Source organism: Synergistes jonesii (assembly GCF_000712295.1).
Taxonomy (GTDB): domain Bacteria; phylum Synergistota; class Synergistia; order Synergistales; family Synergistaceae; genus Synergistes; species Synergistes jonesii.
In genome coordinates this window covers 56,424-109,343 of the sequence record NZ_JMKI01000005.1, presented here as the reverse complement: position 1 = coordinate 109,343, position 52,920 = coordinate 56,424, and the positions used below count along the sequence as shown (strand labels likewise).

The window sequence follows — 52,920 nt, the reverse complement described above, 5'->3', positions numbered from 1 at the left end:
GCAGATGCGATAGCGCCGTATATCCCAAGGCCGAAATCCAGCGCTGCATTGTCCATCAGATCCGTTACACGACAAAATTCGTCTCTTACAAGGACATTAAGGCTTTTATGAATGATTTGAAGGGTGTCTATCAGGCTCCTACACTGGAGCAGGCCGAGGAAGGGCTTGACAGACTTGAAGAGAAGTGGGGCTCGAAATACCCGTCTTCGGTAGCGAGCTGGCGGAACAACTGGCCTCAGTTATCCGCTTATTTCAAGTATCCCTATGAGCTGCGCCGGATGATCTATACGACAAACCAGATCGAGAACTACAACCGGCAGCTCAGGAAAGTGACAAAAACACGTACGATCTTCCCCTCAGACGACGCCCTTTTCAAGCTCCTTTATCTTGCGACGATGGACATCACTGAAAAGTGGACCGGCAGGGACAGGGACTGGAGTAAAATTCTGTCACAGCTGTGCATTTACTTTGAGGAACGCATAGAACCCGGAGATCTGGAATAGCCCTAAACGCCTATAAGAAAAGTCCGGGCTGCAGTCCATTGACAGCCCGGATAGCGTATGTCATTATGGTGATACTGAAGCAGTAACGGTAACCCTTTGATGTCTTACATCGATCCAGGGGCAAGGGGTTTACACAGAATAAGTTACACTACCCCACAGAAAGAAAAGAGAATAAATACATCAATGCGTATAATCAAACAGTCTGACTTTACTGCCCAAATCCTTCTCAATAATATCCCGCATCTTTTTCGCAAAAGGACACGGATATCCGATCGGTGTGCCTTTTTGAATACAAGAAGCAAATATTATGGTATCCGCTCCGCACTCGACCAGCTTCCTTGCACGAAAGACTGCCTTTTTTCCTGGACGTCCACCGCAATTGCAGAATCCAACAAGCTCGATATCCCCATCGATTCCCTCAAATACACCTCTGCGTTCTCTGATTATTTTAAAGTCAGTTGTACCGGGGTAGTAATCCTCATCTTATGATTCCGACTTTCATAGCTTTCTCCTTTCATTTCAGTCCAAATACAATGATACCGGCTGCTGCCGAAATTCCTATCAATCCTATCGGAGATATCTCATTCATCATGATTTTTCGTGATCCGAAGTACACTCCGGCGAGCGCGGTGGTCATAATCGTTGCCATCGAGTCAAATGAAGCAGTTAGTGGACTGCTAATGCAGTGATAAACGATCATATATGTACCAGTGGCAAGAATGATCCCGATCATGCACGGTTTTAATCCGTGAAGGACTGCCTGTACATAGGGGTTCTTCAATGCGGCTGTCAGAAGCGCTGTCACCAAAAGAATAGTGATAAAGGATGGAAGTATAACGGCAAGTGTTGCAACCAGTGATCCGAGAATCCCTGCCTGCGAACTGCCGACATATGTTGCCATGTTTACCATGATCGGCCCGGGCGTGCTTTCGCTGACAGCGATTATATAGGTCAGCATCTCATCGTCCAGCCAGCCATAAGAAAGAACCACATCACGAATCAGAGGAATAGCACCGTATGCGCCGCCAAAAGCGAAACAACCGACCTTGAGGAAGCCGATAAATAGTTCCGTAAGAATCATTTCCCGGCACCTCCTTTTGCGGCAGGCTTTTTGACCATGAAGATGATCAGGCTGATCAGCCCTGCAGTAAGCATCAGGATAATGGAAGAAATCCTGACAGAGAAGATATTGATCAACAGCATGGCCGAAAACGCACAGAGCATAAACACCCTGGGCATCGTTTTCTTTTGCATCTTCTGCAGCATCTTAATGGCAGCGTCCAGGATCAGGATTCCGACTGCGATCTTAATGCCCTGGGCATCGTTTTCTTTTGCATCTTCTGCAGCATCTTAATGGCAGCGTCCAGGATCAGGATTCCGACTGCGATCTTAATGCCCTGGAAAGCATGTGCGATCCAGGTAATCTCAAGGAAATGATCCAAAAACTTCGATATCACAAAAATGATGCAGAAGGAGGGGAGGATCATTCCCACTGTGGCAATCAGAGCTCCCACGAACCCTTTCTGCTTATACCCTACATAGGTTGCGCAGTTGATAGCGATTGGCCCCGGCGTGGATTCTGCAACGACGGTAATGGTCATCATCTCATCGTGGGTGATCCACTGCTTCTTCTCCACGCAGGTGTTTTCGATTAGTGCGATCATGGCGTATCCGCCGCCGAAGGTGAACAGGCCGACCTTTGCAAAGGTCAAAAAGAGATCAAGTAAAAGGTTCATTTTGCTGACTTCACAGCGGGTTACTCACCGTGATGACGACGACAGCCCTCGTCACCTTCTTCATGACCGCAGTCGAGGCCTTTTCCGTGATGATGTCCGCACTCATGCCCCTCGCCGTGATGATGACCGTGGTGATCGCATTTGACATCGGGATCATATTCCAGCGTCCCTTCAGCAAGAGACTTTGCAGCAGCATTTGCAGGCCCTTGAACTCCTGCGTAAAGCTTGATTCCGGCATCAGCAAGCGCCATCTGTGCACCCATACCGATGCCTCCGCAGATCAGGGCGTCAGCCTTTACCGCCTGCAGGAAACCTGCAAGAGCGCCATGGCCGCTTCCGTTGCTATCAACGATCTGTTCATTAACGATCTTCCCTTCTTCAATATCATACAGCTTAAACTGTTCGGTATGGCCGAAGTGCTGGAAGATCTCCCCTTTTTCATAAGTGACTGCAATTCTCATGGTATTTATTCCTTTCTCAATGATTTCCTGATCAATCTCGATCGGTTCGTATTCACAGTGTCCGCCTGTGATCAGCAGCCTTTTCCCGTTCACAAGGGCGTCGGCGACCTTTTTCCTTGCGCTGTCATAAATAGCAGTTACTGTAGTCCGGGCAATGTTCATCCTGGATGCACAAGCCTCTTGGGTAAGGCCTTCGTCATCCAGAAGTCTCAATGTCTCAAATTCGTCAACGGTCATCTGAACGCTTTCGGCGGCCGTGATATCATCAGGCGAGAAGCTGCGATAGACCGGAAGTTGCTCTATTCTGCGGCATCTGAAGGGTCTTGGCATAATCTCTCCTTTCTGACATATGTCATTTACTATATTACTCGCGTTAATGACATATGTCAATATTTTTGTGAAATCAATTCATTAGGAATATTCCGCCCTGCAAGCCGCAAACTTGCAGGGCATTTCTATGTATACACCGCAGGGACCTCCTGCGGTGTATTTTCCTGTTTTAGCGTCCTCTGTCATAATCGTGGCTGCGAGGGCGGGTCTGCTGTCGCCGTGTGTCGTTCCGGTGCTTGGCCTCCGCCTCCAGATCTCGGAGTTTCTTCCAGACGCTCTCTTTTTCAGGCGGTGCCTGCTGGGGCTGTTTCTCTCCGCGGACTTGCCGCTCCCATGCGGCCAGATCGCGGTTATACTGCTCCACAAGGAGTGTAGCGTCGTCATACAGTCGTTTGAAAGCCTGTACATCGGGATAGCCGTCCGCTTTAAGGATACCGGGCAGCCGGTCCATCCGGCGGTCGATCTCCTGCTGCGTTTGCTCTATTTTCTCCGTCAGGGCTTTCCGCTCCTTGCCTTTGAACAGCCCTGTTATCTCGGATAGCTGCTTTTCCAGCTTTGGCAGTTCTACGTGCATGAGCTGCTTGACCGCCCTGGCTTCATCCTGTACCTTGACCATCAGCTTTTGCATTTTGCGGTACTCCATCATATCAACGGATAGGATGTGCTTGGGCGGGACCTCCGTCTCCCGGATCAATCCCATCAGGATTTCCTTTGCCTTTTGGATGATACCTCGGAACAGTCCCGGCAGCCAGCCGTGCTTCTGCACGGAACGGGTGGCTTCATCGTAGACGTGTTCATTTCTGATCTTTATGATCATTGATTCTTCGATCCCGGACACCAGTGCCATATCCGCCGTTCTGTTCCAGTCCTGCCGCGCGGCGTTGTCTGCCTCGATCTCCGCTGCCTTCGGGTTATTCTTCCCGATCTTCTTTGTCGGCAGATATACGCTATTCGGATTGAATACCTGCAGCTTGTGTTCCGGTTCGTGGATATGACGATTTATAAGTGCGGTATAGAACTGTTTGCTTTCATCGAGGAATGCTTCACTCTTAAAAACCTCATCCTTTACGGAGAACAAATGGCTTTCGTAGGCCTCGCTCCTTTTGATGGCGGTGCATCCCTCGCGGATTTTGCCGTCCTCTCCGGTAATCTCTTTTTTCGTGCGTACCCGTTTTCCGAGTTCATCGTAGAACACGCTGCGGCTTGCAATCTTTACTTCCGGCTCCGACAAGGGTCGCCGCTCCGAAAAAATCAGATGGATATGAAGATTTTTCTTTGTCTTGTTGTGGTGAAGCGCCAATACACATTCTACATCATACCGCTTCTTGAATTGTGTCGTGAACTCCTCTAACACCTGTTTTGGATCAAACTGCGTGTATTCCTCCGGCAGCGCAATGATCAGTTCCCGTGCCTCAATACATTTTCCCTCTGTTTCATAGTGCCGGAATTCCTCCTGACATTCCTTCGCCAGATCGTTCCAGAAGGAAATATCTTCCCTTGTAGTGAAAGTGGCATACAGGTGCTCCTGCCGCTTTGGGTCTGAAATATATCCGATTCTTCCCTTGACATTTGACAGTTTCGACATCTGGATAAAGCTGTGCCGTGCCGTGCCATCATTCACCTCCGTTTCTGTAAACGCCTGCGTGTCCTCTTTTGCAACTGCGAAAGCAGTTGCCGCTGCAAAGACAACCGCCGATTGTCGGGGCAGCGGTAGAAAAATGCGTCAGCGTTTTTCTCTGTATCGAATGTGAGGCAGGAGGCCCGAACACTCGATACAGGCCCTCCGCAGGAGCGAAATACAAAGAAATATTCAGCCCGAAACAGGTCGGCCAACGTGTTAAGGAACGCCGGACAGAACTCGGCCTGTCCATGCCGGAGTTGGGGAAACGGATCAGCGTCAACAAGTCCACCATCCAGAGATATGAAGCGGATGGCGTCGATCCGAAACGAACCATGGTCATCAACGGCCTTGCGGAAGCGCTGCTTACCACTCCCGAATGGCTGACGGGGCTTTCCGATGATAAGGAATACAACAGCTATACCGTCTGCCAGATGGAACTGGAGAAGCACATCAAGAGTTATCTGGAAACAGTGACTTCCTCCGTTAAGGGAGAGCCGCACCAGCAGCTTTTGACGACATTCCTCGGTCAGCTTGTAGACCTCTATGCCATTCTCACAAAGTACTGGGCGATCTCCATGAAGAAGGTCGATGAAGTGGCAGAGGATGAAGTCCTGAAAGAGTCCATCGGGAAATATGCCATCCACATCGGCTCCATCACCGAGCAGGTCTACCAGAAGGAAATGGAAGTCCCGGTGGAGGATATGAAGCGATACCTGGACGGCATCCTGCATTTCTACGATGAAGGACGAACTCAAATATCCGTCCCAAAGCTGCTTGGCATGGTAGAGGAATCGGAACGCAGGCTGGCCGCTAAAGAAGCTGAGCAACGCGCAAAAGGTACATAAAAGTACCGTGGTACCTTGAAATCTGAATACGGGAACGAAAAAAGCCGGTCATAACGACCGGCGGATATGGTAACACGCACACCATATGTCACAGACCCGATTGCCACGGATACGGAAAGGAGAATCACGATCTATGGCAAAAGGATCTGTCAGAAAGAAAGGCAAAAAGTGGTACTACCGCTTCTACGTAGAAAACGAGAGCGGAAATCTGGTGCAGAAGGAATGCGCCGGGACGGAGAGCAAGTCCGAGACGGAAGCCCTGCTCCGCAAGGCGATGGAGGATTACGAGGCGAAGAAGTTCGTTGCCAAATCCGAAAACGTCACGGTGGGCGATCTGCTGGATATGTGGATCGAGGAAGAAGTCAAGCCCGGCAATCTCTCCAACGGCACAGTCATGGCCTATCAGGGCGCTGTGGGACGCATCAAGCAGTTTCCCATCGGCAGCCGGAAGCTCAAAACCGTCACGTCGGAGCATTTGCAGGCATTCTTCGATCTCCTGTCCTTCGGAGGCACCAACGCCGACGGAACGGAAGTAAAGCCCATCAGCAAGGGGTATATGCGGCAGTTCTCGGCAGTGATGCAGGGAGCGTTCCGGTTTGCGGTCTTCCCCAAGCGGCTGCTGACCTTCAACCCGATGCAGTATATCAAGATCAGGCAAAAGCAGGAAAGCTATGAACTGTGGGGTGGAGACAGCGAGGACGGGCTGACCGTCCCCACGATCTCCTTCGAGCAGTACAAGGCGCTGACGGACTATCTGAAAAAGAAAGAGAATCCGGCGCTCCTGCCCATCCAGATCGCCTACTACACCGGGCTTCGGATCGGCGAGGTCTGCGCTCTCACATGGCAGGACATTGACCTCAAGGAGCAGACCATCACGGTACGGCGCAGTATGCGCTACAACGGGGCAAGGCACAAGACAGAGGTCGGCACCACCAAGCGGAGCAAAATCCGCACAGTGGACTTCTGCGACACGCTGGCGGCGATCCTCAAGGCAGCCAGGACCGAGCAGCACAAAAACCGCTTCAAGTACGGCGAGCTTTACAGCCTGAACTACTACAGGCAGGTACAGGAAAGAGGCCGCAGCTACTACGAGCTGTACAGTCTGCAAAGGTCGGAGGAAGTGCCGGAGGATTATCGGGAAATCGACTTCGTTTGTCTCCGCCCGGACGGGTGCTTTGAATCGTCCAGCACGGTCGGCATTGCCTGCCGGACAGCCTCAAAGAAGGTTCCAGGGCTTGAGGGCTTCCACTTCCACCAGCTTCGCCACACGTTCACCAGCAACTTGCTCTCAAACGGGGCAACACTGAAGGACGTACAGGAGCTTTTGGGACACGCCGACGTCAGTACCACCATGAACATCTACGCTCACTCGACAAGGGAAGCGAAACGCTCCTCGGCCCGCTTGCTGGATAAGGTAATAGGCGGCAACTGATAAAAAGTTTCCCTTGTTTTTGCCCTTGTGGGCAAAACAAGGGAAAACGGAGCTTTTTATGGCAGCAGACCTGCGGGAAATGCAGAAATATCAATAGGTTTCAGCGTTTCGGATAGACAAACTGGAAATGAACGTAAGATGCCGATCAAGAAGCGAATGGGACTGAACTCCTTAATAATTTTGAAGCAGATCGTTGAGAAAGTACCGGAGCGTATGTCTGAGAGTTTTTTAAAACACGCATTATCGGAAGCGCTACGAGGACGATATCTTTTTGAAGAGCAGTTGCCTACCCGAACTCACGATCTTACGAAAGAGGTTAAGAAAATATATTCCCCATTTTATTCCCTATATGCCATAATGTTAATTGGGGAATAAAACTGGGGAAAAGGAGAAACCATGGATATTAAGTCGATTGTTCGTGAACTGTGCTCTTATGATGATGAGCAGGAATGGTTTGAGTTCAAGGAAAACTGTTTCAGCCGGAAGCGCTGGGTGAATATGTTTCTGCAATGTCAAATGCCGCAGCATTTCACTATAAAAAGTATGCTTTTTTTGTATGGGGCGTAAATAACGATACCCATGAAATCGTAGGTACAGACTTCAATCAGTACTGTAATCATAACAAAGAACCGTATCAGAATTATCTTGGTAGAAATCTCTCTCCCAGCATCAATTTTTCTTTTGAAGAAGATGTGATTGATGGTAATCGGGTAGTCGTGTTGGTGATTCCTGCCGCTGTTGAGATTCCGACATCTTTCAGGGAAAAGCGGTATATTCGTATCGTCTCCTCAAAGGTAAATATGAAAGATTATCCGAAGAGAGAAATCCAACTGTTCAAAATTTTGGATGGAAGAATCGAGACGATGGAAACGTTCCCTGCAAAGTATCAGGAACTGACTTTCTCTAAGTTGTTTGGATACTATGGTTCCAAAGGAATCGTATTGAAAGAGGAAACATTCATCAAGAACCTCGGTCTGAAGAACAGCAACGGCGAATTCAACCTGCTGGCGCAGCTGTTGTCGGATAATTCGCATTTCCCTCTTCGGGTAACGATATTTGATGGTGAGACAAAAGGCTCGCCGCTTTTCTCTGTCAGAGAATTTGGAAACAACTGCCTGTTGTATAGCCTTGATGAACTGCTACGGTATGGCGATGTGCTGAACTTGATTCAGGCAGATGAAACGGATCGTGTTGTCGAACGAAAAGAAGTACCATTGTTCGACAATAAAGCCTTTCGTGAGGCCGTAATCAATGCTGTTCTCCATAATAAGTGGGTGGAAGGCAATGAACCGATGATTTCAGTCTTTTCAAATCGTATCGAGATCTTATCCAGAGGCACGATCCCGCCGGCTCAGACAATGGAGGGATTCTTTCTCGGTGAATCTGTCCCGGTGAACGATAAATTATCGGAGATTTTCCTGCAGCTACATATCAGTGAGAAATCCGGACGAGGCGTGCCGAAAATCATAGAGGTTTATGGAAAGAATGCCTTCACATTCAGAGAGAACTCGATTGTTGTGACAATCTCGTTTGAGAGAATACATAAACCCCAAGTTTCATTGGGGAATAAAACCGGGGATAAGAAAGCGCTGAACGAACGGAGAAGCAGGATCATTGCTGAGATGAGAAACGATTCTAACATTACTACGGCACAGCTGAGGGCCATTCTTGGGTGTGCTGAGACTACCGTTGAAAATAACATTGCATTTCTTCGGAAAAACGGCTATATCGAAAGAGTTGGATCAAAGAAAAATGGCTATTGGAAAGTCAACATCTAATTGTTAGAGCGTATTAGAAATGAGTTTGAGCACAAATGTCAATGAGAAGGCGGCACTAATCAGTGCAATCACTCACGAAGAAGTTCCCGTGCAGATCGTCTGTAAGTTAGAGCAGAGAGAGCGGCAACTCCGAGGCACAAGTTCATCAAAGGAGGCCGACATGCGGTAGAATAAAAACAACAGCTACACGGAGACGGCCATGTTTGCCGATCATCACTCTTATTTCGTAAGCGATTGCCCTGAGAAACTCGGCTTAGCCGCGGGGCAATGCGGATGCGCGGAGCACGCTGTGCCTGTCAAAAGGATTGTCAAAGGAAACGGCCCCTTCCCGGCAAGCGCGAGGATGCGCGGCGCTATGTTTTCACAAAAGCGCCGCGGCTAAAGCGCTGCCTCTACGATTTTCCGCTCGTGAACTGATTCTTTACGCCCTTCCAGAGCGAGAATAGCGTCAGCGCTATTATTATCAGCGAAAGCGGGCTCGTGAACATTCTGCCGAGCAGCCTCCAGACGTCGCCGTGCACCAGCGCCATCGCCCTCGCGAGCTCCCCCTCGGCCATGCCGCCGAGGACGAGGCCGAGCACGAGCGGCTCCCTAGGCACGTCGAAAAACTTCATCAGGAAGCCGGCCAGCCCGACCGCGAGCATTATCATGACCTCGACGATCGACATGTTGATCGCGTAGGAGCCTATCACCGCGAGGCCTATGACCAGCGGGCCGAGTATCGACGCCGGTATCTCTATCAGCTTGACGCAGTAGCGCGCTATGAAGAGGCCGACCGGCACGAAGACGAGGTTGGATACGAAGAGGCTCATGATGAAAGTGTAGACGACGGATGCGTTTTCGGCAAAAAGCGCCGGGCCGGGCTTCAAGCCGTGGACCATGAGCCCGCCGAGCAGGACCGCCGAGACCGCGTTGCCGGGAATGCCCAGCGTCAGCGCGGGCACGAGAGAGCCGCCGACGACCGCGTTGTTGGACGTCTCGGAAGCTATGATCCCCTCGCAACAGCCGGTGCCGAAGGCCTCCGGATGCTTCGACGCGCGCTTCGCGTCGTCGTAGGCTACGAAGCTCGCTATGCTGCAGCCGGCCCCCGGGATTATGCCGACGATGATACCGATCACCGTAGAGCGCAGAAGGAGCATCTTATATTTGAATATCCTCAGCATCTCGCGGGCGGCCCCGCCGCCGACCGAAGAGCTCTGCCGCGGCCTGCCGAAGCTAAGCGACTTGAGCGATTCGATGACCTCGGGGATCGAATAGAGCCCTATGAGCGCTATGACGAGGGAGAGGCCGTTGTAGAGCTCCGCTATACCGCAGGTGAAGCGCAGATCTCCGGTGATCGGGTGCATCCCCACGACGCTGAGGAAAAGGCCGAAGGCGCCCGACCAGAGCCCCTTGAGCATGTTCCTCTCGGAAAGCGACGCGATGACGCTGACGCCGAAAATCGCGAGTAGGAAATACTCCTGGGCGCCGAATTTCAGCGCGAACTCCGCGAGCGGCGGCGCCAAAAAGAGGAGCGCGAAGACGCTCAGAAAGCCACCGACCGCCGACGAAGAGGTAGCGAGCGCGACCGCGAGGCCCGACTCTCCTTTTTTCGTCATCGGATAGCCGTCGAGCAGCGTGCAGCAGTTCGCCGGCGTGCCCGGGATGTTCAGCAGTATCGCGCTTATCGCCCCCGAATAGGTCGAGGAGCAGTAGATAGCCCCCAGCAGCGCGAGTCCCGCCGCGGGGCTCATGCCGAAGGTCACGGGCACGAGCAGAGCGACGCCCATCGTGCTCGTGAGCCCCGGCAGCGCGCCTATAACTACGCCGAAGACGGTCCCGGCGAATATCAGAGTCAAAATAAGTGGGTCGGCGAGCGCCGCCGCGCCCTGCGCTATATTGGCAATGACCTGTTCCATAAGCCGCTCACCCCGACGCTAAAAGAGTATTCCCTCCGGCAGCCTGAGGCCGAGGAAAGAAACGAAAAGGGCGTAGACGACTCCGAGGAAGACCGCCGTCGCGCCAGCCATAGGAAGTATCCGCCTTTCGCCGAATAAAAACATGGCGAGAAACATAAAAACGACAGTGCTCACGAAGTATCCCACATAGTTCACGGCAAAAACGTAGGCCGCGGTCACTGAGAAGACCAGGGCCGGGATTTTCGCGCCCTCTGAAAAGCCTTCGCCCTTTTCCCCGTCGGCGGCGCGCTTGGCCGAGCGCGCGAGCAGCAAGACGGAAAAAAGCGTCATCAGCAGGCAGAGGAATCTCGGAAAGTGCGACGACTCCGCGGGATAGCGGAAGGACTGCAGCGTCAGCAGAAGGGACGTCGCAAGTATCCCCAGAGAAAATAAGCGCTCCTTGTTTGTAAGCAAACAGAATCACTCCTTGTGCGGAAAGCCCTCCGCTCCGTCCTCCGGGGCGGAAGGCTGGAAAATCTTATGATTTTAAGAAATTTTAGAAGAGCGATTTGTACTCTTCGACGACGGCGTTCGACTCTTCCACGAGCCTCTGAGACTCTTTGGAGCCGATGAACTTGATTATCAGCCCGAGCGACTTCGCCTGTTTTTTGAATTCCGGGTTCTTCGTCACTTCTTCAAAGGCCTTTTCGAGAGCCGCCGCGACCTTGGGGTCTACGTTCTTCGGCGCCGCCACGCCGCGCATAGCCGTACCGGCGGAGGGGATGGCTTTGCCGAAGACTTCTTTCGAAGATCTGACGTCCGCACCTTCGATTTTTTCGTCATAGAACATGACGAGAGGGACTATCCTGCCCGATTCGACATGCGACGCGGCGGCGCTCATCGTCGTCAGCGCTATGTCGACCTGATCGCCCATGAGCGCGGTGAGCGCCGGCCCCGAGCCACTGTAGGGCACGAAGTTGCTCTTCATGCCGAGCGCTTTCTCGTTTATCAGATGTTGCAGCTGCACATTGCTTTGCGGGCCGTCGCCTGCGACGTTGAGCTTGCCCGGGTTCTTCTTAGCGAAGTCGACGACGTCGGCGGCGCTCTTGAATTTGCTTCCCTTATTGACGGCCCAGATGAGCGGGTCTATCTGGAAGTTGCATATATATTTGAAGTCGCCCAGCTCGAACGGCACGTTGCCGCGCAGCGCCTTCACCAGCACCATCGAAGGCTGGCTCGTCGCGCCGATCGTATATCCGTCTGGGCGCGCCTTCGCGAGGGCCGTCCAGCCTATCTGTCCGCCCGCGCCCGGCTTGTTCTCGACTACCAGCGCCTGCCCCAACGCCGGCGTGATGTACTTGGCCACGAGCCTGATCACTATGTCGTTTCCGCCGCCCGGCGAGAAGGGCACCACCGCGAGCACCGGCTTCGACGGGAAATCCGCCGCCGACGTCGGAAGCGCGGAAAAAGCGATGCCGATAACCGCCGCCGCTATGACCAGAGAACCTAAAAACCTTTTCATGATTTGCATCCTCCCTCTACATTTATGCTGAAAAAATAAAAAAATTTTTGCTTCGCCGTTACAGGCAGACCTTGCCGCCGTCGATTATAACTTTTCCGTCGACCTCTATCTTCGGGTTCCACATAAGAAGGTCGTAATGCGTCGGCGCCTTCACCGTGCCGCCGAGCGTGATGCTCGTGCCTATGCCGATATGGGCCGTCGGTATCACGCCCTCGTCTTCGAGCATGATGCCGCAGAGCCTGCATTGGGGATTCAGGCCGACGCCCAGCTCTGCTATATTGTAGCAGTTATGGTCGTTGTGGCTCGCTAAATCCCTCTTAAGCATCTCCGCCTGCCTGCCGCCGCTGATCTTCGTGATGAAGCCCTCCCTCACCTCCGCAACGACCGGCTCGTCGAGGACGCCGATACCGAGATAGGGAATGCTCGCGTCGGCGACGATACGCCCGTTAGCGGAGCCCTCGACCGGCGACGAGTTGGCCTCGACGGTCGGGATCGTCGAGAACTCGCCGGGCTCGACCACGCAGTAGAGCGCGTTGCCGCGGCGCCCCGTGATATCGAGCGTCAGATCCGTGCCGCCAGGCGTCGTGACGCGCACGCGGCTGCTCTTCGCAAAGGCGTCGGCCACGCTCTTGCAAATCGGCTTGAGCGCGCGGAAGTCCGCCTCGATACCGCCGGAAATGAGCATATCCTCGGTAAAATCGGTCAGCACGAGCAGCCGCGCGCCATGCTCCGCCGCCTCCTTCACGGCGAAGGTGTGCGTCACCGAGTAGCTGACTGGAATCAGCACGACGTCGGCGTGCTTCATGCTCTCGGCGATAAGCTTCGGCGGCTCCTCGCCTGCCCTCTTCCTGGGCTTCATCACGCTGACGACGACCTCCGCGCCCCGCTCGACGGCCGCGCAGGCCAGCACCTTAGCTATCTTCTCCTGCACCATGTCGGTGACGATGAGGACCGTTTCGCCGGCTTTAAGCGAGACGCAGTTGTCCATTATCGTCCTTGCCCCCTGCATCATAAGCGCTTCTTTCATCTTTGAAAAAACCACTCCTTTTTGACAGCGCGGATTTTCCGCAAAACTTTTTCTTTGGCTATTATATAATTATAATATAATACTACAAATATCCCGTCAAGAGCGGGAGCCGGCCCATTTTTGCGGGCCGATTTCCGCGGAGCGAAAAGAAAAATAACCACGCGCGGATAATTACCGAGCGCGGTTTGTGATAAACTGAAAGGGGACGATCACTGCGGCGCGTTGCGCGCGGCGCGAAAGAGGTTTTTCAGATGAAGGATTTACTGCGTGACAACGATATTCCAAATATGCCGGTGAAAACGGAGCGGCTCTCCTCTCAGATATCCAAGCTGATTCTGTCGGAGATACAGTCCGGGCAGCTTGCAATAGGCGACAGGCTGCCGTCGGAGGCGGAGCTCGCGCAGAAGTACGGCGTGAGCCGGACGATTCTGCGCGAAGCGATCGCCAGCCTGAAAAACGAAGACATCCTCGAAGCCAAACAGGGACGCGGCATCATCGTAAAGAATTCGAGGAGCCGCCAGGCGTTCAGATTCTCCGACGTCTTCGAGACGATCTCCATGGGCGAGGTGAATTATTTTTACGAGATGCGCGCCCTGCTTGAATCGCAGGCGGCCGGGCTCGCGGCGATGCGCCGCACGCAGGAGGATATCGAGGAGATCACTAAATCCTTCGAAGAAATGGCCGAAGCGGTGAGGAAGAGGACGCCGGGAGCGGAGGCTCACGAGCGCTACAACAAAGCGATCGCGCGCGCGAGCCACAACCCCGTCCTGATAGAATTCCTTTTCTTCCTTTACGGGAAGCTGCACGACCTTGCGAAGGAGCTGCGGATAAAAACGATGGCTTCGCCGGAGAGGGCGCACAACGTCCTCGAAGAGCACAGGCGTGTCGTCGAAAGCATCGTCGACAAAGATCAGCCGGCGGCGCAGGAAGCGGCGCTCGCGCATCTGAAAAAGGCCGCCGAGCGCGCAGGGATAAAGATTTACAACGCCTGAAAGCCGCGGCCGAGCCGTTCGAGCGCGCGGCAAAAGGCCGGCGCATTCGCCGTATGGTTTCCGTGTAATAATTTGTGATTTCGCACGTCTGAATACTGCGTAAAGGCCCGGACTTTTGTGAGCCCGGGCATTGCTTTATCTGAAACCTTTCCGGGCTGTGCACATTTGCTTAGTGCGAAAGCCCCAATCTATCTTGCCGGCTTATATTTCGCCCGCTCGCTCTGGCTCGGCACAGCGGCCAAAGTATTAACAGCAGAATCGGCTTTCGTAGCATATGCCTTTGGAATTGACGCAGAACTTGGCGCGGGAAGCACTATTTCGGCGATATCCGCCCAGTCGGCGCCGGTATCATCAGGCCCGTCGTTACTGCTGTTAGAGACTACGAGAGCGCCGCTATAAGTATATTCTACGTCATCCTTTTCACCCTCGTTGAGCCTTATTTTAACAGTATAATTGGATGGGCCGTTATCATTATCGCTGAAGTAGTGCAGCCTCACCTTGTACGGCGCCCCATATCTTATAGTGTCGGTTGTCTTGAGCGTCCAGTGTTCCGGCCCGTATCCCGTAGTGACATCGTAGTCCAGCACACCGCCGTCTGCCGTCTTCTCATGGTAGAAACATGAATAGTCGCCGGTTGGATCCTTCACATAGAGGTCGATATCCGTATCGTCGGTGTCCCATGTCAATGTTACAAGTATTTTGGCGGAAGGTTCAGAAAGCGTGACAAGGTACTCCTCCGTCCAGTCGTGCGATATCAGAGTAACCCTTCCTTCATCCAATGTGCCGCTAGGAGTGAAGACTATCTGGTTTACTCCCGAATTGAGCGATACGGGGACCGCGAATTTTCCCGAGTCGCCGTCGACCCTGCCTTCAAAGTCCTGAAAATCGCCGTACTTCCAATCACCCTTTTCATCCTCATAGACGCTGCGGACGCTCATCTTCATCTTGTCCGCGAGCACTTCCACGCTCTCTATCTTGCCGGATATGACGATATTCCTGCCTGCCGCTTCCTCGCCGCTCTTGGGCGACGAGCCGTCGAGCGTTATCTTGGCCAAGCCGCTGCCGTTGAAATTAAGCATCGCGCCGGCTAAGATGCTTTCAAAGCGTTCGCTCCATTTAAGATCGCCCTGCCCAAGATAAGCGAATCGCGTGAAGTCTTCGTAGCCGCCGAACTCTTTCGTGTCCGTGCGGTAGTTGACGAAGAGATGGTCGTCGCCCGGGTGGTTGGGGTCATAGAAGTGGATATTGGCGCTCTTTTTGTCGTCGCTCGTGAAGCTGTAGCCGTAGGCGAGGATCGCGTGGGCGGCTGCGCTTTTGCCGGCGTCGTCGATGTACATTACGATAGGGCAGACGGAGTCGATCATCGCCGCGGTGATGGCGACGAATCTATCCTCTGATGTGCAGTCTCTAATCTGCCAATCCGCAACATCTGAATAGTGAGTCTGCCAAAGTCTGCTGACCGACGTGTGGCTCCTCGTGGCGACGACGTCCTGCCCTAGGATATCGTTGCCCTCGCGGTCTTTGCCAACCTCGTCCATGAACTGGCTGTAAAGCCTGCCTCGACCGGTAGATTTGCGCCCCCAGGAGTACCACATTGAGAAGGCCGACATCCCAAAACACTCGCCGTCGCTGTTGTATGTCGAGCCGACGTTGGCGATCTGGAAGCCGTCCCCGCTGGGCTGGTACGCCATATTGAACTTCGCGATGGGAATATCCGCCAGTTTAAGTTCGGGGACGGTGAATTTGCTGGCGTGGAAGGTGACGAACGAGGACTCCCCCTTCGCTCGGTCGATGCCCGTTAGGCTCATCACCTGCAATTTGCCGTCTCCGTCGATGTAATAGGGTACCGGCGTCGCCTCTTTATCTCTCATCGGCACGGTTATTTTGACGGGATTGGCGAACTCGCCCTTGTACGCCATATTCATGACGAGGATGGGGACGCCTACCAGAGCGGGGTTGGATTTGAACGCCACATTCCCGGTATCGTAGCCTACACCGACGTCGTAGCTGTCAGGCAGCGCGCCTGCGGGAAAGTCTATCTTAACCCCGTCCACCGGCGTTCCAGGCGCGTTTATTTCGATTACGCCGCCCAAAGCGCCGATTTTCTTTTCAACGAGGATTTTTTCTTCGCCCGGCGTGTAGCGCGCGCCCTCCGGGCTCGGTTCAGGACCTGGCGTAGGTCCGGGCGAGGGCGAATCGCCGCCGCCGCCTCCTCCTCCGCAGCCGCCGGCAATAACGGCCATAAAAACTACCGCGATCAGCGGCATAAGAAATGACAAGAAATTTTTCTTATTGAAGAACATACTTTTTCCTCCTTGTTCTGTGCATTTAAGCGAAATTGCGCCGACGACCCCGGGCAAAACCTCTTGTCGACGGCGGCCCCTATGTCATGTAAAGTCTACGATGCTAAAACGGGTCGCTTCGATTTCTGACCGATCCTACGGCAGCCACAGCCGCTCCCTCCTTTCTCCACTACAGAGCATCGGCGAGACAAAACATTGGCCGAAAATATGATTGCAAATCATTACCACGCCTACAGCCGGACATTTCCGGCAGACAAAAAAGCGGCCGTCTATGTACAAGCGTACATAGACGGCCGCTCAAGCAACGATGAAGGCTTATGAGCTATGACTGACTGACTGACTGACTGACTGACTGAGCATCTGGTATTTCCGCCTTATTGTCAATAGTTTTTTAACATTTTTGAATCCCTTACTGTCTCATTTATACCATAAGATAAAAAAAAGAACAACAAGCAAAAACAACAAAGGTAGCTTGTTGCGAGCGACGCTTTCGCGGAAGCAGACGGCCGCGCTTGTAGCTTATACGGCATCATTTAGTTCTGCAATCAAGATTCTCTCAACGTGAGGGCGGCGTATTCGCCCCCTTGCACGATCCGCCGCTCTGTGATATAAAATTGCAAACAGATTGCAGTTTAATAGTGGGGGACGAAAAATGGCGGCGCGCTGCAGATATAAGACCAGACATCATGAATCCATACTGGCGCTTCTTACGGAAAATCCGGAGCGCTGTTTCAGCGTCGACGACATTTGCGCGGCGCTCGCCGAGCGAGGCCGGCCTATAGACAGGACGACGGCTTATCGTCAGCTGGAAAAGATGGCGGAGGATGGAGCGGCGCTGAAATATATTTCGGAAAAGGGGGAGTCGGCGATCTACCGCCTCGGCGAAGAGGGGGCCCCGCCGCACCTTCATCTGAAATGTCTCGACTGCGGAGGGCTGAAGCATATCGACTGTTCCGCCGCCGAGGGTTTCTCGCGGCACCTCATGGAGCAGCATTCTTTTAACCTGGATCCGTCAAAAACGGTGATTTACGGACATTGCGGCTGCGTTTCCGAGAGGGGCGGCAAGGCGTGAGCGTTAAGCCGGAGGCGCGCCGCGTCACGCGTATCGCGGCGCTGCTGCTGCTTCTGACAATGCTTTCTATTTTTTCGGCGATGCCGCTGCATCACGCCGGGCACCTCTGCTCCGGCGCGGAATGCCCGCTGTGCCTCGCCGTAGCAGAATGGCGGGAAGGCTGCGCGGCGCCGCTGCCCGGCGACTCGCCCGATGCCGCGGAATCCTACGGGGACGCCGGCGAAACGAAGCGGCCGCTCCTCCCGTATTTGATTTCGCAGACGCCCACCTCGCTCAAAACGGAGATGGACAATTAAGGGGACGGCGCGTCCCGACAAAAATAAAAAATCATGGAGGTAATCTTTCTTATGAAAAAATATAAAAAATATCTATTGATCGGCGCGGCGGCGGCGATCGCCGCCGCCGCCCTCTTCTTCGCCTTCCACGGAGAAAGGGCGGCGTCGGAAAGGGGCGGGCGTCCGAAGGTCGTAGCGACGATATTCCCGCAGTACGACTTCGCGCGCGCAATAGGCGGCGACAGGATAGAGCTTTCGATGCTGCTGAAGCCGGGCATGGACAGCCACTCCTATTCTCCTTCGCCGCAGGATATAATCAACATACAAAACTGCGACCTATTCATCTACATCGGCGGGGAGAACGACCACTGGGTCGAAAAAATCCTTGACTCATTCGACGAGGGGAAGGGGCCCAAGACGCTGAAGCTCATCGACAGCGTCTCCGCCGTGGAGGAGGAGCTGGCCGAAGGTATGCAGGAGGAGGATCACGGACATGGCCACGACCACGGGCACGCACACGAGGACGGCGCGGAGGAAGACGGGCACGAGCATGAAGCGGAATACGACGAACATATCTGGACCTCGCCGCGCAACGCGGAAAAGATGGCGGCGGCGATAAAAGAGGCGCTCGCCTCCGTAGACCCTGAAAACAGCTCTTTCTACGAAGAGAATGCAAGGGCGTATGCCGCCGAGCTGGAAAAGCTCGACGAAGATTTCCGCCGCACGACCGACGGCGGCGGACGGCGCCTCCTCGTCTTCGGAGACCGCTTCCCCTTCCGCTATCTGACGGACGAATACGGGCTGAAGTACGCAGCTGCTTTTCCCGGCTGCTCGGCGGAGAGCGAGGCGAGCGCCGCGACCGTCGCCTACCTCATAGACAAGGTAAGAAAAGAGAATGTCCCCGTCGTCTTCCACATCGAGATGTCCGACGAAAAGACGGCCGACGCGATATGCAGGGAGACCGGCGCGAAGAAGATGCTTCTGCACTCCTGCCACAACCTTTCGCGCGAAGAGATAGAAGAGGGGGCCACCTACGTCGCCCTTATGAGGAAAAATCTCGAAAATCTCAAAGAGGCGCTGAACTGAGATGGCGGCCCTTGTATGCCGCGGGCTCTGCGCCGCCTACGGCGGCAGGGAGGCGCTGCACGGCGTCGACTTCGAGCTGCCCGCCGGGGCCTTTCTTGCGGTAGTGGGGCCGAACGGTTCCGGCAAGAGCACGCTGATCAAGGCGCTTTTAGGCCTGATCAAACCCTCCGCCGGGACGGTGAAGCTCGAAGAGGGCGTCGGGAGGAGCGGCATCGGCTATATGCCGCAGCAGAGCGAATCGCGCGGCGACTTTCCCGCGACCGTTTACGAGACGGTCATCTCCGGACGGCTCGGGCGGCTCGGCCTGCGCCCCTTCTACGGCAGGCAGGACAGGCGGGAGGCCGAGAAGAACCTCCGCCTGATGGGCCTCTGGGAGCTGCGTACAAGGGCCTTCCGCGAACTGTCGGGCGGGCAGCGGCAAAGGACGCTGCTGGCCCGCGCCCTCTGCGCCGCAGACGGCATGCTGGTGCTCGACGAGCCGGCGGCCGGGCTGGACGCGGAGACGCAGGAGCGCATGTACTCGTTGCTGCGCGACGTCAATAAAAAGGAGGGCGCCACCGTCGTCATGGTGACGCACGACCTCGTGCGCGGCGCGGCGGCGGCCACTCACGTGCTCGAACTGGACGGCGGCCAGAAATACTTCGGAGAGGCCGGGCTGTGGCCGGGGCGCGCGCAATATGGGAGCGGGGAAAAATGATCGATTTGATCGCGGAGATGCTCTCCTATAAATTTCTCGTGCGCGCGGCGACGGTGGGGCTCATGGTCTCGCTATGTGCGGCGCTGCTGGGCGTCAGCCTCGTGCTCAAGCGCTATTCTATGATAGGCGACGGGCTTTCGCACGTCGGCTTCGGAGCGCTCGCCGCTGCGGTCGCGACGGGGGCCTCGCCGCTCGGCCTTTCGATTCCCGTCGTCATCGTCGCGGCGGTGCTGCTCATGAGGCTGACGGACGGCAGCGGCATCAAGGGGGACGCGGCGATCGGGCTGATATCGACCAGTTCGCTCGCCGCGGGGGTGACGGCCATATCGCTCTCAAGCGGCATAAACACCGACGTCTGCAACTACATGTTCGGCAGCATCTTAGCGATGAGCAAGGGGGACGTCCGCCTCAGCGTCGCGACCTCCGCCGCGGTGTTGCTGCTCTTTCTGCTTTGCTACAACAGGATATTCGCCGTCACCTTCGATGAAAATTTCGCCCGAGCCACCGGCGTGAACGCCGGACGCTACAACATGGTCATAGCGGCGCTCACCGGCGTGACTATCGCCGTCGGCATGCGTCTCATGGGAGCGCTGCTCATCTCCGGGCTGATAATATTCCCCGCCGTCACCTCGATGAGGCTTTTCAAGAGCTTCCGCGGCGTGGTCCTCTCCTCCGCCGCTGTATCGCTCTCGTCGTATCTCGCGGGGCTCGTGCTCTCGTACGCCGCAGGCCTGCCGGCCGGCGCGAGCATCGTGCTGGTGAATCTGGTTTTCTTTCTGGCATTCGCCGCCGCGGGCAGGATAAGATGATGAAGAAAGCGCTCAATACGGCGCTCTGCCTTTTGTTCGTCGCCGCGGCCCCGCTCTCCGCCGCGGAAAAGGTGCTTGAGATAAAGGAGAGGGTGTTCGTCTCGCTGATCAACGAAATATATATCAACGCCGAGGACTACGTCGGCAAAAAGATACGGCTGCAGGGGGTATTTGAGAAGTTCACCGACGAAGAGACCGGCGAAAATTTTTACTCAGTGACGCGCCGCGGCCCGGGATGCTGCGGCTCCGATCTGAATCCGGGCTTCGAGGTCGTTTGGGATAAGAAGTACCCGCAGCAGAACGTCTGGGTCGACGTCACCGGCGTTCTGGAAATATACGATAAAGGATACGTGCGCCTCCGCCTCACAGAGCTGACCGTGCTGCCGGAAGACGGCAAGAGAAAGCTTTACGTACAGTGACGATGCGCGTTCCAAGTATATAAAAAACGCCCCGTCTGCGGCAATCGCATACGATATAGGTTGCGGCTGCGATTCTTACCGCCGCAGCCGATGTTTTTTGCCGCAAAAGCGCCGGGCTGCAAGCGGCTCTGTTTCCCTTGGTGGTTGCCAAAACCACCTTTATTCTTATTTTAGTAAGAAAAAGTTGTAATAAGAAAGAAGACTTTAAGTGCAAAATAAAGCAATATAATAAACACAGATTCTATTTTATGGGGCGGTTGTTTTCTGTACCACAGGTCTTTAAGGAGGAATTTCACGATTGCATTTTCAGGTGGGACAAGTCCATATTGTTACATTTGCAGAAATTAATGCTATGCCGTCGGCTTTTGTAGGTTGCGTTTAGTTTCGTAGTTAACTCATATTTTACATACTCCGTGCTTACCTTGACATACCACCCAGTCGGTATGTATAATCTTCCGGTCTTTATTATGAAATCGAAGCGGAGGTGAAGCGAATGAGAAGGACGAAACAGGAATCTCTTGAAACCAGGGCGAAGCTTTTGGACGCCGCGCTCGACGTCTTCAGCGAAAAAAATTTTTCCAACGCATCTCTGACGGAAATCTCGGCAAGGGCCGGGATGTCTAAGGGGGCCCTATACTGGCATTTCCGCAATAAAAACGATCTGCTGCTGCGTCTCGTCGAAGAGATATGCAGAAGAAGCGAGGAGGGCGCGAAAAACGCCTTCGGCTCGCCGGCCTGCGCCCAAAGCGTGCGCAGCTATTATATGGACGCGTATCTGCGGCTCAAAGAGGGAGACGTCAAAAAGAAGGTCTATATGATAATGATGAAAAGGGACGAATGGCCGGCGGACATTCAACAGAGCGTAGAGCGGGTGATCAAAGAATCTATGGGGCGCGAAAAGGCGATGATCGAAGAGGCGATCGCGAACGGGCAGAAGAAGGGCCTTCTGCGCTCCGACGTCTCTCCGACCGCGGTAGCCGTGCTCGTCAGCTCCATCTTCCACGGCCTTTCGGTAATGCTGCTGGCCGGCATGCTGCCGCCGGAGTTCCCCGAGTACACGGACATACTCTTCGACGCTCTCAAAAGGGAGCTCACAGAAAGCGACGCCGCGAGGTGATTCGCTTAAACGGCATTTTATAAAAGAAGGTGCGTATAGAAAATGCAGGATTCACAGGATAAGGGAAAGGTTGAACTGGTCGGCCGGAAAAAAGCCGACTGGCTCAAAATAGTCGTTGCCGTCGCGGTCGCCGCCGGCGCGCTGTACGGCTACAAAGCTTATATAGGCGCGAAAACGCAGGCTCCGGCGCAGACCCAGGCGCAGGCCGCCGAACAGCTCGTCTCCGTCAAGCCGGTCGTAAAAACCGACGCGTCGCAGAAAGCTTCGGAATACGTCGGGCGCGTGGAAGCGATTCAATCTGTGCTCGTGACGCCGCAGATCTCCGGCGAGGTCGCGAGGGTATGCTTCAAGGAAGGTTCGATGGTCAAGGCAGGGCAGCTTCTGTTCCAGATAGACCCGCTCTCCTTCCAGGCGGCGGTGGAGCAGCGCAGGGCGGAGCTTGAACGCGCGAAGGCCACGCTCGACGCCGCGGAAAAATATTTCGCGCGCGTGCAGAACGCCGAAGAGCGCGCCGTCTCCGCCGCCGAACGCGACAACGCCGAGAGCGCGGCGCTTGCCGGGCGCGCGGCCGTCGCCCAGGCAAAGGCCGCACTGCGCCTCGCGGAGATCAACCTCGGATACACGCGCGTTACGGCCCCCATCACAGGCAAGATCGGCGCGGCGAATTTCACGAAGGGGAATTATGTCACGCCGGCGTCGGGGCCTCTTGCGACGATCGTGCAGATGGACCCGATCCGCGTCAGCTACACTATGCCGGACAAAGATTACCTCGACCAGCTCGCCTCCTTCAAGAAGAACGGCACCGTCTATAAGACGAAGCTGATACTCAGCAACGGCGCAGAGTTCAACGCCCAGGGAGAGCGCGACTTCGAGGGCAACGAGGTCGATACGTCGACGGGGACGATAATGATGAATCTGCGCTATGCGAACGGCGACGGGACGCTGATTCCCGGCTCGATGGTCAGGGTGCGGACGAAGCCCCTCAAGAGCGACGTCGTTACGGCGATTCCTCAGACGGCCGTCATGGCGGACCAGCAGGGCGATTACGTTTATGTGATAGGCTCGGACGACACCGCGTCGGCGGTGCGCGTGACGCTCGGCCGCGACCTTGGAGAGCTGCGCGAAGTCACGCAGGGGCTCGCCGAGGGTCAGAAGGTCGCGACGGCCGGGCTGCAGAATCTGCGCGACGGCATGAAGGTCAAGACCGCCGACAGAGCTTACGACGCCCAGGCGGCCTCGGGCGACGCGGAAGAGACAAAATAGAATCATGTTAGCGAAATTTTTTATCGACCATCCGCGCTTCGCGATGGTCATATCGATATTGCTGGCGCTTGCGGGCACCATCGCCGCCTTCTCGCTGCCGATAGCCCAGTACCCCGACGTCACGCCCCCGCAGATACGCGTCTGGGCCAACTACCGCGGAGCGGACGCGGTCACGGTGGCGAACACGTTGGCCGCCCCTCTGGAAGAGACGGTCAACGGCGTCGAGGGAATGATCTATATGGAATCTACGTCGAGCAACAACGGCACGTACAGCCTTTTCGTGACTTTCGAAACCGGCACTGATCCCGACATGGCGCTGGTCCGCGTGCAGAACCGCGTCACCCAGATATCGCCGCAGCTGCCCTCGGAAGTCGTTGCCGACGGCATCACGGTCGAATCGTCCTTCTCCGACACGCTGGGCATGTACTCGCTGCGCTCGCCCAACGGCACTTACGACGAAGCGGCGCTGATGAACTACGCTTACAACAACATCAGGAACACGATGAAGCGCGTGCCCGGCATGGGCAACGTTGAGGTGTACGGCTCCAAGTACAGCATCCGCGTGTGGGTCGACCCTGCGCGCATCGCGGCGCTGGGGCTCTCGATAAGCGACATAGCCGCGGCGATACAGAGCCAGAACAAACAGGCCTCGATCGGCTCCGTAGGCTCTCAGCCGTCGGATACGGACGCGCCGCTCGTCTATACGCTGCAGACCAAGGGCCGGCTTTCGACGGCGGAGGATTTCGACAACATCGTCGTGCGGACCACGGCCGGCGGCGGCATAGTCAAGCTGCGCGACGTCGCGCGCATCGAACTCGGCTCCGAAAACTACAACTTCCACAGCAACGTGGACAACGCGCGCTCGGCGATAATAGTCCTTTCGCAGTCGTCGGGCTCCAACGCCCTCAATGTTATGTCCGCCGCGAAGAAGACGGCGGCGGAAATCTCCGCGAATCTGCCGGAGGACATGGAGCTGAGGCTGAATTACGACTCGACGCGCTACGTCACGGCGACCATCAGGGAGATAATCATGACGCTGTTTTTGACTTTCTCGCTCGTCGTGCTCGTCTGCTACATCTTCCTACAGGACTGGCGCGTGACGCTGGTCCCGATAGCGGCGATTCCCATTTCGCTGCTCGCGACCTTCACAGGGCTGGCCTTCCTCGGCTACAGCATCAACACGCTGTCGCTCTTCGGGCTCGTCCTGGTCATAGGGACGGTCGTCGACGACGCGATAGTCGTCGTCGAGCGCGTCACCTTCATAATGGAGAGGGACAAGTGCGGCCCCGAGGAAGCGGCCCTCCAGGCTATGAAGGACGTCACGACCCCTATGGCGGCGACGACTCTCGTCTTTCTCGCGATATTCGTGCCGGTCGGCGTCATGGGCGGCATCACGGGGCAGATATACAAGCAGTTCGCGGTAACTATCTCCTTCGCGGTCGTGTTTTCGCTCATCGTAGCGTTGACGCTATCGCCGGTGATGTGCGCCTACATGCTGAGGCGGACGCGTCAGGCCGAGCGCGGCCCGCTCAAATGGTTCAACACCGGGCTCATGAAGTCGACGCGCAGCTACGTCCGCGGCTCGATATGGCTGGCGCGGCGCCTGCCCGTGACGCTCGCGATTCTCGCCGCGGTCATGGGGGCGTGCTGGTACATCTACACGACGCTGCCCACCGAGTTCATCCCCGACGAGGACCAGGGCATAGTCTTCACGACGGTGCAGCTGCCTGAGGGCGCTTCGCAGTCGCGCACAAGGGACGTGGTAGAGCCGATGACCGAAGAGATCAAAAAGATTCCCGGGCTGGAGAGCGCAGTCTCCATCGAGGGCGCGAACTTCATGGGCGGAAACGGGGAAAATGTCGCGACGATGTTCTTCCCGCTGCGGCCGTGGGACGAACGCAAATCCCCGGAGATGTCGCTCAACTCGATAGTATCGAAGATTCGCGCGATCGCCGCGAAATACCCGGAGGCGCAGATCAGCGTCTTCACGCCGCCAGCCATCTCCGGGCTCGGCAACGCCTCCGGGCTCGACATGCGGCTACAGTCGCGCATGGAAAACGATCCGGCGAAGCTCGCGGCGGTCATGCGCGATCTGCTGGTGAAGCTGAACCAGGCGCCGGAGGTGCTCTACGCCTTCTGCTCCTATACCGCCGACACGCCCCACCTCTTCCTCGACATAGACCGCGAAAAGGCCGAGATGATGGGCGTTCCAATCAGCAGCATCTTCACGACGCTGCAGTCGTACTTCGGCTCGGCCTACATCAACGACATCAACATCGGCACGCAGGTCAACCGCGTCATGGTGCAGTCGGAATGGAATTACAGGAAGAGCGTGGACAGCATCAGCGGCATCTTCGTCAGAGGCTCTGCGGGCAACCAGGTGCCGCTGGGAAGCCTCGTCTCGCTTCGCAAGACGCTCGCGCCGCGCGCCATCAACCGCTACAACCTCTACCCGAGCGCCAACGTCACGATCGTCATGAAGCAGGGCTATTCGACGGGCGAAGGCATCGCCCGCGTCGCGGAGATATCGAAGAGCCTGCCGGCCGGCTACTCCTACGAATGGTCGGGGATGACCTATCAGGAGCAGAGCTCCGGCAGGGGCATCCTGGCGGTGCTCCTGATAGCGCTGATCTTCGCGTACCTCTTCCTCGTCGCTCAGTATGAGAGCTGGTCGGTCCCCGTGCCCGTCATCCTCTCGCTGCCCGTAGCCATGTTCGGGGCCCTCGGCGGCACCTGGCTCATGGGGCTTTCGCTCTCCATCTACGCGCAGCTCGGCGTGCTTTTGCTGATCGGACTCGCGGCGAAGAACGCGATACTGATCGTCGAATTCGCGAAGGAGCAGCGCGAGGCTCACCGGCTGCCGCTGATTCAGGCGGCGGCGACGGCGGCGAGCGAACGTTTCCGCTCCGTGCTGATGACCGCCTTCACCTGCGTCCTGGGCGTGCTGCCGATGCTTTTCGCGTCCGGCGCCGGCGCGTCGAGCCGCAAGGCTGTAGGCACGGCGATGTTCTTCGGCATGAGCGCGGCGACGATCTTCGGCATCTTCCTGGTGCCCGCCCTTTACGTGCTCTTCCAGGGTATGCGCGAAAAGTTCAAAGCGTCCCTTAAAAGGAACCGGGCCGAGGAGGTGGCCGAGCAATGAGAAAACTGACATTCTGCGCGATAGCGGCGCTCGTGATGGCGGCTTCGCAGTGCGGCGCGTTCGCGGCCGATAAAGCGGCGCCCGTCTCGGCCGACGCGGACGCCCTGATCAAAGAGGGGGCCTGGGCGGAGCTCGCACGCCTCTATCCCCTCTCGGCTTCTTCGGCCGACGAAGCCGTTACGCCGGAGCAGCTCGCGTCGTGGTGGGACGTCTTCGGAGACCCGACGATGACGGAGCTCATCAAGGAGGCGCTGACGGGCAACAGGGATATAGCTGCCGCGCACGCCAAGGTCACTGAGGCGCGTGCGGCGCTCGGCGTCAGCCGCGCGTCGCTGCTGCCGTGGCTCGACTCGACGAACTTCTGGAGCGACAGCCGCACGCCGGCCGCCGCCGGGGGCACGGGCAACAGCGTGACCCTGACGAAGCTCGGCATCGACGCGTCGTGGGAGATAGACATATTCGGCGGGACGCGCGCGAAGGTCAAGGCCCAGGAAGCGACGCTCGAAGCGCAGTACGCGGCTCTCTACTCCGCGTGGACCGGCCTCGCGGCCGAGACCGCGATGGAATATATTTCGCTGCGCACGCTGCAGGAGCGCCTCGATATCGCGAAATACAACCTCGCCCTCCAGCAGGATACGGTAGACATCCAGCGCTCGAAGGTAAACTCCGGGCTCGCCGACGAATTGGCGCTGAAGCAGGCGCAGTATACGATGGAGCAGACGAGGGCCGCGATCCCGAGCATCGAAGCCCAAATAGAGCAGGCGAAGAACGCGCTTGCGATACTCGTCGGCGAGGCGCCCGGCGCTCTTGACGAAAAATTATCGCCGAAAGCCCCGATCCCGCAGATAGAGGACGGGGCCTTCATAGGGATACCGGCGAACCAGCTGCGCCGCCGCCCCGACATAGTGCAGGCCGAGCGCCTGCTCGCAGCACAGCTCTCGCGCAAAAAGGCCGCCCGGGCCGAGCTTTGGCCGAAATTCTACCTCACGGGCTCCATAGGCACGGAGAGCGGGAACTGGGGGAGCCTCTTCGAAGGGCCGTCGAAGCTCTACAGCCTCCTGCCGTCGATAAGCTGGCCTATTTTCCACGCCGGCGCGATAAGGAACAACATCAGTGCCCAGGGCGCGATAGCGGAGCAGCTGCTGGCGTCGTATGAGAAGACAGTGCTTGCCGCGGCAGGCGAGGTCCGCGACGCCCTTGCCGCAAACGTCAAGGAATACGAGCGCCGCGACGCTCTCAAAAACGGCGTCGACGCGGCGCAGACCGCGCTCGACGTCGCGAACGACAAATACGCGAACGGCCTCGTCGACTTCACGAACGTCATAAACGCGCAGCAGTCGCTGACGGCGCTTTCGGAAGCCTACGCGATAAGCCGGGGGCAGATATCGACGAACGCGGTGCGGCTCTTCAACGCGCTCGGCGGCGGCTGGAAGCCGATGGAAGAAGCTGAGTTAGCGCTTGCCGAAGCGGAAAGGGCGAAAAAGAAAAAATAAAGGATAAAATCACAGCCAACGGCAGACGAAGGCGCGGCTGACACAGGCCGCGCCTTTCCATATGCGCGCCGGCCGCCGCGCAAATATCTTCGGCGTACGGCGCTTGCAGCGTTTATTTTCCGCGCCGGTCGAACTATAATAATTATGCAGATGGCGTTTCATGCAAAGGGGGCTTTAATATGTGGGCCGTTTACGCTCTTTTTTCGGCGCTATTCGCCGCTTTTACTTCCATCCTCGCGAAAATAGGCCTCGAGGGGGTCGACTCGAATCTGGCGACCGCGCTGCGGACTGTCGTCGTCGTGGTGATGGCGTGGGTCGTCGTCTTCGTCAGCGGAGCCGGCTGCGGCGTCGGCTGCATAAGCGGGAAAAGCTGGCTGTTTTTAGTGCTCTCCGGCCTCGCGACGGGCGCGTCGTGGCTCTTTTACTTCCGTGCATTGCAGATGGGCGAGGCCTCGAAGGTCATACCGATAGACAAGTCCAGCGTCGTCATCGGCATGCTGCTCGCCTTCGTCGTCCTGCACGAAACGCTGTCGCTCAAGACGCTGATCGGCGGCGCCCTTATCACGATCGGCACATTCGTGCTGATTTTATGATTTTAATCCGCGCCGCTAACGCCCCGCGCCCCTTCTCGGCGGGGCTTCGCCGTCTTTTCGAAGCGAGTTTCGCCGTGCAGATCCCACCATATTAGGGAAGTTGCAATATCGTTCAGCCCCCATCGATTTATCAGTCATTTCCACAAAAAATCCAAAGTATTTTTATATTTCTATATAAGAAATATATTTTTTTTAAATAAATACTGCCGTTTTTCTTGGTAGATGATAGAATATTGTCTTGTACATCGGGATTAGTCATCTCGATTGAGGTTTGGCATTTATGTTGAATCGTGTAAGGGAGGAAGGACTTATGAAGCTTCCATCTTTCTGGGGCGGAATTCATCCGCCGCAGAACAAAGAGCTGACGGTAAGCGAAAGCATCGTCTCCTATCGCCCGAAGGGCGAGCTGGTCTTCCCTATGTCGCAGCATATCGGAGCGCCCTGCGCCCCGGTAGTCGCGAAGGGGGACCGCGTCTTCGTGGGGACCCGCCTTGGCAACAACGACGCTTTCGTTTCGGCCCCGATACTTTCGAGCGTGTCGGGCACGGTAAAGGATGTCACTATGAGGCTGACGCCCCCCGGCGCCTTCGAGACGTGCGTCGTCGTAGAGGACGACGGAAAGAACGAATTGGCGCCGGAGTGGAAACCGCTCGAAAATTACCAGACGGCCGACCCGAAGGAATACGTGAAGCGCATACGCGACGCCGGCATAGTCGGCTTCGGCGGCGCCACATTCCCGACGGCCGTAAAGCTCTCGCCGCCGCCCGACAGAAAGATCAGATGGCTCATCGTAAACGGCGTCGAATGCGAACCCTACCTCAACTGCGACAACCGCCTGATGCAGGAAGGCACGGAAAAGATAGTGCAGGGGCTCGCGCTGACGATGCGCCTCTTCCCCGAAGCGGAGGGCGTCATCGCGATAGAGAACAACAAGCCGGAAGCGATAGCGATTCTCAAAGACGCCGTCGCGAAATCCGGACTGAACAACGTCACAGTGCAGCCGCTTGCGGTGAAATACCCGCAGGGCGCGGAAAAAATGCTGATCGAGGCGCTGACGGGGCAGGAGTTCGTCATCACGGCGCTTCCCGCGGACGTAGGCTGCATCATCCTCAACGTGCGCACCGTCTACCAGATATACAGCGCGATAGTAGAGGGGCTGCCGGCGGTCACGCGCGTCGTGACCGTCACCGGCGACGCGGTGGCTCATCCGAAGAACATCAAAGCGCCGCAGGGCACGATGATCCGCGAGCTGATCGACCTCTGCGGCGGCTTCAAGGAGCAGCCGGTGAAGATTCTTTCCGGAGGGCCGATGATGGGCCTCTCGATGCGCTCCATCGACGTGCCGGTCGTAAAGGGCACGTCGGGGATTCTCTGCCTCACGGCGAAATCCGCGATGCTGAAGCCCATCCGCGCGTGCCTGCGCTGCGGCCGCTGCGTCGAAGCGTGCCCGATGGGGCTGGTGCCCACAGTGCTCGAGCCTCTCGTGCGCGCGAGGCAGTACAAGCGTTTTGAAGAAGAGGGCGGGATGAACTGCATCGAGTGCGGGAGCTGCACCTACATGTGTCCCGCGAACCGCCCGCTGACACAGGGCTGCCGCGACGGCAAAGCTTCTGTAACGGCGATGCGCAGAAAGGCGGCTGCCAAATAATGGAACGTTTACTTGTCGTATCAAGCTCTCCGCATATACATTCCCCGCTCGACACACAGAAGATCATGGGCTGGGTGCTTGCGGCGCTCGCGCCGGCGGGCCTTGCGGGAGTATATTTCTTCGGAGCTCGCGCCGCGGTCGTGATGGCGGTCTGCGTGATCTCCTGCGTCGCGTTCGAATACCTCTGGCAGAAGCTGACGAAGCGCACCGTGACCGTCGACGACCTTTCAGCCGCCGTCACCGGGCTGCTACTCGCCTACAACCTGCCTCCGACTATACCATTCTGGATGGCGGTCATAGGCTGCCTCTTCTCGATAATAGTCGTAAAGCAGCTCTACGGCGGCCTCGGCTGTAACATCGTCAACCCCGCGCTCGCCGGGCGCGCGATGATGCTCACGAGCTGGCCAGTGCCCATGACGACGTGGACGCTCGACGGCGTCTCCAGCGCCACGCCGCTCGCGATGATCAAGGCCGGGACTCTTGACGGCCTTCCCAGCTGGAGCGATATGTTCATCGGGCACGTCGGCGGATGCATCGGCGAGACCTCCGCGGCCGCGCTGCTCGTCGGATTTGCGATACTTCTTTACAAGGACGTCATCAAATGGCATATACCGGTCGTCTATATAGCCGTCGCCGCCGCGCTCTGCGCGCTCTTCGGCAGGCCGGTGGGGCCGCTGCAGGAGATATTCTCCGGCGGCCTCTTCCTCGGCGCGATATTCATGGCCACCGACTACACCACGACGCCTGTAACGCCCCGCGGACAGATGATCTTCGCGGCCGGCTGCGGGGTGCTCACGGCGCTGATACGCAGCTGGGGAGGATACCCGGAGGGCGTATCGTACTCTATCCTCATAATGAACCTGACTGTGCCGCTCATTGACCGCGCGACAAAGCCGCGTATCTTCGGAGAGGTGAAAAAGCATGGGTAAGATCCTCAGATTAGGACTGGTGCTATTTATCATCACAGCCGTAACCGGCGTGATTCTCGGCGCGGTCCACACCTTAACGCTCGAGCCCATACGCTGGGCCCAGGGACGCGAGAAAAACGAAGCTCTTGCGGCGACGCTGCCGGGGGCGGAGGACTTCAAGGCGATAGAGCCGAAGGGCGGAGCCGGAAGCATCGCCGAGATATACGAAGGCAGCAGAGGCGGCGACGTCATGGGCTACAACTTCACGGTAATGCCGAAGGGCTACGGCGGGCTTATCACCTTCATCGTCGGAATAGCGAACGACGGGCATGTGAAGGACATAAAGATCTTAGCGCACAGCGAGACGCCGGGGCTCGGCGCCAAAGCCGGAAATCCCGAATTCTCCGGGCAGTTCAAGGATAAGCCCGCCGCCGCGCTGCGCGTGACCAAGACGCCGCCCGCGCGCGACGGCGACATCCAGGCGATCTCCGGCGCCACCATCACTTCCACAGCCGTAACGACCGGCGTGAACGACGCGATTTCGTACTGGAAGTCGAACTTCGCCGGCGCCGCGCGGCGGGCGGACTAGGAGGCATATCATGCAGAATCCTCTCAAACTGATCAAAAATGGAGTAATCACCGAGAACCCGACCTTCGGCCTGGTGCTCGGCATGTGCCCGACCCTCGCGGTCACTACGAGCGCCGAGAACGGCATAGGGATGGGGCTCGCGGCGACGGCGGTGCTTATGGGCTCGAACGTGGCCGTCTCCGCGATACGCAAATTCATCCCGGACGAGATACGCATCCCGGCGTTCATCGTCGTGATAGCGGGCTTCGTCACGGTCGTACAGCTGCTGATATCGGGCTACGCGCCGGCGCTGAATAAATCGCTGGGGATATTCATACCGCTCATCGTCGTCAACTGCATAATCCTCGCGCGCGCGGAGGCTTTCGCGTTCAAGAACGGCGTTCTCGACTCGCTCTTCGACGGCGTCGGCATGGGGCTCGGCTTCACGCTCTCGCTGACGGTCATCGGCGCTATCCGCGAACTGCTCGGCAACGGCACGGTCTTCGGAACGACGATCCTTCCCCCGACCTTCTACCAGCCGGCGCTGCTCGTGATACTCGCGCCCGGCGGCTTCATCACGCTGGGCATATTGATGGGGCTCTTCCGCAACTATCAGATGAAGAAAAACGCCGCGGCCGCCGGCGGAGCGCCGGAAGCCGCGGTCGACGGCTGGAAGGAGCTCGACGCGTGCGGCGGCTGCGCGCTGAAAAACCTCTGCGGCGGCGGCAACGCGGCGGTAGTCTGCGCGAAGGCGCAGCCCGCGCGGGAAGAGAAGGAGGCTGGTAAGTAATGTTCCTCAAGTTGGCGGCGCTCTTCATAAGCGCGCTGATAGTGCACAACATACTGCTCTCGCGCTTCCTCGGCTGCTGTCCCTTCCTCGGCGTCTCCAACAAGCTTGAGACGGCGAAAGGCATGGGGATCGCGGTCATCTTCGTGACGACCTTCGCCGCGATAATGACGTGGCTCGCCTACACGTTCATCCTCGTACCGATGGGGCTCGAATACCTCTACACGCTGGCGTTCATCCTCATCATCGCGGCGCTCGTTCAATTCGTCGAAATAGTGCTCAAGAAGGTTATGCCCGGACTTTACAGGTCGCTCGGCATATTCCTGCCGCTCATCACGACGAACTGCGCGGTGCTCGGCGTCGCCGTCATCAACATGAACGAGAAATACGGGCTTATCGAGTCGATAGTCAACGCCGTCGGCGCGTCGGCGGGCTTCCTGCTCGCAATCACGCTGATGGCCGGCATACGCGAGCGCATCGAAATGAGCGCCGAGATGCCGCGCGCGCTTCGCGGCCTTCCGATAGCTCTGATAACGGCCGGGCTCATGTCGGTAGCGTTCATGGGCTTCAACGGGCTCATTAAATAGGGGGGCTTGAAATGGACGGAATACTTTATCCCGCCGCGGTAATGGGCGGACTCGGCGTCGTCTTCGGCGCCCTACTTGCCTTCGCGTCGCAGAAATTCTTCGTCGCGGTGGACGAACGCCAGTCCAAGATACGCGAGCTTCTCCCCGGCGCGAACTGCGGCGGCTGCGGCTTCCCCGGCTGCGACGGCTACGCCGAGGCCTGCGCCTCCGGAAAGGCGAAGCTGAACAAATGCGCCGCGGGCGGCCCCGAAGTCGCAGCGAAGATTGCCGAGATAATGGGCGTCGCGGCGGAGGCCGCGGAGCCGATGGTCGCGTTCGTAAAGTGCCAGGGCACGCTCGATAGGGCCGTGAAAGACTGCGTCTATCACGGCGCGGCGGACTGCCGCGAGGCGGTCGTCGTGCCCGGCAAGGGCCCGTCGGCCTGCTCCTTCGGCTGCCTCGGCTTCGGGACCTGCGTCGAGGTGTGCCCCTTCGGCGCCATTCAGATCAAAAACGGCGTCGCGGCGGTCGACCGCGAGAAGTGCGTAGGCTGCGGCGCCTGCGCGGCCGAATGCCCAAGAGGCGTGATCGCGCTCGTGCCGAAAAAATCAAAGATTCACGTCGCATGCAGCAACCCGCTGCAGGGCCCCTTCGTGAAAAAGGTATGCAGCGCGGGCTGCATCGGCTGCACGCTCTGCGTGAAGGCCTGTCCTAAGCAGGCGATCGAGATGAAGGGCGCGCTTGCGGCGATAGACCCTGCGAAATGCGTGAACTGCGGCCTCTGCGCGAGCAAATGTCCCGTAAAGGCCATCGCCGACGCAAGGCCGCCAAGGCCGTCGGCAGCGCCTCGCCCGGCGGAAACGACGGCTTCCCCGGCGTAAAAAGCAACGGCACAGAGAATCAAATATGCGCCTCGCGGCTCCTTTAGCGAGGCGCATATTTTTGCCGCGCCGCCCGTCATATTGGCCTTTTGCCGCTATATCCAGCCTACCTTGCTCTTCAGCTGCGCAAGCTGGGCCTCATACCATTCCTTTGGATGTTTCAGGACTTCGTCGGCAAAATCTTTCGGCATATCCGCCGTCATCTTATAGAGCTCCAGCTTCGACCAGCAGAGCACGGCCTGCCAGACGGGGCGCTTGGCCTCGCTCACCAGGCGCTTCGCGACTGCGAAGCACATCGCGCCGTGATACCAGTCCTTTTTGCGGCACTTTACCAGCCCCATCAGGCTGTAGGCGAAGCCGCCGCCCTGAAGCCCTTCATCCCAGTCGGTGTGCATGATGCCGCAGAACTTTCCCATCTTCTGAAGGCATTTCTCCGCTTCGTCGTATCTGCCGAGCAGCATCAGGCAGAAGGCCGCCTTGGCGAGGGAAAGCCCAAGGCCGCGGAAGAGCGCGACGGAGTCGCATATGTTGATGCAGTTTTCGTAAAACGTCAGAGCCTCCGCGATTTTTTTCTGGGCCAGCATGCAGTCGCCGCGGAAATGTTCGGCCGCCGTCAGGCAGACCGTATAGTTCTCTCCTCTTTCCTCAAGCTTCTCGAAGATCGACGTCGACATCAGCAGATATTCTTCGACCTCCTCATGACGGCCCGCGAGTATTTTCGCTATCGCCATGAAGCGCAGCGCGATTCCCTCCCACTGGCGGAACGGCGTCTTCTTCGCAAAAGTCCGGAGCTTGCGCGCGCAGAAGGAGAGCGTCTTCGCGTCGTCCCTCTGAATAGCCAAGTAGCACATCTGCACGCCGGCCCTGATGATCGGCTCCGGCTCGCCTATCGCGGCTCCCTTTCTCAGCGCGCTGCGCAGCATGCCGTCGGCGTCGGCGTAGCGGCCGCTCCACCACAAGCAGCCGCCCTTTAAGATATATAGGTCTCTTTCCAGACGCAGAAGCTCGGGGCTGCCTCCCTCGGTGCGGAAGAGCATATCCATCATCTTCCACGCTTCGCCGAGCGCCCTCTGCGTATAGGTGACGTCCTCGACCGAGGGGATGTAGTGCATCAGATCCTGGTCGACGAGTGTCGGGAAGACCTCGTGGACCGCCATAAAGTGCAGTTCGAGCTCCCTTACCCTCCAGTAGAGTTCCTTCACCGGCATGTTGGCCTCATGGCAGTGGTAGAAGATTTTCGCGCACATCTTCTTGTGCCTGTATCTTAGCACTTCGGGCGCAGACGCTTCGAGCACTTCTATATTTTTTATATGCAGCGCCATCTTCCGGGAGAAGGACATCTCCTGAAGCAGAGCTTCGCGTATCTTCGTGTGCGTGAAATAATAGAGCACGTCGCCGCCGCTCTCTTTTTCGCGCAGGAAGCCGTGCAGCCGCAGGTTGTTGTAATACTTCGACACCTCAAGGGGCGAAATGCCGAGCACCGCCGCTATCTCCCTCATCGAAGCGCACTCCGGGCACACCGCGGCGGCCTCGAGGAAAAGCCTTTCGTTTTCGTCGAGGAGCTCTATCATCGAAAGGTAGACGTTCTTATGCAGCTTGTTGCCGTCGATGACGCCGCCCTGCTTGTATTTGAGCATCTCCTTGATAAAAAAGGGGTTGCCCTCGGTCTGCATATAGATGTCGTGGATGCGCTCGTCCGACCATTCCTCGTCCGGCGCCATCTCGCGGCATATGCGCGCTGTCTCTTCGAGGTTGAAGCGCCTCAACGTGACCTCGAACTTTTCAAAGGGCTCGTCGGCGAGCGCGGCGCGCAGCATGAACGCGGAGCGGATCTCTTCGAAGCCCGAGACGAGCATGTTGCGCGGCGAGCTGTCGTCGCTCATTATCGACTCGATCACGTTCCACGAAGCGTCGTCCATCCACTGTATGTTTTCGATGATCAGCAGCCGGCGCGAGCCTTCCGACGTCTCAGCGACGCGCTGATAGATCAAGTCGGCGAGATACGAATAGCTGTACTCGGAAAGGGGTTTCACGCCGTCCTGCCGCGCCGGAGATATGCGCAGCAGCTTCAAAAGGCGGTTTATCGGCGCGAGCGGGTAAGATTTCTCCTCCTGCCAGCAGTCGATCGAAAAACATTCCCAGCCGCTTTCGGTCAGACATGAAACTATCTCGTTGACGAAGACCGTCTTGCCGATGCCCTGCTCGCCCCAGACGAGGCCGCAGAGAGACTGGCTCTCTTTTCCTTTAGAAAAGAAGTCGAGCATCTTTAAAATCTCGCCGCTGCGCGCGAGAGGGCTCTCCCCGTCGGAAGGCGCCGAGGCCCTGATATTCGGCGTCTCCTTCTTCCTCTTCATAAGCGACGATAACTCCGAGAGGTCGGCCTCGATGCCGAAGTCGCTCTCCATGCGCGACGAGAAGGCGTGCGCCGCGTCTATAGCCTTGACCTTCTGGTTCGTCTTTATATAAAGGCGCACGAGCTCGGCGCAGATTTTTTCGTCGTAAGGCTCGAGCTCCGCAAGCTTTTCGTAGCAGAGTATCGCGTCCGCCGCACCGCTCTTCGCATAGCCGGCCAGCTGCGCCTGCGCGCGCTTTTTTAGATTCTTGACGAGCAGATTGCCGTAATACTGGCGCTTCGACAGCAGCCAGTCGCTGAAGTAAGGCCAGTCGCTCATCTCCGTCACGTCCATATAGGGGCGGCAGAGCTCGGATATCTCCTGCCAGCCGAGCGTTTCCAGCTGAAATATTTGGTCCGTGTCGCGCTCTATCTTGACCTTCGGGTCGAGGGAAATGACATCGCCGCCGCTTATCTTCACCGGCAGCAGCTTCTTCACGCAGCTCATAGCGTTGCTTAGATTCCTGCGCGCCTTCTCGGCGGCCTTGTCGGCCCACAGATATTCGCAGATCTTGTTTTTGGAGACGCTTCTTTCCTCGACGAGCATAAGCGCGAGGGCCTGCGCCTTCCTGAAGGGGAAGGCGCACCTCTCTCCGTCTATAAAGAGTTCCGGTATGCCGAGAAAGCGAGCTTTGTATTTCATAATTTTTTCACCTGCGAAACTGTTTCTCCACTTTATACGATTGTATCCGATAAATCGGAATCTTGCACATAAAATGCGGACCTTCGCCATAGTATACGCCAGCAGATGCAAAAATTTTGCAAAAATCGTTAAAAACCGTTATCGTTTCAACCGCGAAAAAAAATATTCAGCGGGACGTTTTTGCACGGTTTTTGCATATCGGTGCTATTTTACGCTGAGACGATTATTCAACATCTATTTTATCAGCGGCGTGCACTATGCACAAAGCCATCGGCGGCTGACCGATGGGCGGTGCGGAGCCACCGTTTCGATATTCAGCAAGGAGGATTTTTTATGGAAGAAAAGAGCGTGAAAAAGAAATTTACGATGCCTAACACTTTCGTGGTGATCTCCATCTTTATTATGATCGCCACCGTCCTCACGTGGATCATTCCGTCGGGAACGTTCGACCGCGCCTTCGACGAGGCTACCGGAAGAACCCTCGTCGTCCCCGGAACGTTCAAGCTCGTCGCCCACACGCCGGTAAGCCTGCCGCAGATGGTGATGTCGATCTACGACGGCATGGTCGACGCGGCCAACATAGTTTTCTTCACCTTTTTCTCTTACGGCTTCATGGTCATGCTCATCAGGGTCGGCGCGTTCGACGCCGGCGTGGGCGCGCTGATACGCAGGCTGAAGGACAAAAAACAGTTCGCGATGCCGCTTATCGCGATCATCTTCTCGCTGATGGGCGCCTCCTTCGGCATTTACGAGGAGAGTTACGGCTTCGTCCCCGTAGTCATGAGCATGGGCGTGGCGCTCGGCTACGACCCCTTCTACGGCGCGATCGCGGTGCTGGGAGGCATAGCCACAGGCTACGCGGCCGCGTCGATCAACCCCTACACGGTGGCGATCGCGCAGACGATAGGCGAGCTGCCGCTCTTTTCGGGGATGGGCTTCCGTTGGCTCTGCTACGTCTGCTTCATGACGCTGTTTCTGAGCTGCATGTGCCGCTACGGCCGCATGGTGAAGGCCGATCCGAAAAAAAGCTACGTCTACGGCGTCGAATTCCCCTTCCTATCCAGCTCGACGCAGGATGAGCTCGTTTCCAAGGAATTCACGACGAGACATAAGATCTCTCTGCTGATATGCCTCGGCACGGTCATCGCCTTCGCCTTCGGCGCGATCAGATACGGCTGGTACTTCTCGGAGCTCTCCGCGATCTTCATCGTGATGATGTTCGTCGTCGGGCTCGTCAACAAACAGAGCATAAACGAGACCTGCGACGCCTTCGTCGACATCTCGAAAAACATCCTCTTCGCCGCGTTCGTAATCGGCCTTTCGCGCGCCATCCTCATCGTCCTCCAGAAGGGGCAGATCATAGACACGATATGCTTCTACTTCTCCAACGGGCTCGCCGGCATGTCGAAGACCGTCGCGGCCGAAGCGATGTTCGGCTTCCAGACGCTGCTCAACCTCTTCATCCCCTCTGGCAGCGGACAGGCTGTGACGTCGATGCCTCTTATGATACCGCTCTCGGATCTTCTCAAGATCAACCGCCAGATAGCGGTCCTCGCCTTCCAGTTCGGCGACGGCTTCTCCAACATATTCTGGCCGACGGCCTGCGCGGTCCTCTGCGCCATATCCGGCGTGCCGATCAATAAGTGGTGGAAATTCTTCGCTCCCTACTGCCTCTTTGCGACGATTTTAGGCGCCGCGCTCATCGCGGCGGCGGTCTCGATCAACTACGGCCCCTTCTGATGCCGGAGGCGATACGGCCTTGAAAAATATCCAACAAATAATAGAGAGCAAAAAGGAAAAAATCCTGGAGCTGGAAAAATTCCTCTACAACAACCCTGAGATCGAGATGGAGGAATTCAGGGCGAAGGAAAAATTCACCGAGCTATTGCTGAGCGAAGGCTTCGACGTCGACGGCGACATCGAAGGGCTTCCGACGGCGTTCGTGGCACATAAAAGCAGCGGCGAAGGCCCCTCGATAGGCATCGTCGCCGAGTACGACGCGCTGCCCGGCATGGGTCACGCCTGCGGGCACAATCTCATCGGAGCGATCGGCTTCGGCGCGGCCACGGCGCTCGGCGAACTGCTCGAAGAGTACAGGGGGAGCGTCTACCTCTTCGGCACGCCCGCCGAGGAGACGGGGCGCGGCAAGCCCGGACTGCTCGCCGGCGGCTATTTCAAAAAAGCCGACATCGCGATGATGGTGCATCCGATGAACTTTTCCGCTCTCGCCTCAGACCTCGTCAACCTTGAGGGCTACGACGTCACCTTCCGCGGCAAAGCCTCGCACGCGGCGGCGGCGCCGGAGGGCGGTATAAACGCGCTGGACGCCGCCGTTAGCTTCTACAGCGCCGTCGGCCTGCTGCGCCAGCAGATGAAAGACGGCTCGCGCGTGCAGATGATAATAACGGGGGGAGGCTCCGCCGTAAATGTCATCCCCGACAGGGCCTCGCTGCGCGTCGAGATACGCCACAGGGAAATAAAATATTTCCGCTCCCTTGTAGAAAAAATCCTGCGCGTCGCGCGCTCAACCGCAGAGGCCATGGGCTGCACGGCCGAAATCGAAATGTTCGAGCCGCCGATCTGCTGTATGAAAAACAACAACGTGCTGGTCGGGCTCTTCAAGAAGCGCCTCGTAGAAGCGGGCATCGGGGAATTCCAGGAATACGTCGAAACGGGCGGCTGTTCCGATATGGGGAACGTAAGCCAGGAAGTGCCGGCGATCCATCCCTGGATACGGATGGTGCGGCCGAGCTCCGACGCTCATACGTCCGATTTCCTGAGGGACGCCGACGCGCCGTTGGCCATCGAGAGGATGTACAAGATGGCCTGCTGCCTGGCAGGTGTCGGAGAAGAGATACTGAAGTCCCCGCAGCTCGTCGAAAAAATAAAAGAGGACTTCCGCAGCCATTAGCACGGAAATCAGATGAGCCGCAGAAGCGGGGCCAATGGGCGTCTTTCAGCCCATGGCCCCGACGCTTTTGTGCGCCCAATATCCGAACGGATAAGAAGGTCGGCCGACTTGAACGGCAGCGCGGCTGATCGATAGGCCGCCGCGGGGCGAAGCGGGGGAAAGCCTTAATCCCATGAATAAAATCATCCCACGGGATCGATGGAGGAAGCAATCTATGAGAGTTATGCGATGAGAGATTCCCTCGGCGCCGACTTCATCGACGGACAGGCCCAGGGCGCCGCGGCACCATTGAAATCCCGCCATCTTCTTGAGAAGCATCGTGCGGCTGCAAAATTTTTGCAAAAAAGAATTATTGCGCCGCGCGCGTAAAAAACTTGATGCAAATTTTGTCGAATTATTTTTTGCAGACGTTTTGCAAAGCAATGTTAACCTCTCAGTGGTAGAAAAATTACGGTTGCATTTTAAAAACTGAATCAAACGGAGGTAGTAATTTATGTCATCAATAGCAGAAGTTCGCCAGAATATGGTAGACGGTGACGGAGATGCGGCGGTGGCGCTCACAAACGAACTGATCGCGGGCGGCACGCCGGCGCAGGAGATCATGAACGGACTTACGGAAGAGATGGGGCTTCTGGGAGAAAAGTTTGAAAACTTCGAAGTCTTCCTTCCCGACCTTATGATCGCCGGCGACGCTTTCATGCAGATCATGTCGGTGCTTAAAGAACATCTCGTAAAGGCGAGCGACGCCCCGTCGAAGACTGTGATCATCGGGACTGTCAAGGGCGACTATCACGATATAGGAAAGAACATCGTCGGCATAGTCCTTCAGGCGAGCGGCTTCAACGTCGTAGACCTAGGCGCGGACGTCGACCCGGTAGCTTACCTCGAAGCGGCCCGCAAAGAGAAGGCCGACGTGGTCGGCCTATCGGCCCTTATGACGACGACGATGCCCGGACAGGAGGAGTTCATCAAGCTCGTCAAGGACGCCGGAGAAAAGGGCAAGTACCTCGTCTGCGTCGGCGGCGCGCCGACGTCGGTCGAGTGGGCCGAGCGCATCGGCGCCGACGTGTGGTCCTTCGACGCCTTCGAATGCGCCGCGAAGCTCAAGAAGCTCCTTGGATAAAAAATATTCTTTAACGGAGGAATAGAAGAGATGTCAACTTTCAGAATGTGGGAAGTATTCGCCAAGGCCGACGACGGCCCCTTCTACAAAGAGCAGTCGGAGTGGATGCTCAAGAGCTTTATACCTCAGATGAAGAGGGTCATCAAAGAGCATGATATCAAATACGACGGAAAGAGCATCGTAAACCAGGACGACGCGCTCGCCGACAGGACGTGGGAGGCCGCGAAGGACTTCTTTATCTCCGTCGGCGTCTACAACCAGGACACGCACCGTGTGATGAAGTTCTCGGAGCGCGAAGTCAACGAGGTCCTCTACACAAAGCGCCCGAAGTACATGATCGGCGCGGGGCACGACCAGCGCTGGCTGCGGGTCCGCTCGATAGAGGACAAGGAGCGCCGCCCCTTCCATCTCTTCAGCCCCGACGCGAACTTCAGCACAGACATCCACAAGAAGGCCTGCATGGCCTACCTTAAAGAACCCCTCCTCGACGGCCTCTGCGCCCCTCTGCTCGAGGATTTCATGGGACGCAAGGCTACGTCGCAGAATCCGACCGAGGTCGCGGCCGCTATGGAGCACGCGATGAACCTCCGCGACGCGCAGCGCCTCGTAGGACGCCCGGACGTCTGGACAGTATCGGTCGGCACCGCGGAATCCGCCCAGGCTCAGATCGCCGCCGGCAATCCGGTCTGGGGCGTCCGCCAGTCGCACCTCGACGGCCGCATGGTCTCCATCCTCACGGAGATGACCACCAACAACGCGATGCTCAACAAATCCCTCCATTATCGCTCATACGGCAACGTATTCGGCAATCTTTGCGGCGCCATCTTCGGCGGACACGCCGGCGGCACCGAGGGCACGCTCATCCTCCAGACGGCCTACAACATCGAGGGCGCCTGCCTCTACGGCTCCTGCTGGGCTTTGAACTTCCCGTTCCACCTCAAATGGCAGTCGACGACGACGAGACAGCTGCTGTGGCTGCAGAGCGTCCTGAGCCAGGCCATGTCGCGCAATTCGAACCTCATCTTCCTCAACAACCTCTTCGCAAACGCCGGCCCGGGCACAGAGCAGCTCTACTGGGAGTGCGCGAACCACGCGCTCGCGACGGAGTGCTGCGGCGGCAACCCCTGGGGCGCGGCGACCTGCCGCAACAAGTTCACGGACATGGCCACGCCGCTTGAATCGCGCTTCTACCACGAAGTCTCGGAGGCTTCCTTCAAATCGCGCCTCACAAGGGCGAAATGCGAAGAGCTCTGCCAGAAGATCATGGAGAAATACGAGAAGCTCATCCCAGTCGACAACTACGGCAAGCGCATCCAGGAAGTCTACGACATGGACAAGCTCACGCCGCGCCAGGAATATCTCGACCAGTACGAGCGCATGCGCGACGAGCTCTGCAAGATGGGGGTCGAATTCCCTTATTAGCTTTTAGTTTTTCAGATAATGGGGCGCCGGCGACGCCCCATTATTTTTAAGCTAAGCGCCGGCAATACTTTTTAAACGGGGTGAATCGTTTGAACGGAAAAGAAAGAGTCTTGAAAGCGCTGAAGTTTGAAGAGGTCGACCGCGTGCCGTGGGTGCCCTTCACGGGCGTCCACGTGGCCAAGCTGATCGGCTCCGACGCGGAGGAGCTCCTTAAAAACAAAGACGTTCTCGTGAAGGCCGTGTGCGCCGCCGCCGAACGCTACAGCGCCGACGGCGTCTGCTCGGCGTTCGACCTCCAGGCCGAGGCCGAAGCGCTCGGCTGCACGCTGCACTGGGTGAAGAACAACCCTCCGGCGGTAACGGGGCATATCCTCTCGCAGGGAAAGACTCTCGAAGCTCTGCCGGATATCACAAGGGATATGGGGCGCCTTCCGGTATTTTTTGAAGCGACGAAGGAGCTCGTGGAAAAAATCGGAGAGGAAAAGGCCGTCTTCGGCCTCTGCTGCGGACCTTTCACGCTGGCGCTGCATCTGCGCGGCTCGGCGTTCATCATGGATATGATGAAAAAGCCCGACGAAGCTCACAAGGTCCTCAAATTCTGCGCCGAGGTCACACGCAGGATGTGCATGTGGTACATGGAGACCGGCGCGCACGTAGTAGCCGTCGTCGACCCGATGACGAGCCAGATAGCGCCGAAGCACTTCGAGGCGTTCGTCTCGCCTTACGTAAAGCCGGCGATCGACGAGGTGCATTCCAAGGGGGGCATCGTGACGCTCTTCTGCTGCGGCAACGCGACTAAGAACATAGAGCTCATGATGCAGAGCAAGCCTGACGCCATAGCGTTCGACGAGCAGGTGGACCTGAAATTTGTAAAAGATCTCGCCGATAAATACAAGGTGTCGTTCGAGGGGAACATCCCGCTCACGACGACGCTGCTCTTCGGCTCTCCACGCGAATGCGTCGCCGACGTGAAGAAGAGGATCGAGATAGGCGGACGCAGCGGCTACATACTTTCGCCGGGCTGCGACCTGCCGTACGACACGCCCTTCTACAACCTCGAAGCGGTCGGTAAATACGCCGCGACGGGCGAAGAGCCCTCCGACACGGCCGGCTTCCTGTCGCTCGAAGAAGCGCTGAGCAACGCCGAAGAGGCCGGCGACGTCTTTGAGGACGTCGAGATCGAGCCGGGGAAGGTCTTCGTGGAAATCGTGACGCTCGACTCCGAGGGCTGCGCGCCCTGCCAGTATATGTGCGAAGCGGTCAAGAACGTCGCGCCGATGTACGGCGACAGACTGAAATGGCGCGAATCCCTCATCAAGAGCGCGGCTGGAATAAAACGCACAATGGCGCTCGGCGTTTCCACTCTGCCGACGCTGCTTATCAACAACGAGGTGGTCTTTGATAATATAACTCCTACGCAGGATATGCTTATCAAAGAGATAGAAAAAAGAATAAATAATTAAAATAATACTTTTAATGATAATTAAAAGTAAATGTATATTAGCATAATAAAAGAAGTGGATATTTCTCGGTTGAAAAATAAACGGTATTATTTTACTGTATCTTCGCCGAGAAAGACTATCCAACAATAAAGGGAGGAACAGTAAATGACTGTGACTAAGGCTAAAAAACCCAGTTTTGTCGTGGCGCTGGCGACGTTCATATGTATCGCCGGCACGATCAGCTTCGGCCTGCTGAAGCTCGGGCTCGACGCTCACGTCCCCATCGCCGTGGCGGCGGCGATAGCCGCACTTGTAGGCAAATTCGTAGTAGGCATCACCTGGGAAGAAATGGAGACGGCGATCTGCAACGCGATATCGTCGTCGATAAGCGCTCTTCTGATATTGATAGCGATCGGCATGCTGGTAGGCTCGTGGGTACAGGCCGGCGTAGTCCCCGGCCTCATCTATTACGGTTTCGACGTGCTTTCGCCAGGAATTTTCCTTTTCGCGACACTTATTCTATGCTCTATCATTTCACTAGCTACGGGCTCGTCGTGGGGCGTGGGCGGAACGGCCGGAGTCGCTCTGATAGGCATAGCAGCCGGGCTCGGCATCCCCGCTCCTCTGACGGCGGGCATAATAATCTCCGGCGCTTACTTCGGGGACAAGATGTCGCCCCTTTCCGACACGACGAACCTCGCCCCCGCGGTCTCGGGCTCAAACCTTTTTGACCACATCCGCGCGATGATGTGGACGACGACCCCCTCCTATATCATAGTCGCGATCATAACTATCGTGCTCGGCTTCTCATATTCCAGCGGCGCCGGTTCGTTCGACCCGAGCCGCATCGACGCCTTCCAGAAGATTCTCGCCGCCGAATTCTCCATCAACCCTCTCTACGTCGCGATTCCGACTATCGTAGTCCTCGGGCTCGCGGTGCTGAAATGCCCAGCGCTCCCGAGCATGATGGCCGGCACCGCCGCTGCGTCGGCGCTCGCGATGTTCCAGGGCAAAACGCTCGCTGAAGCGCTGACGGCCATCCACTACGGCTATGAGTCCACGGTGGCGACCAAGCTCTCGGAGACCGCCGTCGAAGAGTTGCCCGCAATAATGGGCGAGTTCGGCATCACGGGAATATCGCCCGAAACGGTCCACGAAATATCCTCTCTCGTGACGGAGCTGCTGAACAGAGGCGGGCTCGACAGCATGATGTGGTCGCTCTCGCTGATCATGATAGCGCTGGTGCTCGGCGGCGTAATGGAAAGCTGCCACTACCTCGACGTGCTGCTCAACCCGATGCTCTACAAGATACGCTCCGTCGGCGGTTTCGTAACGCTGGTCGTCACTTCCTGCTTCGTCAGCAACCTCTTCCTGGGAGACCAGTACCTCGCGATAGTCGTTCCAGGACGCATGTTCAAGACGGCCGTCGCAAAGACGGAGCTCTCGCCGAGAATGCTGTCGCGCACGCTTGAAGACTGCGGCACGATGACGGCGGTCCTCGTGCCGTGGACCGGCTGCGGCGCCTTCCAGTCCGGCGCGCTCGGAGTGCCGACTCTCACGTACGCCCCGTACTGCTTCCTAAACATCATCAACCCGTTCATGGCGATACTCCTCGCATCGCTGGGGATCGGCAACTACTGGGGAAAGAACGGAGCCGACAGGGTCGAGAAACGCACGGCGCTCACCTTCCCGCGCGAAGAGGAGGAAGCCGCTTAAAGCGCTATTGCCACGCGGCATTTTAAGATGAATAATTGGGTGAAGTGATTTATACTTCGCCCAATTTTATGATTTTGAAGGTGACCTTCATGGAATACGAAAAAGAGCGCGGATTTCAAATCACATTCATGCCCGGAGGCGTAACGGCTACGGCGGCGCCGGGCTCGTCTGCCGCGGACGCGGCGGCGGCCGCCGGAGTAAGGATAGGACGACACTGCGGCGGCGCTGGCGTATGCGGAAAATGCCGCGTCGCAGTGAAGGACAGGGACGAGGACCCCTTCGGCCCTCTTACAGAGACAGAAAAAAAGCTGCTGACGCAGGAGGAAATAGAAAGGGGCCTGCGCCTCTCCTGCTGCGCCCCGATCGTGAAAAACGGCAGGGTATACGTGGTAGACGGAGCGGAGAGCGAAGGGCACAGCATACTCGAAGGCTTTTACAGCGGAATAGAAGAGTGGGGCGAGCGGGAAGGATTCGGCGTCGCCGCCGACATAGGCACGACTACGGTCGTCTGCTATCTGCTCGACCTGCGCGGACGCAGAGCGATAGACAGGGCGTCGTTTTTAAATCCGCAGGTGCCCTTCGGAGACGACGTCATCTCAAGGATAGCCTACTCTTCCTCTTCAAACGCGGCGCTTCGGCGCGTGCAGAGAAGCCTCGCGGAGGAAATGGGGAAAAATATCCGCGCGATGGCCGAGAGGAGTGGCGTCCCGCGAGGAGAGATAAAAGAGCTCGTCATAGCCGGCAACACAGTGATGGAGCATCTCTTCGCCGGGGTTTCGCCCGAAAGCATCGGGCACAGCCCCTACTCCCCGCAGTTCCTGCTCAAGGATCCCTTCCGCGCGTCGGATATCGGGATGAACATCAACGAGCGGTGCGTCGTAAAAATGCTGCCCAACGTCGCGGGCTACGTCGGAGCCGACATCGTGGCCGGCGTCGCGGCGGTCGGCATGGACGTTGATGATAAGATGCGGCTCTTCGTCGACATCGGGACGAACAACGAAATAGTGATAGGAAACGGCGGCGGCATGTTCTGCTGCGCGACCGCGGCCGGCCCGGCCCTCGAGGGCGCGCGAATCCAGTACGGTATGAGGGCCGCGGAAGGCGCTATAGAAAGGGTATTTTTGGATAACGGCGAGCTCGCCTGCGGGACGATCGGCGGAGGCGCGCCGGCCGGGCTCTGCGGCTCGGGGCTGATAGACGCCGTGGCGCTGCTGCTCGACGAGGGCGTGATAAACGCCGGCGGCCGCTTCGAGTACCCGGAAAAATGCCTCGACGGGCGCTTCGCAAAAAGGCTCGGCCGCGATAAAAAAGGTATGGTGCGGCTGCTGCTCACCGATGAAAAAAACCCGGTATACCTCACGCAGAAAGATATACGCGAAGTGCAGCTGGCGGTCGGCGCGGTCAAGGTCGGCACGGAAGTGATGCTCGAGCGCGCCGGGACGACTGAAGACGGCATAGCCGAGGTCTGCCTCGCCGGCGCCTTCGGCAACAACATAAACGTAGAGAGCGCCGTGCGCGTCGGCCTGATACCGGACGTAAGCCGCGGGAAGATTCTCGGCGTCAAAAACTCTTCCGGCCTCGGCGCCTGCATGTCGCTGGCCTCTCCGGGCTTTTACGAAAGGACCAAGGAGGCCGCCAAGAAGATGTCCTACGTCGAATTGTCGACGCTGCCGGACTTTCAGAAGCGTTTTTTAAAGGCCATGTCGTTTTGAACGGAGGCGGCAAAAGATGAAAAAAATAAAAATTTATCATTCGGCCTACGGCGAAAAAGACGTGCAAATATCGGAAAGCGAAGAGATTCGCGTCGATCTTTCCTCTCTGGAGGAATTTTATTCGGCACTCGGAGAGAGGCAGATGCGCTGCTTCCGCAAGTTCGTCGGATTCTGGGACGGCGGCGGGCGCGAAAGGCTGCTGGCGCCCCAGGCCGTAGTAAAGATACTGCCGCACGAAATTATATCAAAGGAATTCAAAGAGGCGCCGGAGCTGATCGACAAGGGGGAAAAAGCGGCGCTCGTCGTGTGGACCATCGGCAAGGCCCTCGAAAGCAAGGCCGGCGACATGACGTCGTCGGCCGGAAGCATCATGACGGGCCTTCTGCTCGACGTGGCGGGTTCCATCGCCCTTTACAGCATGCACGCGGAGCTGATCGGATGGATAAAGAAAAACATCGGCGCGCCGGCGGGCAAATACATCTGCGGAGAATACTACCCGGGCATCGGCAGAATGAGGCAGGACCTCATGGAGAAGGTCGTCGCGCTCGGAGAGACCGAAAGGCTCATGGAGGTGACGGCGAGCGGCACATCTCTGCTTCACCCGAGAAAATCGCAGTGCGCGTTTCTGGCCCTCGGGGCGAAGGAGGGCGAATGCTCCGTCAAGATGGAGCCGTGCAGCCCCTGCAACGGCAAAAAGTGCCTCTACTACCAGCTCGGCGGCTGCCATATGCCGCCCGAGTGGCAAAAGGCAAAAAGAAAATAATACGATACGGCGGCGCCGTTAAGCGCAAGCACAGGCGCATAACTTGCATAAAGCCGCCCCAAGCCCGTGCATTCCGCGCGCGCGAAACTTCAAAGGCGAATTTTTTAAAGCCGGTTCCCTCAAGCGGCAGGACTATTTTTCTCTTTTCTTTCGACTCTCTTTCGACGCGGCCGTCCAGCGCAAAAACGCCTCCCGCGAAATGATTCTTCGCTGGAGGGCTTTCTTTATTTTTCGTCAAGCGGCGGAAGCGGCTTTATCTCATCGCCTTCGCCGAATTCCGTCTTGGGGGCTCCGACTTTATCCCTGAGCCAGCCTTCTATCTTATCGTAGAAGGCGTCGCTCCACGCCGGATTTTCCCACATCTTCCTCTTGGCCGTCATCGACAGACAGCCGCACATCATCGCGCCAAAATAAAAATACGGTGAGTGCGTCGCGAGGGCGATTCCGAAAAATATGAAGCATAACGACGCAAAGAGATCCCTGTAAAACATTTTCCCGCCGCCTTTTCGTTGATTCTCACACTGTAAATTATATTCCTTTAGCGCCGCACGCGCAAAAAAACAGCCGCGAAAACCCGCGGCTGTTTCCATCATCGGGACGTCGGCATCACCATGGCACATCGAGTATGATGTGCGGCAGGAAGAGGACGAGCTTCGGGATGTAGGCTGTAACGAGAAGGACGGGAATCCAGCAAAAAACCATGAATTTGATGGCCGGCCCCATTATCTCATTGATAGGCGCGCCGCCGACCCGGCCTGACAGGTAGAGGGTCGGAGCCGCCGGAGGCGTGATGCAGCCGAGCGCCGTGTTTACTCCGACGACCGCGGCGTAGTGTACCGGGTTGATTCCCAGCTCCGTGATGATCGGCAACAGTATCGGCGTAGTGAGCACGACGACGCTGATGTCGTCCATCAGCATTCCCATCAGGACGAGGAAGACGTTGATCATGAACATGATCACCCATTTATTCGTCGAGATCGAATAGAAGAGGTAGAGCACCTTTCCGGGAAGGTCTTCCAGTATGTAGAGGCGGGAGAGCATCGAAACGGAGTAGAGCATTACCATGATGACGCCCGTCGTGATGGCGCTTTCGACGACTATCGAATAGAGCGTCCTCCAGTTGAGCCCCTTGTAGACGTAAAGCCCTATGGGGATACAGTAGAGGACGGCGAGCGCCGAAGCTTCGGTGGTCGTCATGATGCCTCCGTAGATGCCGCCCAAGACCATGACGGGCATGAAGAGCGCCGGTATCGCCAGCCGCCCGCGATCGCGGAACATCTTCCAGCGCTCCGCGCCCGTGCGCTTCGTCGCGACGAAGACCTGTTTGTTGTCGCGGAGCATCCAGACGTTGAGCAGCGAAAGGAGTATCGTCGTGACGATGCCCGGGCCTATCGTCGAGAGGAAACAGGCGAGGACGGAGATGCCGCTTATCCACGCGAAGATGATGAGCGTAGCGTTAGGCGGTATGAGGAGGCCGAGCAGGGCGGCGTTGGCCATCAGCGCACAGGCGTGCCCCATAGGGTAGCCTCCCTGCTTGAAGCGCGGGAACATGATCGCGCCTATGCAGGAGAGCGTCGCGCAGGCGGCGCCGCAGATCGATCCGAATACCGCGCATGAAACGGTGCCGACGATGCCGAGCCCTCCGCGGATGTGGCCGACAAAGACGTCGACCATGTCGATCAGCTTTTCGGCTATGCGCCCGCGCTCCATGATGCCGCCGGCAAGGATGAACATCGCGATGGCGATGAGCGAGACGGAGTTCATCTGAGTGAAGCCGTACGGCAGCAGCTGCGTGGCCTGGTAGCCGGACATATCGGGGCCGCCGAAGAATATCAGCCACGCGCAGGAGGCCATGAAGCTGACGGGGACCGGAACGCCTATTACAAGTGTGACGATGAGTATTACAAGAGCTACATAGATCATTAGTTCTTACCTCCCGTGAACAGCGCCTTTCCGGCCCTGATCAGATCCCACATAAAGTAGTAGCACATCGACGCGAGGCCGAGGAAAATCGAGAGATAAGCGGTCCAGAGCGGGATCCTCCATGCAACCGTGCGCGGGATCGCCACGCCTGTGCCTAAAGGGCCGAGGAAACCAAATTTAAGATAATCCCAGCCGTAACTTGTGAAGAGCAGCGTAACTCCGAGGGTAACGACGCATTTGATAAAAAGAAGCAGCCTCTTTAAAAAGCCTTCTCTTAAATACGACTGAACGAGGTCCGCGCAGACGTGCGTACCCGCAAAGGCGCCGTAGCCGGCTCCCATAAAGTAGAGCCAGAACGCGAATATCTTGATCCACTCTTCGTATCCGTAGAGGTCCATTTCAAAGATATAGCGCATCAGCGTAGCGGCGCTGATGATTACCGTGAGGAGCATGGACATTACAAAGCAAACGATCGAATAGAAGCTGACCGTGATCTTGTCGAACAAACACTTCGGCTTTCTCACGCTCGACTGGTAATCGTCTTCTTCGACGACCGGAGGCTGTCCTGTTTTTACCTCTTCTGCTGACATTGAGACACTCCTTTCAATACAACAAAAACCCTGAGAGGCTCGCGGCCCCTCAGGTTTTTTAATGAGACGTCACGCACCGCACCATCGTGCCCTGTGCGTTCGCTTTCTATTGCATAGTTTACAGATTGCCGAGCTCCTTCTTGAATTCCTTCATGAGCTCCACGCCGGTGCCGGCCTTGCCGACCGCTTCCCATGTCGAGACGCAGGCTTCTTTGATCGGCTTGAGTTCCTCTTCGCTGTACTTGAAGACCTTGATGCCCTTCTTCTCCATCAGCGCCATATATTTGTCGTCTTCAGACTTCGCGTTGTCTATCGACTTCAGCGTATACTTCCTGCATACCTCCTGGAAAACCTTCTGATCTTCCGGCGAAAGCTTCTTCCACGACTTGTCGCTGATCATGTATCCCAGATACTCCATCGAATAGTTCGTCGCGTACCAATACTTCAGCACGTCGCCGAGAATCGTGTAGGCCGCGGCCGTCGGGTAACCGTCGACGGCGTCGCATACGCCGGTCTGCATCGACTGATAGACGTCGGGATAGGGGATGGTGATCGGGCGGTAGCCCATAGCCTTGGCTCCGGCCGTGTAGACGACCATGTTCGGAACGCGGGTCAGCACGCCCTTGTCGACTTTCGGATCGAGGGGGTCTTTGACCGCCTTGGACGAGCCTATCCCGATGAAGCCCTCGACATATGAGCCGAGAAGGTGCACGCCGACCTCGTTGAGGAAGGCGTTCAGCTTGTTCGGAAGCCAGGCGCCGGGGACTAGGGCCTTCTTCGCCGAGTCGTAACCCGTAACGAAGCCGTTCGTATAGATTATCTCGAGGCGCGGGTCGAAGTCAGTCGCCAGGGACATGCAGGCCATGTCGATAGTTCCGCGAATCATCTCTTCCATGACGAGCGTATAATTACCGAGCTGGCTTGCCGGATAGACCTTTACTTCCACGCGGCCGTTCGTTCCTTCTTTGATTTCCTTCGCCATCGCTTCCATTGTCTTGGTCGCCATATGTTCCGGCGGCGACTGTCCGGCGAAGCGGAACACTATCGGAGCCGCAGTTGCGGGGCTGACCGCCGCTGCGAACAAAAACATTACCGTCAACATAAGTGCGAATTTCTTCACAAAAAACTCTCCCTTCAGAATAGTTACTTATACTGATTTTGTAACTCCTCACAGTTTTTGGTTCAAGAGAAAAAGCGCTTACTGTTCTCCGCAGCCCTTGGTGACTTCCCTCCTTTCCTGCATAAATTAAACAATGTGCAGATAAGTAAACTAAACGACGCTGCCTAGAAATAAAATACAACATTGGAGCAAATTAGTCAATCTTTTTAGCACATCGTTCCGCGCTCCGATAATTTTCACCGACGGCAGTCTGTAAAATAATGTAAATTCGTTTAAGTGCAACCGTATTTCGAAAATCATCAGATAAACGTTTCCGTTATTTTATTATCAAGATTCAAATAAGCCCGCCTGAAAAGAATAAGTCTATTTTGGTCAAACTTTCGGCGGAGTAGTGCGCAACCTGCATAATAAAATTTTTGGCGCGCAGAGTTTCAGGAAAACAAGGGAAAACTGATATATCACACTAAAAATTATCCCTGAAGCCGATAATTTAATAAATCAAATTTTATTTTTTATCTATTCTCACCTCATAAAAATTGCGCCTAAAATTCCGAAAATTGCAAGCATCGCCACCGGATATTCTTTAAAAAAGCGACAGCGCCTGAGAAGCGCTATTCCGGCGGCAAATAGGGCCACCGCCGTTACGCCGTTGTTCCAGGTAGTCATGAAGGGCGAGACTATCGAAAGGGTCAGGAGTCCGGCTACGATCGGACGCAGCATAAGCTTGAACTTTTTGCTCCCCTCGGGGCTCACCCGTTTCAATACGAGAAGGACGGCCGACAGCGCGAGCAGCGGCGCCGCAACAATAGCAAGCGTCGCCGCCGCCGATCCGGCGAAGCCGGCTTCGATGTAGCCGGCGAAGGTCGCGGCGTTCACCGCGATCGGTCCCGGCGTCATCTGCGATACGGCGACCAGCTTGCCGAAGCCCGCCGCGTCGAGCCAGCTGTTCTTCGTCACGAGCTGATATTCGATGAGGGGCAGCGTCGAGAGGCCTCCTCCAAACGCCGTTATCCCAATCTGTGCGAACGCCCATACCAGCTCTATTATCTTCGTCATCCCGCATATATTCTCCCGCGGAGGTACTGCAGCGCGATCACCGCCGCCATCACGAGCAGCGGATGCAGATGGAATACCCCGATCATTGAGACCACGAACAGATATGGCGCAAGGTTCCACCATTTTCCCCAAAGCGCGCCTTTGACGTTATCGAATATCACGACCGAGATGATCGCGCCGGTGCCGGCGAGGACGCCGGCAAAAAAGCCCCTCACCGCGGGCTCGTTCGAATATTTGATTATATAGGGAGAAAGAATAAGTATTATCAAAAAAGGAGGCAGGATAGCGCCGGCGACGGCGGCCAGGCTTCCCGCGAGCCCTTTGTAGTGGCGTCCCATCAGCCATGCGATGGAGAC

At 56.9% G+C, this 52,920-nt stretch carries 48 protein-coding genes and 1 pseudogene (1 of these 49 cut by a window edge); 31 read left to right on the top strand and 18 right to left on the bottom strand.

The annotated features are described in order from the left end of the window. A partial coding sequence (locus EH55_RS02045; RefSeq protein ID WP_037974367.1) for an IS256 family transposase occupies positions 1-503 on the top strand: 503 nt, incomplete at its 5' end. 180 nt (positions 504-683) lie between these two features. Here the strand turns inward: EH55_RS02045 and EH55_RS14820 are convergent. The 6 genes and pseudogenes from EH55_RS14820 to EH55_RS02020 form a co-directional block, all read right to left on the bottom strand. Further along, positions 684-959: pseudogene (locus EH55_RS14820) on the bottom strand (CGGC domain-containing protein); the annotation flags it as partial. A 58-nt stretch (positions 960-1,017) separates the two neighbouring features. Next, a complete protein-coding gene (locus EH55_RS02040) occupies positions 1,018-1,584 on the bottom strand; it encodes a chromate transporter (protein WP_037974366.1) in 567 nt (188 codons plus the stop codon). Continuing rightward, positions 1,581-1,769, bottom strand: a complete 189-nt coding sequence (locus tag EH55_RS14540; protein ID WP_037974365.1) for a hypothetical protein — start codon at positions 1,767-1,769, stop codon at positions 1,581-1,583. The genes EH55_RS02040 and EH55_RS14540 overlap by 4 nt, the downstream gene beginning before the upstream one ends. 20 nt (positions 1,770-1,789) lie before the next feature. Further along, positions 1,790-2,239, bottom strand: a complete 450-nt coding sequence (locus tag EH55_RS13255) for a chromate transporter (protein WP_201769325.1) — start codon at positions 2,237-2,239, stop codon at positions 1,790-1,792. Positions 2,240-2,259: 20 nt separating this feature from the next. Continuing rightward, positions 2,260-3,030: a DUF134 domain-containing protein gene (locus EH55_RS02025; protein ID WP_051682554.1), complete on the bottom strand. Its 771-nt coding sequence runs from the start codon at positions 3,028-3,030 to the stop codon at positions 2,260-2,262. A gap of 169 nt (positions 3,031-3,199) precedes the next feature. Then, positions 3,200-4,651: a MobA/MobL family protein gene (locus tag EH55_RS02020; protein WP_201769324.1), complete on the bottom strand. Its 1,452-nt coding sequence runs from the start codon at positions 4,649-4,651 to the stop codon at positions 3,200-3,202. Between the two features lie 32 nt (positions 4,652-4,683). Here EH55_RS02020 and EH55_RS02015 point away from each other — a divergent pair, with 32 nt between their 5' ends. The 3 genes from EH55_RS02015 to EH55_RS02000 all read left to right on the top strand — a co-directional run bounded on the left by EH55_RS02015 (position 4,684) and on the right by EH55_RS02000 (position 8,706). Continuing rightward, a complete protein-coding gene (locus tag EH55_RS02015; RefSeq protein WP_201769323.1) occupies positions 4,684-5,496 on the top strand; it encodes a helix-turn-helix domain-containing protein in 813 nt (270 codons plus the stop codon). A 133-nt stretch (positions 5,497-5,629) separates the two neighbouring features. Beyond that, positions 5,630-6,928 carry a tyrosine-type recombinase/integrase gene (locus tag EH55_RS02010; protein WP_037974364.1) on the top strand — a complete coding sequence of 433 codons (1,299 nt, stop codon included), beginning with the start codon at positions 5,630-5,632 and terminating at the stop codon, positions 6,926-6,928. Positions 6,929-7,437: 509 nt separating this feature from the next. Then, positions 7,438-8,706: an ATP-binding protein gene (locus tag EH55_RS02000; RefSeq protein WP_201769322.1), complete on the top strand. Its 1,269-nt coding sequence runs from the start codon at positions 7,438-7,440 to the stop codon at positions 8,704-8,706. 392 nt (positions 8,707-9,098) lie between these two features. Here the strand turns inward: EH55_RS02000 and EH55_RS01990 are convergent, their stop codons facing one another. The 4 genes from EH55_RS01990 to EH55_RS01975 all read right to left on the bottom strand — a co-directional run bounded on the left by EH55_RS01990 (position 9,099) and on the right by EH55_RS01975 (position 13,132). Continuing rightward, on the bottom strand, positions 9,099-10,604 hold the full coding sequence (locus EH55_RS01990) for a tripartite tricarboxylate transporter permease (protein WP_051682553.1): 1,506 nt from the start codon (positions 10,602-10,604) through the stop codon (positions 9,099-9,101). Positions 10,605-10,622: 18 nt separating this feature from the next. Continuing rightward, positions 10,623-11,057: a tripartite tricarboxylate transporter TctB family protein gene (locus tag EH55_RS01985; protein WP_037974361.1), complete on the bottom strand. Its 435-nt coding sequence runs from the start codon at positions 11,055-11,057 to the stop codon at positions 10,623-10,625. Positions 11,058-11,139: 82 nt separating this feature from the next. After that, entirely contained in the window at positions 11,140-12,105 is a 966-nt protein-coding gene (locus EH55_RS01980; RefSeq protein WP_051682552.1) for a Bug family tripartite tricarboxylate transporter substrate binding protein, read from the bottom strand. A gap of 58 nt (positions 12,106-12,163) precedes the next feature. Then, positions 12,164-13,132: an aminopeptidase gene (locus EH55_RS01975; RefSeq protein ID WP_037974359.1), complete on the bottom strand. Its 969-nt coding sequence runs from the start codon at positions 13,130-13,132 to the stop codon at positions 12,164-12,166. A 251-nt stretch (positions 13,133-13,383) separates the two neighbouring features. Between EH55_RS01975 and EH55_RS01970 the strand changes: the two genes are divergently transcribed. Then, on the top strand, positions 13,384-14,124 hold the full coding sequence (locus EH55_RS01970) for a FadR/GntR family transcriptional regulator (RefSeq protein WP_037974358.1): 741 nt from the start codon (positions 13,384-13,386) through the stop codon (positions 14,122-14,124). A gap of 188 nt (positions 14,125-14,312) precedes the next feature. On the opposite strand, the gene EH55_RS13250 is transcribed toward EH55_RS01970, so the two are convergent. Further along, positions 14,313-16,427, bottom strand: coding sequence for a hypothetical protein (locus tag EH55_RS13250; protein ID WP_051682551.1), 2,115 nt, complete (start codon positions 16,425-16,427; stop codon positions 14,313-14,315). Between the two features lie 652 nt (positions 16,428-17,079). On the opposite strand from EH55_RS13250, the gene EH55_RS01960 reads away from it, so the two are divergent. From EH55_RS01960 to EH55_RS01875, 17 genes are all read left to right on the top strand, one after another. After that, complete coding sequence (locus EH55_RS01960; protein WP_037974357.1) at positions 17,080-17,499, top strand: Fur family transcriptional regulator; 420 nt, start codon at positions 17,080-17,082, stop codon at positions 17,497-17,499. Continuing rightward, positions 17,496-17,795, top strand: coding sequence for a hypothetical protein (locus EH55_RS01955; RefSeq protein WP_037974356.1), 300 nt, complete (start codon positions 17,496-17,498; stop codon positions 17,793-17,795). The genes EH55_RS01960 and EH55_RS01955 overlap by 4 nt, the downstream gene beginning before the upstream one ends. Before the next feature lie 51 nt (positions 17,796-17,846). Beyond that, positions 17,847-18,860 carry a metal ABC transporter substrate-binding protein gene (locus EH55_RS01950; protein ID WP_037974355.1) on the top strand — a complete coding sequence of 338 codons (1,014 nt, stop codon included), beginning with the start codon at positions 17,847-17,849 and terminating at the stop codon, positions 18,858-18,860. A 1-nt stretch (position 18,861) separates the two neighbouring features. After that, a complete protein-coding gene (locus EH55_RS01945) occupies positions 18,862-19,557 on the top strand; it encodes a metal ABC transporter ATP-binding protein (RefSeq protein ID WP_037974354.1) in 696 nt (231 codons plus the stop codon). Beyond that, on the top strand, positions 19,554-20,366 hold the full coding sequence (locus tag EH55_RS01940) for a metal ABC transporter permease (protein ID WP_201769321.1): 813 nt from the start codon (positions 19,554-19,556) through the stop codon (positions 20,364-20,366). Before EH55_RS01945 ends, EH55_RS01940 begins: the two co-directional genes overlap by 4 nt. Then, entirely contained in the window at positions 20,366-20,785 is a 420-nt protein-coding gene (locus EH55_RS01935; protein ID WP_070114438.1) for a TIGR03943 family putative permease subunit, read from the top strand. Before EH55_RS01940 ends, EH55_RS01935 begins: the two co-directional genes overlap by 1 nt. Before the next feature lie 493 nt (positions 20,786-21,278). Then, complete coding sequence (locus EH55_RS01925; RefSeq protein WP_037974352.1) at positions 21,279-21,902, top strand: TetR family transcriptional regulator; 624 nt, start codon at positions 21,279-21,281, stop codon at positions 21,900-21,902. Between the two features lie 42 nt (positions 21,903-21,944). Continuing rightward, entirely contained in the window at positions 21,945-23,165 is a 1,221-nt protein-coding gene (locus EH55_RS01920; protein ID WP_037974351.1) for an efflux RND transporter periplasmic adaptor subunit, read from the top strand. A gap of 4 nt (positions 23,166-23,169) precedes the next feature. Next, complete coding sequence (locus tag EH55_RS01915; RefSeq protein ID WP_037974350.1) at positions 23,170-26,307, top strand: efflux RND transporter permease subunit; 3,138 nt, start codon at positions 23,170-23,172, stop codon at positions 26,305-26,307. Continuing rightward, the gene (locus EH55_RS01910; protein ID WP_037974349.1) at positions 26,304-27,800 is read left to right on the top strand and encodes an efflux transporter outer membrane subunit; all 1,497 of its coding nucleotides are present in this window, start codon (positions 26,304-26,306) and stop codon (positions 27,798-27,800) included. The genes EH55_RS01915 and EH55_RS01910 overlap by 4 nt, the downstream gene beginning before the upstream one ends. 179 nt (positions 27,801-27,979) lie before the next feature. Then, on the top strand, positions 27,980-28,393 hold the full coding sequence (locus EH55_RS01905; protein WP_037974348.1) for an EamA family transporter: 414 nt from the start codon (positions 27,980-27,982) through the stop codon (positions 28,391-28,393). 310 nt (positions 28,394-28,703) lie between these two features. Then, positions 28,704-30,041 carry an electron transport complex subunit RsxC gene (gene rsxC, locus EH55_RS01900; RefSeq protein WP_037974347.1) on the top strand — a complete coding sequence of 446 codons (1,338 nt, stop codon included), beginning with the start codon at positions 28,704-28,706 and terminating at the stop codon, positions 30,039-30,041. Next, positions 30,041-30,970: an RnfABCDGE type electron transport complex subunit D gene (locus EH55_RS01895; protein ID WP_141730470.1), complete on the top strand. Its 930-nt coding sequence runs from the start codon at positions 30,041-30,043 to the stop codon at positions 30,968-30,970. Before rsxC ends, EH55_RS01895 begins: the two co-directional genes overlap by 1 nt. Beyond that, complete coding sequence (locus EH55_RS01890; protein WP_037974346.1) at positions 30,963-31,538, top strand: RnfABCDGE type electron transport complex subunit G; 576 nt, start codon at positions 30,963-30,965, stop codon at positions 31,536-31,538. The genes EH55_RS01895 and EH55_RS01890 overlap by 8 nt, the downstream gene beginning before the upstream one ends. Before the next feature lie 10 nt (positions 31,539-31,548). Next, positions 31,549-32,307 (top strand): electron transport complex subunit RsxE, encoded by a 759-nt coding sequence (rsxE, locus tag EH55_RS01885; protein ID WP_037974345.1) that lies wholly within the window; start codon positions 31,549-31,551, stop codon positions 32,305-32,307. Further along, complete coding sequence (rsxA, locus tag EH55_RS01880; protein WP_037974344.1) at positions 32,307-32,891, top strand: electron transport complex subunit RsxA; 585 nt, start codon at positions 32,307-32,309, stop codon at positions 32,889-32,891. The genes rsxE and rsxA overlap by 1 nt, the downstream gene beginning before the upstream one ends. An 11-nt stretch (positions 32,892-32,902) precedes the next feature. Further along, a complete protein-coding gene (locus EH55_RS01875) occupies positions 32,903-33,751 on the top strand; it encodes an RnfABCDGE type electron transport complex subunit B (RefSeq protein ID WP_037974343.1) in 849 nt (282 codons plus the stop codon). Between the two features lie 95 nt (positions 33,752-33,846). Here the strand turns inward: EH55_RS01875 and EH55_RS01870 are convergent, their stop codons facing one another. After that, the gene (locus EH55_RS01870) at positions 33,847-36,786 is read right to left on the bottom strand and encodes an AAA family ATPase (protein WP_037974342.1); all 2,940 of its coding nucleotides are present in this window, start codon (positions 36,784-36,786) and stop codon (positions 33,847-33,849) included. 333 nt (positions 36,787-37,119) lie between these two features. On the opposite strand from EH55_RS01870, the gene EH55_RS01865 reads away from it, so the two are divergent. From EH55_RS01865 to EH55_RS01830, 9 genes are all read left to right on the top strand, one after another. After that, positions 37,120-38,526 (top strand): YfcC family protein, encoded by a 1,407-nt coding sequence (locus EH55_RS01865; protein WP_037974341.1) that lies wholly within the window; start codon positions 37,120-37,122, stop codon positions 38,524-38,526. A 19-nt stretch (positions 38,527-38,545) separates the two neighbouring features. Further along, on the top strand, positions 38,546-39,697 hold the full coding sequence (locus EH55_RS01860) for a M20 family metallopeptidase (protein ID WP_037974340.1): 1,152 nt from the start codon (positions 38,546-38,548) through the stop codon (positions 39,695-39,697). A gap of 228 nt (positions 39,698-39,925) precedes the next feature. After that, on the top strand, positions 39,926-40,066 hold the full coding sequence (locus tag EH55_RS14360; protein WP_160170716.1) for a hypothetical protein: 141 nt from the start codon (positions 39,926-39,928) through the stop codon (positions 40,064-40,066). A 124-nt stretch (positions 40,067-40,190) separates the two neighbouring features. Further along, on the top strand, positions 40,191-40,820 hold the full coding sequence (locus EH55_RS01855) for a corrinoid protein (RefSeq protein WP_037974339.1): 630 nt from the start codon (positions 40,191-40,193) through the stop codon (positions 40,818-40,820). A gap of 30 nt (positions 40,821-40,850) precedes the next feature. Then, on the top strand, positions 40,851-42,242 hold the full coding sequence (locus tag EH55_RS01850) for a monomethylamine:corrinoid methyltransferase (protein ID WP_037974338.1): 1,392 nt from the start codon (positions 40,851-40,853) through the stop codon (positions 42,240-42,242). Positions 42,243-42,331: 89 nt separating this feature from the next. After that, positions 42,332-43,705 carry a uroporphyrinogen decarboxylase family protein gene (locus EH55_RS01845; RefSeq protein ID WP_037974337.1) on the top strand — a complete coding sequence of 458 codons (1,374 nt, stop codon included), beginning with the start codon at positions 42,332-42,334 and terminating at the stop codon, positions 43,703-43,705. A gap of 144 nt (positions 43,706-43,849) precedes the next feature. Continuing rightward, positions 43,850-45,400, top strand: coding sequence for a Na+/H+ antiporter NhaC (gene nhaC, locus EH55_RS01840; RefSeq protein WP_037974336.1), 1,551 nt, complete (start codon positions 43,850-43,852; stop codon positions 45,398-45,400). Between the two features lie 89 nt (positions 45,401-45,489). Next, on the top strand, positions 45,490-47,112 hold the full coding sequence (locus EH55_RS01835; protein ID WP_037974335.1) for an ASKHA domain-containing protein: 1,623 nt from the start codon (positions 45,490-45,492) through the stop codon (positions 47,110-47,112). A 16-nt stretch (positions 47,113-47,128) separates the two neighbouring features. Then, a complete protein-coding gene (locus tag EH55_RS01830; RefSeq protein ID WP_037974334.1) occupies positions 47,129-47,875 on the top strand; it encodes a hypothetical protein in 747 nt (248 codons plus the stop codon). Between the two features lie 224 nt (positions 47,876-48,099). Here EH55_RS01830 and EH55_RS01820 read toward each other — a convergent pair whose 3' ends face one another. The 6 genes from EH55_RS01820 to EH55_RS01795 form a co-directional block, all read right to left on the bottom strand. Beyond that, entirely contained in the window at positions 48,100-48,366 is a 267-nt protein-coding gene (locus EH55_RS01820) for a hypothetical protein (protein WP_037974332.1), read from the bottom strand. A gap of 115 nt (positions 48,367-48,481) precedes the next feature. After that, positions 48,482-49,798, bottom strand: a complete 1,317-nt coding sequence (locus tag EH55_RS01815; protein ID WP_037974331.1) for a TRAP transporter large permease — start codon at positions 49,796-49,798, stop codon at positions 48,482-48,484. Next, on the bottom strand, positions 49,798-50,388 hold the full coding sequence (locus EH55_RS01810; protein WP_037974330.1) for a TRAP transporter small permease: 591 nt from the start codon (positions 50,386-50,388) through the stop codon (positions 49,798-49,800). Before EH55_RS01810 ends, EH55_RS01815 begins: the two co-directional genes overlap by 1 nt. Before the next feature lie 118 nt (positions 50,389-50,506). Next, positions 50,507-51,508, bottom strand: a complete 1,002-nt coding sequence (dctP, locus tag EH55_RS01805) for a TRAP transporter substrate-binding protein DctP (RefSeq protein ID WP_037974329.1) — start codon at positions 51,506-51,508, stop codon at positions 50,507-50,509. A 522-nt stretch (positions 51,509-52,030) separates the two neighbouring features. Continuing rightward, a complete protein-coding gene (locus EH55_RS01800) occupies positions 52,031-52,564 on the bottom strand; it encodes a chromate transporter (protein WP_051682549.1) in 534 nt (177 codons plus the stop codon). After that, positions 52,561-52,920 carry the 3' portion of a chromate transporter gene (locus EH55_RS01795; protein ID WP_051682548.1) on the bottom strand. It continues 174 nt past the right edge of the window, so the window shows 360 of its 534 coding nt (coding positions 175-534); its start codon lies off the right edge, out of view — the gene reads right to left on this strand; the stop codon is at positions 52,561-52,563. Before EH55_RS01795 ends, EH55_RS01800 begins: the two co-directional genes overlap by 4 nt.

What these genes read in the sequence shown, in the direction of transcription:
- EH55_RS01925 (WP_037974352.1), top strand. Translation starts at nt 21,279, where the DNA reads ATGAGAAGGACGAAACAGGAATCTCTTGAAACCAGGGCGAAGCTTTTG.
- rsxE (WP_037974345.1), top strand. Translation starts at nt 31,549, where the DNA reads ATGCAGAATCCTCTCAAACTGATCAAAAATGGAGTAATCACCGAGAAC.
- EH55_RS01975 (WP_037974359.1), bottom strand. Translation starts at nt 13,132, where the DNA reads ATGAAAGAAGCGCTTATGATGCAGGGGGCAAGGACGATAATGGACAAC.
- EH55_RS01890 (WP_037974346.1), top strand. Translation starts at nt 30,963, where the DNA reads ATGGGTAAGATCCTCAGATTAGGACTGGTGCTATTTATCATCACAGCC.
- EH55_RS01810 (WP_037974330.1), bottom strand. Translation starts at nt 50,388, where the DNA reads ATGTCAGCAGAAGAGGTAAAAACAGGACAGCCTCCGGTCGTCGAAGAA.
- EH55_RS14360 (WP_160170716.1), top strand. Translation starts at nt 39,926, where the DNA reads ATGAGAGATTCCCTCGGCGCCGACTTCATCGACGGACAGGCCCAGGGC.
- EH55_RS02010 (WP_037974364.1), top strand. Translation starts at nt 5,630, where the DNA reads ATGGCAAAAGGATCTGTCAGAAAGAAAGGCAAAAAGTGGTACTACCGC.
- EH55_RS01875 (WP_037974343.1), top strand. Translation starts at nt 32,903, where the DNA reads ATGGACGGAATACTTTATCCCGCCGCGGTAATGGGCGGACTCGGCGTC.
- EH55_RS01910 (WP_037974349.1), top strand. Translation starts at nt 26,304, where the DNA reads ATGAGAAAACTGACATTCTGCGCGATAGCGGCGCTCGTGATGGCGGCT.
- EH55_RS01905 (WP_037974348.1), top strand. Translation starts at nt 27,980, where the DNA reads ATGTGGGCCGTTTACGCTCTTTTTTCGGCGCTATTCGCCGCTTTTACT.
- EH55_RS01945 (WP_037974354.1), top strand. Translation starts at nt 18,862, where the DNA reads ATGGCGGCCCTTGTATGCCGCGGGCTCTGCGCCGCCTACGGCGGCAGG.
- rsxC (WP_037974347.1), top strand. Translation starts at nt 28,704, where the DNA reads ATGAAGCTTCCATCTTTCTGGGGCGGAATTCATCCGCCGCAGAACAAA.
- EH55_RS14540 (WP_037974365.1), bottom strand. Translation starts at nt 1,769, where the DNA reads ATGCTGCAGAAGATGCAAAAGAAAACGATGCCCAGGGTGTTTATGCTC.
- EH55_RS01940 (WP_201769321.1), top strand. Translation starts at nt 19,554, where the DNA reads ATGATCGATTTGATCGCGGAGATGCTCTCCTATAAATTTCTCGTGCGC.
- EH55_RS01970 (WP_037974358.1), top strand. Translation starts at nt 13,384, where the DNA reads ATGAAGGATTTACTGCGTGACAACGATATTCCAAATATGCCGGTGAAA.
- EH55_RS01835 (WP_037974335.1), top strand. Translation starts at nt 45,490, where the DNA reads ATGGAATACGAAAAAGAGCGCGGATTTCAAATCACATTCATGCCCGGA.
- EH55_RS01850 (WP_037974338.1), top strand. Translation starts at nt 40,851, where the DNA reads ATGTCAACTTTCAGAATGTGGGAAGTATTCGCCAAGGCCGACGACGGC.
- EH55_RS01815 (WP_037974331.1), bottom strand. Translation starts at nt 49,798, where the DNA reads ATGATCTATGTAGCTCTTGTAATACTCATCGTCACACTTGTAATAGGC.
- EH55_RS01960 (WP_037974357.1), top strand. Translation starts at nt 17,080, where the DNA reads ATGGCGGCGCGCTGCAGATATAAGACCAGACATCATGAATCCATACTG.
- EH55_RS01895 (WP_141730470.1), top strand. Translation starts at nt 30,041, where the DNA reads ATGGAACGTTTACTTGTCGTATCAAGCTCTCCGCATATACATTCCCCG.
- rsxA (WP_037974344.1), top strand. Translation starts at nt 32,307, where the DNA reads ATGTTCCTCAAGTTGGCGGCGCTCTTCATAAGCGCGCTGATAGTGCAC.
- EH55_RS02040 (WP_037974366.1), bottom strand. Translation starts at nt 1,584, where the DNA reads ATGATTCTTACGGAACTATTTATCGGCTTCCTCAAGGTCGGTTGTTTC.
- EH55_RS01800 (WP_051682549.1), bottom strand. Translation starts at nt 52,564, where the DNA reads ATGACGAAGATAATAGAGCTGGTATGGGCGTTCGCACAGATTGGGATA.
- nhaC (WP_037974336.1), top strand. Translation starts at nt 43,850, where the DNA reads ATGACTGTGACTAAGGCTAAAAAACCCAGTTTTGTCGTGGCGCTGGCG.
- EH55_RS13255 (WP_201769325.1), bottom strand. Translation starts at nt 2,239, where the DNA reads ATGAACCTTTTACTTGATCTCTTTTTGACCTTTGCAAAGGTCGGCCTG.
- EH55_RS01820 (WP_037974332.1), bottom strand. Translation starts at nt 48,366, where the DNA reads ATGTTTTACAGGGATCTCTTTGCGTCGTTATGCTTCATATTTTTCGGA.
- EH55_RS02000 (WP_201769322.1), top strand. Translation starts at nt 7,438, where the DNA reads ATGTCAAATGCCGCAGCATTTCACTATAAAAAGTATGCTTTTTTTGTA.
- EH55_RS01990 (WP_051682553.1), bottom strand. Translation starts at nt 10,604, where the DNA reads ATGGAACAGGTCATTGCCAATATAGCGCAGGGCGCGGCGGCGCTCGCC.
- EH55_RS01950 (WP_037974355.1), top strand. Translation starts at nt 17,847, where the DNA reads ATGAAAAAATATAAAAAATATCTATTGATCGGCGCGGCGGCGGCGATC.
- EH55_RS01920 (WP_037974351.1), top strand. Translation starts at nt 21,945, where the DNA reads ATGCAGGATTCACAGGATAAGGGAAAGGTTGAACTGGTCGGCCGGAAA.
- EH55_RS01935 (WP_070114438.1), top strand. Translation starts at nt 20,366, where the DNA reads ATGAAGAAAGCGCTCAATACGGCGCTCTGCCTTTTGTTCGTCGCCGCG.
- EH55_RS01830 (WP_037974334.1), top strand. Translation starts at nt 47,129, where the DNA reads ATGAAAAAAATAAAAATTTATCATTCGGCCTACGGCGAAAAAGACGTG.
- EH55_RS01855 (WP_037974339.1), top strand. Translation starts at nt 40,191, where the DNA reads ATGTCATCAATAGCAGAAGTTCGCCAGAATATGGTAGACGGTGACGGA.
- EH55_RS13250 (WP_051682551.1), bottom strand. Translation starts at nt 16,427, where the DNA reads ATGTTCTTCAATAAGAAAAATTTCTTGTCATTTCTTATGCCGCTGATC.
- EH55_RS02025 (WP_051682554.1), bottom strand. Translation starts at nt 3,030, where the DNA reads ATGCCAAGACCCTTCAGATGCCGCAGAATAGAGCAACTTCCGGTCTAT.
- EH55_RS01915 (WP_037974350.1), top strand. Translation starts at nt 23,170, where the DNA reads ATGTTAGCGAAATTTTTTATCGACCATCCGCGCTTCGCGATGGTCATA.
- EH55_RS01865 (WP_037974341.1), top strand. Translation starts at nt 37,120, where the DNA reads ATGGAAGAAAAGAGCGTGAAAAAGAAATTTACGATGCCTAACACTTTC.
- EH55_RS01870 (WP_037974342.1), bottom strand. Translation starts at nt 36,786, where the DNA reads ATGAAATACAAAGCTCGCTTTCTCGGCATACCGGAACTCTTTATAGAC.
- EH55_RS01980 (WP_051682552.1), bottom strand. Translation starts at nt 12,105, where the DNA reads ATGAAAAGGTTTTTAGGTTCTCTGGTCATAGCGGCGGCGGTTATCGGC.